Below are 42,791 nucleotides of genomic sequence, written 5' to 3'. Positions count from 1 at the left end.
AGCTCATCGCCCACCGCGACCGCACCACCGGTGCTGTCTCCGGTCAGCGCCTTCACCAGGCTCTGGCCCGGCGTCTGCGGCACCGGGGTGTCGATCGTGGTCGTGCAGCCCGCATTCGTGCTGCCCGCCGGGCAGGCCGGACTGCTCACCACCGCCGTGTTGCGGATGTTGCCCGCATCGGCGTCGGCCTGGGTCACCGTGTACGTACCCACCAGCTGGCAGGTCGCACCCGGCGCCACGCTGGCGCAGGTGATGCTGGACGGGGTGATCAGCGCATCGTTCACCACCACGCCGGTCAGCGTCGTGTTGCCCGTGTTGCTCAGCGTGATCGTGTAGGTCAGCTCATCGCCCACCGCGACCGCACCACCGGTGCTGTCTCCGGTCAGCGCCTTCACCAGGCTCTGGCCCGGCGTCTGCGTGATCGGCGTGCTCGTCGTGTCAGGCGGCGAGGTCACCGACGGACCCGTCGGCGGCGTGCCCGTCGCGGTCGCACTGTTGTTCACCACGCCGGCATTCACTTCCACCTGCGTGATCGTGTGCGTGCCCGTGCAGGTCGTGTCCCCACCCGGGGCCAGCGTCGTCACCGGACACACGGCCGCCGCGTCAAGCTGCGCGTCGTTCACGACGATGCCCGTGATCGTCACGTTGCCCGTGTTGGTCACCAGGAAGCTGTAGGCGATCGTGCTGCCCGCCGCGCTGCCCGTCGGCGCGCCAGCCGACTTGTCGATCGTCAGCGCGGGCGCTGCCGCTATGAGAACGGTCGCGACGGCACTGTCGCAGGTCGCGGGCGTCGTCGCGGGGCTGGTGCAGATCTGGTACGGATAGCTGTAGCTGCCGGCCGTGGTGTTCGCGGCCACGGTGATGGTGCCGTCGGCATTCATCGCGATGCTGCCGACCGAAGGCGTCGGTGCAGCGCCGGGCGTCAGCGTGACATTGGTACCGATGACCGCCGCCACCGTGTTGGTGGTGTCGTTGGCGATGACGCTGGCGGTCGTGCCACCCGTCGCCGTGACGCTGTAGCTGTCGTCCACCGCATCGATCGTCGGCCTGATCGTCGTGACTACCGGCGGCGTCGTGCAGCCGGTACCCACGCAGTCCGGGTCACCACCGCCGGTCGCCAGCGCAGTGTTCGACACGCTGGACGCCGCCAAGGCGGTCGGCGTCACATTGATCGTGAAACTCCTGGTGTTGCCCGGCGCCACGTTCGACAAGCCCGCCGGCACCTGACAGGTCACGTTCTGGCCGCTGATCGAGCAACCGGCTGCCGAATTGATCGTTAGCCCGGCCGGCACCGCATCGACGACCGTCGTGATCGCCGTCGTCGGCGCGGTGCCGTTGTTGGTCACCGTCACCACATAGTCGTAGGCAGTGCCCACGAATGCGGTCGCCGGACCGCTCTTGGCGATCGCCAGGTTAGGCGCCACCACATTCACCGTGACGCTTGCCTGGTTGTTGGACGTGTCCGTATCCACCACGCCGGCGGGGACCGTCACGCTGGCGGTGTTGACCACCTGGGTCTGCGCCAGCACCGGCACCGCGAACGCGCCGCTGAGAGCCCATGCTCCAAAGACAAGGAAGGAGCGGCTCTTATGGGCCAAACGACGGAAGTGAGTGGAGACGTACACGGTGGTCCCTTGCGCTGGATCGGGAGAACGGCCAGCCGGGACTGCCTCCCCCAAGGCTGTCTTGAAAGTCGCATTACCCTCGGGCGGCCCGATTGGCCGGCCTGAACGGGCATACGTCACACATCGCACTTCGCTTCCTGAAGCGGACATCTCTCACAAAGAAGTGAGATGTCTATTACACATTCACTTTATTTTAACGTCAACCGATTGACGTCAATAGGTAAGTGCGTGAACTTCATCACAGAACTGAAGCGGGACGGCGTCAGGAAATTGCCGGGGCCGACCGAAGGCCCGTTCCGAGGGATCAGCGGCAAGGGATCCCCAAGCCACGACGGCTACCCCGCCGGTCCGAATCCGGACGGGCAGGGGCCATGGCTGGGGGAAATCGCAGGGAAGGGTGCCGGCCCGGCCGGCAGGAGATCAGTCGCTCTGCAGCTCGGCGACGAAGTCGTAGGCATCGCCGCGGTAGTAAGACCGGGTGGATTCGACCACCCGGCCGTCCTCGAGGAACGCACGCCGCTCGACCAGCAGGCCGGGCGCGCCGACCGGCAGTTCCAGGTGCCGGGCGGCCTCTTCGTCCAGGGCCACGGCGCGCAGCCGTTGCAGCGCCCGGCGCGGACGATGACCGTAGGCGTCCAGCGCCTCATACAAGGACGTAGAGACGCTGTCCGGATCCGGTAGCAGGCTGTACGGCACCAACGTGCGCTCAATGGCGATCGGCGACCCGTCCACGTGCCGTAGGCGGTACATGCGCACCACGCCGCTGCCCGGCGACAGGTTGAGCGCCATCGATTCCTCCGGCGTCACTTCACCGACCGAACGCTCCAGGAACTTCACCTGCGGATTCAGCCCGCGCTCGCGCAGGTCGTCGGTGAAGCTGGTCAGGCGGGAGAACTGGCGCAGGATGCGTTCGGCCACAAAAGTGCCTGCGCCTTGCCGCTGCACCAGCAGACCACTTTCGATCAGGCCGGCCAGCGCCTTGCGGATGGTGACCCGCGACAGGTCCAGCAACTGGGCCAGATCGCGTTCGCTCGGCAGCGCCTGTCCAGGCCGCAGCACACCGGCATCCATCAGGTTCTGCAGCGCGCGGCGCAGGCGCAGGTAGGCCACGGCCCGGGTGGACTCACCGGTCTGCAGCCGCTGGTATTCCTCGAGCAGGTTCGTTTGCATGCGAATCAAGATACCAGTGAGGTACCAATGTGGCAACAACCCGCTGAAATCAGCGCACCTGTTGGCATCACCTGGTAGCGCGGTGGTATGGTTGCCACCTCACTCCGTCGCACCGAGACACCCGTGACCGCGAAGACCCTGCCTGTCGACACCTTCGATCTCGTCATCTTCGGCGGCACCGGCGACCTGGCGCTGCGCAAGCTGCTGCCGGGCCTGCTGCGGCGCTATGCCGATGGCCAGATCCCGGAAGACAGCCGCATCATCGGCGTGGCCCGCGACAAGCAGGGCGATGCCGAATACCAGGCCAAGGTCGGTGAAGCGCTGGCCCGCATCGCGGCCAGCGACGACACCCTGAAGGCCAAGCTGCCCGCCTTCCTGCAGAAGCTGGGCTATCTGGCGCTGGACGCCACCAAGGACGAGGGCTGGGACGAGTTCGCCAGCCGCCTGCAGACCACCGGCGACCGCATCCGCGTGTTCTACCTGTCCACCAGCCCCACCCTGTTCGTCGCCATCTGCGACCGCCTGCGCGCGCACGGGCTGAACACCGGCAACGCCCGCGTGGTGATCGAGAAGCCGATCGGCCATGACTCGGCCAGCGCCGCGGTCATCAACGACGCCGTCGGCAGCGCCTTCGCGGAGAACCAGATCTTCCGCATCGACCATTACCTGGGCAAAGAGACCGTCCAGAACCTGCTGGCCCTGCGCTTCGCCAACATCCTGTTCGAGCCGCTGTGGAACGCCAGCCGCATCGACCACGTGCAGATCACCGTCGCCGAGACCGTCGGCCTGGAGAAGCGCGCCGGCTACTACGACACGTCCGGCGCCCTGCGCGACATGGTGCAGAACCACCTGCTGCAGCTGCTGTGCATGGTGGCGATGGAGCCGCCGGCCGCGTTGCAGGCCGACGCCGTGCGCGACGAGAAGCTCAAGGTGCTGCGTTCGCTCAAGCCCATGCGTGGCGAAGACGTTGCCCACCTCTCCGTGCGCGGGCAGTACCGCGCCGGCGCCAGCAGCGGCGCCGCCGTGCCGGGCTATCTGGAAGAACTGGGCAAGCCCGATTCGCGCACCGAGACCTTCGTGGCGCTGAAGGCCGAAGTCGACAACTGGCGCTGGGCCGGGGTGCCGTTCTACCTCCGCACCGGCAAGCGCCTGTCCGAGCGCGTGTCCGAGATCGTCATCGCCTTCAAGCAGATCCCGCACTCCATCTTCGACGACAGCGCCGGCCCGGTGATGGGCAACAAGCTGGTGCTGCGCCTGCAGCCGGACGAAGGCGTCAAGCTGTGGCTGATGATCAAGGACCCGGGCCCGGGCGGCCTGCGCCTGCAGCACGTGCCGCTGGACATGAGCTTCGCCGAGGCTTTCGGCGTGCACCAGCCGGAAGCCTACGAGCGCCTGCTGATGGATGTGGTCCGCGGCAACCAGACCTTGTTCATGCGCCGCGACGAGGTCGAGGCCGCATGGGCCTGGATCGACCCGATCCTGGCCGCGTGGGAGACCCAGCGCGACGCGCCCAAGCCGTATACCGCCGGCTCGTGGGGCCCGAGCGCCGCCGTGGCCCTGGTCGAACGCGACGGCCGCACCTGGCACGAAGACACCGTCTGACGTGCCCGGCCCCGCACACCCGCGGGGCCTCTTCCGGCGTTCCCCGCCGGCCTGCCTTCCCCCGGGAAGCCACCCCTCCCGAGACCGCCATGCCCCCCACCGATCTCTCCCTGCAGATCCAGCTGCACCCGTTCCCCGACGGCGACGGCGACGCCGTCGCCTCCGCGCTGGCGCAGGCCGTGGCCGATGACCTGCGCTCGGCGCTGGCCCTGCGCGGCCGGGCCAGCGTGGCGCTGTCGGGCGGCACGACCCCGCGCCGCTTCCTGCAGGCGCTGTCGCAGCAATCGCTGGACTGGGCGAACGTCACCGTCACCCTGGTCGACGAACGCTGGGTGCCCGACGACCACGAACGCTCCAACGCCCGCCTGGTGAAGGAGCACCTGCTGCAGAACGCCGCCATCGACGCCCGCTTCGTTCCGCTCTACCGCCCCGCCGCCACGCCGGACGAGGCCCTGGCCGAGGTCGCGGCCGACCTGCCGGCGACACTGGACGTCGTAGTGCTGGGCATGGGCGGCGATGGACACACCGCCTCGTTCTTCCCGGGCGGCGACCGCCTGGCCGAGGCGATGGACCCCGCCACGACGGCCACCGTGCTGCCGATGCGCGCGCCCGGCGCCGGCGAGCCGCGCATCACCCTGACCCTGCCCGTGCTGCGCGATGCCGGCCGCCTGTACCTGCACATCGAAGGCGGCGAAAAGCGGCAGGTCCTCCAGCAGGCGCTGTCGGGCCAGGGCAACGGCGCGGGTTACCCCATCCGCAGCGTACTGCAGGCCTTGCGCGCGCCACTGCAGGTCTACCTGGCGCAGTAAGCGCTGCGCGCGGTGTTGAGGCAAAGACGGCCTCACTGCTTATAATGCGCCCTTGCCCGCGGCGTTCCGGCGCCCGGTCCCGCCCGGATCGCGCAGCGCGCTGTCCGTCGGCCCCCGTTTTCGTAGCCATGCGCGGCTCCTCGGCCGTGCTGCCAAAGGTGGAAAGTGCGTAACTACGACCTCGAATTCCTCAAGCATTTCTCGATGGTGATCGGCTTCCTGATGCTGGTCACCGCCGGCCTGATCGTCGGCGCGTACTTCCTGCACGACAGCCTGCCGCCGGAAGTGAATCCCAAGGTCGTGCAGATCACCGAGGCGCGCATCGCCCCGGCCGGCGCCGTCTACGCGGGCGAAACCGGCGCCGCCGCGCAAGCTGCCGCAGCGGCAGCGGCGGCTGCCGCCGCCGCATCCCAGGTCGCCTACGGCGGCACGCTGGACGGTGGCGAGATCTACAAGAACCTGTGCGGCGCCTGCCATACCAACGGCGTGGGCAAGGCACCGATGCTGACGGCCGCCGGCATGGGCGCGCGCGCCAGCAAGGGCGTGGAGACGCTGTACAAGCACGCCATCGAAGGCTTCACCGGCCCGGACGGCGGCATCATGCCCCCCAAGGGCGGCAACCCGGCCATCTCGGAAGAGCAGATCCACGCCACCGTCGACTGGATGCTGGCCAACAGCAAGTAAGGCGCACCGCGTTCCACGAAACGCCGCCTCCGGGCGGCGTTTTTGTTTGCGCGGAAAAGCTCCGGGACATTCCCTTCTCCCCGCAAGCGGGGAGAAGGTGCCCGCAGGGCGGATGAGGGGCGAACCAAGCCCCTGTGCCACGGTCCAACAGCATCTCTCCACACTCGACCTGTCGCGACGACACTCTTTACGCGGCGCCGTCGCCCCTCATCCGTGGACACGGGGAGAGGGAATCGCTGCATCCCGCCTCGCTCCGAGAACCTGCCTGTCGCCCAATCCGTTTACCCTTGCCGCCTCGCTTTCCCGGTCGCCTCCCGATGACGTCTCCCCGCTCGCTGCTTACCGTCGCCCTGCTCGCCACCCTCGCATTGCCCGCCTGCGCGGCCACGCCGAAGGAACGCGTCATCCCCATCGGCCAGGTACAGGGCGAAGGCACGCGCAGCGCACTGGACGGCCAGACCGTCACTGTCGAAGGGGTGGTCACCGGAGCCTTCATCGAGGGGCTGGGCGGCTTCTTCGTGCAGGACACCGGCGACGGCAACCCGAGGACCTCCGATGCCCTGTTCGTTGCGCTGGACGAAGGCGCGACGCCCCCGGCCGTCACGGCGGGCGACCGCGTCCGTGTGCGCGGCATCGTCGGTGAGCGCAAGGCCGGTGGCGACGGCACGCTGACCGCGCTGCACGCCCCGGTGATCCAGCCGCGCGGCAAGGGCAGCATCGGGGCGACCGTACTGACCGCGCAGCCCGACGACTGGACGCACTACGAAGGCATGCTGGTCCGCATCGATGCCCCGCTCACCCTCAGCGGCACCCACACGCTCGACCGCTTCGGCGAACTGATCGCCAGCTTCGGCGGCCGCCTGTGGCAATCCAGCGAACTCGCCACGCCCGGCAGCGCGGAAGCCAAGCGTCTCGCCGCCGACAACGCGCGCCGCACCCTGCTGCTGGACGACGGCAGCACGCAGCGCGATCCCGCCACCGTCTGGTACGTCAAGGAAGGCCTGCCGCTGCGCACCGGCACCGTGTTGACCGGCGTGGAAGGCATCGTCGAACAGCGCCTCAGCAGCTGGCGCCTGCAACTCACCGCCGCACCGACAATCGCGCCGCCGCAGCGCCCGGCCGCACCGCAGGTTGCCGGCAACGTGCGCGTGGCCGCGTTCAACCTGGAGAACCTGTTCAACGGAGACGGCAGGGGCGGCGGCTTCCCCACCGAGCGCGGCGCGAAGACGCCCGCGCAGTACACCGCGCAGGTCGCCAAGCTGGTCGCCACCATCCGCGGCCTCGATCCCGACATCGCCGCACTGATGGAACTGGAGAACGACGGCTACGGCGCCGATTCCAGCCTGGCGCAGCTGGTCGCCGCCCTGAATGCGAACGGCGGCACGTGGCGCTTCGTCGATGCGAAGCAGGGCCCGGGCCCGGACACCATCCGCGTCGGCATCATCTACCGCAGCGACAAGGTGAAGCCCACCGGCAAGCCCGCCACGCTGCAGGAAGGCCCGTTCGGCGAACGCAGCCGCAGCCCGTTGGCGCAGGCCTTCGTGCACGCCAACGGCGAGCCTTTCGTCGTGGTCGCCAACCACCTGAAGTCGAAAGGCTGCTCGGAAGCCACCGGCCTGGATGCCGACCAGAAGGACGGCGCGGGCTGCTGGAACGCGCTGCGACTGGATTCGTCCCGGCGCCTGGATGCGTGGCTGAAGACCGATCCCACGCGCAGCCGCAGCGACCGCATGGTGATACTGGGCGACTTCAATGCATACGCGATGGAAGACCCGGTGCGCTGGCTGCGCGATGACGCCGGCTGGATCGACGCGTTCAAGCAGGCCGGCGTCGAGCAGCCCTACAGCTACGTCTACAACGGCCTGACCGGCCGCCTCGACCACGCCCTGCTCAGTCCCTCCCTGGCGAAGCAGCTGCGCGGCGCGGCGGAGTGGCATATCAACGCCGACGAACAGGACGCGCAGGGCTACGCCGACGGCGACGCCAGCGTGCCTTTCCGCAGCTCCGACCACGACCCGCTGTTGCTGGGGTTTGATCTGTAGGCAAGACGGAAGTCCGCCAACTCACGTGTGGGAGCGACGCAAGTCGCGACGGCATCTTCGCGGTGGTTCGTCGCGACTTGCGTCGCTCCCACACTAACCGTCGACCTTCTCCAGCAGCGCCAGCAGCTTCTGCACCGTGCCCCCGTTGCGCGTTGTGGCCGCTTTGCCCGCCTTGCCCAGCAGTGCCTCCGCCGCCTTGCTCTCCAGGATGCCGCTGGCGCAGTGCAGGTAGGCGGCATGGGGGCCGACGTGGAAGCGTTCCGGTGGTGTCACCAGCGGTGCAATGGCGGAGATCGCCGACAACGCGCTGGCCTCCGGCACGAAGGCGATCAACAGACGCGAAGGATCGGTGGCCGATGCGGCGAACGGATTGTCTTTCGCGATCCGGGCGAAGTCGTTGGCCGATACCACGATGACCGGCACCTCGATGCCCAGCTGTGATGCGATGGCGTCCGAGATGTCGGAGGCCAGTTTCTTCGCTGTTCCTTTGCCGGCCTTGAAGACGACATTGCCGCTGTTGAGCAGCGTGGCGACACGGGTATAGCCGAGGCCTTCCAGCAACGCGCGCAGGTCCGCCATTGCGATGCGCTTGGCCTTGCCGACGTTGATGCCGCGGAGCAGGGCTACATGGACGGACATGCGGGGAGCCGGGTTATGAGGGAAGGAAGATGCGTACCGCTAGATCCACACGTCATTCTGCGCGGTGTACGCGCCCCCGGCGTCGCCCGTATTCACCACGCCACGGGGCTCGACCAGCATGATGCAGCATTCGACCGTCGCCACCGGCCGGTGCTCGACACCTTTCGGCACCACGTACATCTCGCCCGCCGCCAACGGGATCGCCTTGTCCCGGAACTCGAGCACCATCGCACCCTCCAGGACGATGAAGACCTCATCGGTGTCCTCGTGGCGGTGCCAGACGAACTCGCCCTGCACCTTGGCCAGCTTGAACTGGTAGTCGTTCATTTCGGCGATGACGCGGGGCGACCAATGCTCGGAGAATCGGGCGAGCTTGTCGCGGAAGTTGATGGCGGTGGCTGGCATAAGCACCTGGCGTTTGGCGTTGCCGACCCATGCGGGGGATCGGCTTGAATGGAAGATGCACGTCGTGTGGCATACCGCTATGCGAACAGAGTCTGCCGGGAGGAGCGGTCAGCTGTCCTCTCGGTGATCGTCGGCTTGGGCGCCAAGGAACCACAGCACGACGCCGACGATACCTGTTGCAATCGGCCAGGCCACCGGCAACCCGACGTGCCGGTGTAGCTGCGACAGGATCAATGATGCAGTGATGGCCAGTCCGCCGACGATGCTCAGTGCGCCTAGGGAGCTATTGCCCACCCGGTAGAACCGGCCATCGTCGCGATTTATCCAGGCCCGAAGCTTCGACAACTTTCCCATGAGCTCACTCCTGCGCGGACTCGACCGGCGCGAAGCGTCGCACGGTACGCCCTTCCTCCACCACCTCCTCGCAGAACATCGCGTACGGCCGCACCCACAACCCGCCTTCGCCATACAGCGCGCGATATACCACCACCGGCTCCAGCGTCTCGCTGTGCCGCGCCACCGCGACCACTTCGTAGTCGTTGCCCTTGTAGTGGCGGTAGAGGCCAGGGGCGAGTTCGGGAAGTGCGGGGAGTGTGGCCATGTCTGTCTGCGGATTCGTAGGATGGGGGGAGCCGTAGGCGATACCCATCGCCGTAGCTGATCGTTGGTCGCAATGACGGGTAGACCGGCTTAACCGTTGGACACCGCTCCGCTCATCCTACGTGCTATCCGTTGCGAGGGAGTTCAAGGACGATGAGCTCGCGCAAGCGCGCCGCCTCCGAAGGCCACGCAAGCCTCGCCAGGGGCTCTCGGGTCACTCGATCCCAGCGGCGAAACATCGGAACGTCCCGTAGCGCCCATGCGAGCAGTCGCGGCAGCATCGGGAAGTGCGTGCGCAACCTGGATACATCGATCCACCCTTCCGGGTACGGCTGGATGTCCACCGCGCTCAGCACGCCATCCGCCCACCACTGGATTTCCCAGTTGAACGCGTCGTAGTGCGTGTCGCACACGACCCGCAGCCCATGTTGCCGCGCGATGAGCGTAACGAGCTGATGGAGTTCCGGATCGCGCTGCATGGAGGTTCCAACGAAGGAGGGTTCGATCGAACTCATGGGTGGACCCGCAACCTGGCCGGGAGTCGCTTCACCCGGCATATCGTACGAGCTCAACCCTCGCTCATGATCACCGGCACGATGTCCGCGAGGATATGCGCGAACACCACCGGCCAGAGCCGGCCGGTGCGGATATAGAACACGGTCAGCACCAGCCCGAACGCGAGTATCGACACCGACCCCAGCGGACCCTGGTAGGTGTGGCACAACAGGCGCACGAGCAGCGAGAACCCCGCCGCGAACAGAACGCCATGCCCCTTGAGGCCACGCACCAGCACGCCGAGCAGGAATACCTCTTCGAACGTACCGTTGACCATCGCGAAGGCAACGGTGGAGGCGAGGGAGACGCCCTGGAACGAGAACGCTGTCAGCGGTGCCGAGCCGTCGTCGCCGACGAGGGGCAGCGTGACCACCCAGGCCAGCGCTTCCGCCACGATGTAGATGCCTGCGCCCTGCAACGCCCCGATCCATTGCGGGCGTGGATACAGCGGACGGAGATCGAAACGACGGGAACGCAGGTACAACAGCGCGCAGGCAGCCAGAGTCACCTCGATCAGGATGCCGTAAGCGTTGCTGGCATCGGAGAACACGGCCTTGGGATAGCCGTCCCTCACCGCTTCAAGCGACGCCACAATGAACAGGCCGAAGCAGATCGTGGAGACGATGAAGGCATCCATCAACGACAGAGCGGATGCCGCCGTTCGCGTTTGCGCCATGCTCGCGGGTTCCTTCCTTGGTAAATCGAATGTGTTCGGCGTCGGGGGACCGTCGACCCATCTATCGACTACGGTCCTTGCAAGCGATGCCTCCGTCAATACCCCGCCGCCTGCCCATCCTTGCGGCTTTCGCTGGCGCCGTAATACACGCCCGACTCCGGATCGCGCTTGATCGCCTGGTAGCCGCCGTACGGGCCCAGCGCCCATTCGACATGGTGGCCCTTGTCCATCAGCGCGCGCACGGTTTCGTAGGGGAAGCCGGATTCCAGCTGCACCACGCCGCCGTCGCTCATGACGGTGGCGCTGCCGACCGGTTCGGTGGATCCGTCGTGCTGCACGCGCGGTGCGTCGCCGGCTTCCTGCAGGGTCATGCCGAAGTCGACCAGGTTCATCACGATCTGCACGTGGCCCTGCGGCTGCATCGCGCCGCCCATCACGCCGAAGCTGACCCACGGCTTGCCATCTTTCGTGATGAAGGCCGGGATGATGGTCTGGAACGGGCGCTTGCCCGGCGCGTAGCAGTTGGGGTGCGGCGTGGCGCCTTCGCAATCCTTCAGCACGAACATCTCGCCGCGGTCCTGCAGGATGAAGCCCAGGCCGGTCGGCGTCATGCCGCTGCCCATGCCGCGGTAGTTGGACTGGATCAGCGAGACCATCATCCCGTCCTTGTCGGCGACGGTCATGTAGATAGTGTCGCCCTCTTCCAGTTCCTTCGGGGTGCCGGGCTGCACTTCACGCAGCACCTTGTCGGGCGAGATCAGCTTGGCGCGCTCGCGCGCGTACAGCTTGGAGATCATGCGGGCGACAGGCAACGGCTGGAACGCGGGATCGGCGTACCAGCGTGCGCGGTCGGCGAAGGCCAGCTTCTTCGCTTCCACCAGCAGGTGCACGTGCTCGGGGCTGCCGAAAGGGATCCTGCTGAAGTCGTAGCCCTCCAGCACGTTGAGCATCTGCAGCGCGGCGATGCCCTGCCCGTTCGGCGGCAGTTCCCACACGTCGTAGCCCCGGTAGTTGGTGCTGACCGGCGTGACCCACTCGCCGTGGTGCGCCGCCATGTCCTCGTACGAGAGGAAGCCGCCGTTCGCCTTGAAGTACGCATCGATGGTGCGCGCGATGTCACCCTTGTAGAACGCATCGCGGCCGCCGTCGGCGATCTTCTGCAAGGTGTCGGCCAGGTAAGGATTCTTCCATAGCTCGCCGGTGCGCGGCGCGCGACCGTCGACCGTGAACTGCTCCCTGAAGCCCGGGAACTTCGACAGCCGCGGCACCGAGCGTTCCCAGTAGTACGCGATCGTCTGGTGGACCGGATGGCCGTCGCGCGCATAGCGGATGGTCGGCGCCAGCACGTCGCGCATCGGCAGCTTGCCGAAGCGTTCGTGCAGGGCGAACCAGCCATCGACCGCGCCGGGCACGCTGACCGGCAACGGCCCGTGCGCGGGAATGTCGGTGATGCCCTGCTGCTTGAAATGGTCGAGCGTCAGCGACTTCGGCGAACGACCCGAGCCGTTGTAACCATGCAGCTTCTTGGTCTTCGGATCCCAGACGATGGCGAACAGGTCGCCGCCGATGCCGTTGCCGGTGGGTTCCATCAGACCGAGCGCCGCGTTGGCGGCGATGGCCGCGTCCATCGCGGTCCCGCCCTGCTTCATCACGTCGAGCGCGATCTGCGTGGCCAGCGGATGCGAGGTGGCCGCCATCGCGTGCGGCGCGATGACATCCGAACGGGTGGCGAAGGCACGACCGGTGATGCGGTCGGCGGCGGAAACGGGGATACCGGTGGCGGCAGTCAGCGCCGTCGCCAGGCACAGCGAAGCAAGGGTACGCATCATAGGCGGAGGATGGCGCACGACGCGCGCCTTCATCCGCCGATCTTACGCGTTACGGCCAGACCGGCGGATTGGCCTGCCAGGCGCCGAGCACTTCGGCCAGCGTGTCGCGGTCTTCCTGCCGCCAGCCGGGCAGCAGCGTCGCGTAGTTGCGCGCATCGGTCCACAGCAGCGGCTCGGTGCGCACGGCGGCGCCGTACCACTGCACGGCCTCGTCCTTGCGGCCCAGCTTCCAAAGTGCCAGAGCGAAAGTCGGTGGTACCCACGTCGCACCGCCCACCGCACCAACCAATGGCGTCCACCGCTGCAGGGCAGCCTGGTGGTCACCTTGACGATAGAGATCCCAGCCGTAATTCCAACTGATCGACCGCCACGTACTGCTGCCGTTCTGTGCACCGGACAAAGCCTGCTGATAGAGCTGGGCTCCCAGATCCGCGCGCCCTCCTGAATAGGCGACATGCGCCAGCTGTGCAGCGGCTTCGACGGTTTTGCGCCCGCGCTCCCGCGCCTTCATCAGTTGGTCGACCAGCGCATCGCCTTCCACGCCGGTGATGGCGACGACCGGCGCGGCCGCACGGTCTTCGTCGAAATAGAACTCTTTCGGTTTCGGCACCGTCTGTGCCTGCGCGGAAAAGACGGCCGATGCCAGCACGATGGCCAGCAGTGTGCACTTGCCTGCTTTCACTACGTTTCCCCCGGACTACAACAGCCCCCCGACGCATCCTAACCGCTGCAACGCACAACGAGGCAGTGATGCGCGTCACAGAAAAAGCCGCTGTTACAATGCGCGCCTTCACGCCCGAGGGGTTATCGGGCCTCGCCAGCCGCCTTGGGCCCGCCATGACCAGCACCGCCGAACTCACCTCGCCCTCGTCCGCCAACACGCCGCAGATCGGGGTGATCGACAGCGACTACACGCTGGAACACAAGTACACGCGCACCGACGGCCGCATCTACCTGAGCGGCGTGCAGGCACTGGTACGGCTGCCGCTGATGCAGCGGCTCCGCGACCAGGCCGCCGGCCTCAACACCGCCGGCTTCATCAGCGGCTACCGCGGCTCGCCGCTCGGCGGCTTCGACCTGGAGCTGTGGCGCGCGCGCAAGCATCTCGAGTCCGCCGGCGTGAAGTTCACCCCCGGCCTCAATGAGGACCTGGGCGCCACCATGGTGTGGGGCACGCAGCAGACCAACCTGTTCCCCGGCGCCACCGTCGATGGCGTCTATTCCATGTGGTACGGCAAGGGTCCCGGCGTGGACCGCTGCGGCGACGTGTTCAAGCACGGCAACGCCGCCGGCACGTCGAAGTTCGGCGGCGTGCTCGCGCTGGCCGCGGACGACCACAATTGCCGCAGCTCGACGCTGCCGCACGGGTCGGAGGACGAATTCGTCAGCGCGATGATGCCGGTATTGAACCCGGCCGGCGTGCAGGACATCCTCGACCTGGGCCTGGTGGGCTGGGCGATGAGTCGCTACACGGGCCGCTGGATCGGCTTCAAGACGATCGCGGAGACGGTGGAGTCGTCGGCCTCGGTGCAGGTGGATCCGTTCGCACGCGAGATCCTCCTGCCGGAAGATTTCGCCATGCCGGCCGGCGGCCTCAACATCCGCTGGCCGAATCCCCCCCTCGACCAGGAGATGCGCCTGCACAAGTACGCGGTCGCCGCGGCGCAGGCGTTCGCGCGGGCGAACAAGGTGGACCGGATCGTGCTGGATTCGCCGCGCGCGCGGCTGGGCATCGTCACCACCGGCAAGAGCTACCTGGACGTGCTGCAGGCGCTGGAATACCTGGGCCTGGACGAACAGGCCTGCGCCGACATCGGGATCCGCGTCTACAAGGTCGGCATGACCTGGCCGCTGGAACCGGTCGGCATCACCGAGTTCGCCAAGGGGCTGGAAGACATCGTCGTGGTGGAGGAGAAGCGCGCCTTCATCGAGCGGCAGATGAAGGAGTACTTCTACAACTGGCCGGCCAGCGCGGGCACGCGTCCGTCCATCGTCGGCAAGTACGACGAAGCCGGCGAGTGGATCCTGCCGTCCACCGGCGAGCTGACGCCGGCGACGATCGCCGGCGTGATCGGCCGCCGCATCCAGCGGTTCTTCACCACCGAATCCATCGAACAGCGCCTGCGCTGGATGGAAGAGAAGGAAGCCGAGATGGCGCTGCCGCGCGCCAACTTCCCGCGCGTGCCGCACTACTGCAGCGGTTGCCCGCACAACACCTCGACGGTTGTACCGGAAGGCTCGCGCGCGCTCGGCGGCATCGGCTGCCATTACATGGTCACGTGGATGGACCGCGATACCGACACCTTCACCCACATGGGCGGCGAAGGCGTGACGTGGTCGGGGCAGGCGCCGTTCACCGAAACGCAGCACGTGTTCCAGAACCTCGGCGACGGCACGTTCTTCCACTCCGGTTCGCTGGCGGTGCGCCAGTCGGTCGCCACCGGGGTGAACATCACCTACAAGATCCTCTACAACGACGCGGTGGCGATGACCGGCGGCCAGCCGGTGGACGGCACGCTGTCGGTGCCGCAGATCGCGCACATGATGCGGTCCGAGGGCGTCGACACGATCGTCGTGGTCAGCGACGACGTCCGCAAGTGGAGCAAGCGCGAGCTGTTCCCCTCCGGCGTGGAGTTCTTCGACCGCGCCGAACTGGACGACGTGCAGCGCCGCCTGCGTGACGTGAAGGGCGTCTCCATCCTGATCTACGACCAGGTCTGCGCCACCGAGAAGCGGCGCCGCCGCAAGCGCGGCAAGCTGCCGGACCCGGCCAAGCGCACGATGGTCAACACGCTGGTCTGCGAAGGTTGCGGCGACTGCGGCGTGAAGAGCTTCTGCGTGTCGGTACTGCCGAAGGAAACCGAGTTCGGCCGCAAGCGCGAGATCGACCAGTCGAACTGCAACAAGGACTTCCGCTGCGTCGACGGCTTCTGCCCGAGCTTCGTCACGGTGCATGGCGGCACGCCGCGCAAGGGCAAGAAAGCGAATGCGGCTGACCTGCTGGCTTCATTGCCGGCGCCGACATTCAAGTCCGACCTCGACCAGCCCTGGAACATCCTGATCACCGGCGTCGGCGGCACCGGCGTGGTGACCATCGGCGCGCTGCTCGGCATGGCCGGCCACCTGGAGGGCAAGGGCGCCAGCGTGCTCGACCAGACCGGCCTGGCGCAGAAGGGCGGCGCAGTGACCACGCACATCCGCATCGCGCGCACGCCGGAAGACATCCACGCCGTGCGCATCGCCGCCGGCGAAGCCGACCTGGTGCTGGGCTGCGACATGGTGGTGGTCAACGACTACTGGGTACTGTCCAAGGTGCGTGGCGAGCGCTCGCAGGTGGTGCTGAACACCTACGAGGCGATGCCGGGCACGTTCACCACGCATCCGGACATGCAGTTCCCGGCCACCGACATCGTCGCCGGCGTCAAGGTCGCCCTCGGCGGTCGTGATCCGATGCTGGTCGACGCCACGCAGATCGCGACCGCGCTGATCGGCGACGCGATCGGCAGCAACCTCTTCATGCTGGGCTACGCCTGGCAGCAGGGACTGGTGCCGATCTCGTTCGACGCGATCATGCGTGCGGTCGAACTCAATGGCGCCGCGATCGAGATGAACAAGACCGCGTTCGCCTGGGGCCGCCTCGCCGTGGTGAATCCGCAGGCGGTACAGGAAGCGGCCGGCCTGATCCACAACACGCAGACCGAGAGCGAGCGCACGCCGGGGACATTGCAGATCCTGCCGCCGGGCGAATGGGAAAGTACCGAGTGGGGCGCCAACGCCGCGCCACGCAATCCGGGCAATGAAAGCGAACTGCGCGGTCTCCCGGACAACGGGGCGGGCAGCGGCGACAACGTCGCCTTCCTGCCCCTGGACGACCTGCGCCTGTCGCGCTCGCTGGACGAACTGGTCGCACGCCGCTCGGCCTTCCTCACCGAGTACCAGGACGCCGCATACGCGCGTCGCTACACCGACCTGGTGACGAAGGTGCGCTCGGCCGAGAACATCAAGGCGCCCGGTTCGACCGCGCTGACCGAGGCGGTGGCCCGCTACTTCTTCAAGCTGATGGCGTACAAGGACGAGTACGAAGTCGCGCGCCTGTACACCAGCGGCGACTTCCAGCGCCGCCTGCAGCAGCAGTTCGACGGCGACTACGAGGTGCGTTTCCACCTCGCACCGCCGCTCTTCGCCAAGAAGGACGCGCATGGCCGCCTGATGAAGAAGGAATACGGGCCGTGGATGTTCAAGGCGTTCGGCCTGCTGGCGAAGCTGCGCTTCCTGCGCGGCGGCAGCTTCGACGTGTTCGGCTACACCGACGAGCGCAAGGGCGAGCGCCAGTTGATCGCCGATTACGGCAGGACCGTTGACGAACTGCTCGGCGCGCTGGATGCCGACCGGCTGGGCCTGGCAGTGGAAATCGCCAGCATCCCGGAACACATCCGCGGCTACGGCCACGTCAAGGAAAAGCACCTCCACGCGGCGAAGGCGCGCGAGGCGGAACTGCTCGGCCTATGGCGCAACCCCAAGTCGCTGCACATCGTGCAGGCGGCCTAAGCAGACGGAAAACCCCGCTCCGGCGGGGTTTTTCCATTCCCTTTGCGTAGCATGTGCCACGGGCACGGCCTTATGACCCTTCCGACAACGCCGGGTCGTGCGCACGGCGCACGCTACGCTGCCAGACCAGACAGCGGTTGTTCGCCGGCATCGCGGTGTCCTCGACCAGCACCAGGCCGATACCGCGCGCCAGTGCGTTGACGGCTTCGAAGTCGCGGATGCCGGACGCGGGATCGCGGTCCTTCAACCACTGCTCGAACGCGCGGTTGCTGTCGCTGGTGAAGTCGCCGTCGTAGTTGAAGGGGCCGTAGACCACCAACAGCCCGCCGGGCGCCAGCGCCGTCGCCACACCGGCGAAGAACGCTTCGACCTGCGGCCAGCCCATGATGTGCAGGCTGTTGGCGGTGAAGACGGCATCGAATGTCGCGGCGGGCCAGGGTGCGTCGACATCGAGTTCGACAGCGGGCGGCGTGTTCGGCAAGGCCGCGTCGTCGAGCCACGCCTCGATGCCCGCCAGGTTATCCGCGCGATCGCTGCTCTGCCAGGCCAGCCATGGCATCGCCGCCGCGAAGTGCACCGCGTGCTGGCCGGTCCCGCTGCCGATCTCGAGCACGCGGCGCGTGTCGCCGAAATGCCGCTGCAGAACCTCCAGGATCGGTCCCTGATTGCGCGCGCACGACGGCGCGAACGGCTTCTCCGTCGCCATCACCCGGCCGAACGCACATAGATGCGCTTGACGCCGTTCTCGCCGCCGCGCTCCTCGACGGTGAAGTGACGCGGGTGCGCCTTCACCAGGTCGCTGAGCTTCTTGTGTCCGTACAGCCGGGTGTCGAAGTCCGGCCGCACCTTGTTGAGGTAACTGCCGACGCTGCCGAGGAAGGCCCAGCCCTGATCGTCGCTGGCATCCTCGATGGCCTGGCGGATCAGCTTCAGCGGCAATGATTCGTGCCTGCCCGATTCCACCGCGGGCGCGGCGGTTGGTTCGGCCTGCGTGGCCGGCTTCTTCGCCGCCGGCCTGGCGGTCTTCTTCGCGGGTTTCGGTGGAGACGGCGGCGCAGGCGGTGCCGGTACCTCGCTGCGCAGCACCTCGACGTAGATGAACTTGTCGCAGGCCTGCACGAACGCGTCCGGCGTCTTGCGCTCGCCGAAACCGTAGACGGTCAGCCCTTCCTCGCGCAGGCGCTGCGCCAGGCGGGTGAAGTCGCTGTCGCTGGACACCAGGCAGACGCCGTCGAACCGGCGCGTGTACATCAGGTCCATCGCGTCGATGATCAGCGAGCTGTCGGTGGCGTTCTTGCCGCTGGTGTAGGCGAACTGCTGCACCGGGTTGATCGAGTGCTTCAGCAGGGCCTGCTTCCACTGCGTCATGCGCGTGCTGGTGAAGTCGCCGTAGATGCGCTTGACGCTGGCGACGCCGTACTTGGCGGTTTCCGCCAGCAGGCCTTCGATGACGGCGGGCTGCGCGTTGTCGGCGTCGATCAGCACGGCCAGCCGCGGCTGTTCGTCGTCGTTTTCGGGCCGGGCGACCGGACGGGATTTCATGTGCGCCATTCCTGTGCAGGATCGGGTGCATTGTGCACCACGTCGCCGCGGCATGACCGGCGTCACTTGACGTTGCCTCGCGTGCCGACGACAGTCCGGAGGCTTCCGCTCCAGGACCCGATCGATGCAACGACGCGACTTCCTCGCCCTCGGTGGCCTCACCCTCGCGGGGCTCGCGCTGCCCGGCACGCGCGTCATCGCCGCCGAAGCGCTGCTGGAACCCGGCGACGTGGCGAAGAAGAAGCGCCTGGCCGATGCCGCGCTGGCGGCGGCGACCGCCGCGGGCGCGACCTACTGCGACGTGCGCATCGGGCGCTATCTGCGACAGTCGCTGATCACCCGCGAGGACAAGGTGCAGAACGTGGTGAACACGGAGTCCTCCGGCATCGGCGTGCGCGTGATCGCGCAGGGGGCGTGGGGGTTCGCGGCCACCAACGACCAGACGACCGACGGGGTCGCCGCGGCGGCCCGGCAAGCGGTGGCGATCGCCCGTGCCAATGCGCGCATCCAGGGCAAACCGGTCCAGCTGGCACCGCTGGCCGGTACCGGCGAGGTGGCATGGAAGACGCCGATCGTGAAGAACGCGATGGCGGTGCCGGTGAAGGACAAGGTCGACCTGCTGCTCGACGCCAACGCCACGGCGCTGTCGGCCGGGGCCAGCTTCGCGGCGTCGCGCATGTTCGTGATCAACGAGCAGAAGTACTTCGCCAGCACCGACGGTTCCTACATCGACCAGGACGTGCACCGCATCTGGGTGCCCTTCACCGTGACGGTCGTGGACAAGGCCACCGGCAGGTTCAAGACGCGCGACGGTCTGTCCGCGCCGATGGGCATGGGCTACGAGTACCTGGATGCCAATGCCGCCGACAAGATCGCGCTCCCCGGCGGCATAGTCGCGTATGGCGCGTCCTACGACCTGCGCGAGGATATCGTCGCCGCGGCCAGGCAGGCCCGCGCCAAGCTGACCGCACCGTCGGTGAAGCCGGGCAAGTACGACTTGGTGCTGGACCCGTCCAATCTGTTCCTGACCATCCACGAGAACGTGGGCCACCCGCTGGAGCTGGACCGCGTGCTCGGCTACGAGGCCAACTACGCCGGCACCAGCTTCGCCACGCTGGACAAGCGCGAGCAGCGTTTCCAGTGGGGCAGCCCCATCGTCACCTTCACCGCCGACAAGACCGAACCGCGCAGCCTCGGCGCCGTCGGTTATGACGACGAAGGCGTGAAGACGCGCCGCTGGGACCTGGTGAAGGACGGCGTGCTGGTCAATTACCAGGCCACGCGCGACGAGGTGCACATCCTCGGCGAGGATGCCTCGCATGGCTGCAGCTACGCCGATTCGTGGAGCAGCGTGCAGTTCCAGCGCATGGCCAACGTGTCGCTGGCGCCGGGCAAGGCGCCGCTGACCGTGGCGGAGATGGTCAAGGGCGTGGAGAACGGTATCTACATCCATGGCCGTGGCTCGTACTCGATCGACCAGCAGCGCTACAACGCCCAGTTTGGCGGCCAGCTGTACTTCGAGATCAAGAATGGCGAGGTGACCCGCCAGATCGAGGATGCGGCCTACCAGATCCGTACGCCGGAATTCTGGAACGCCTGCACCGCGATCTGCGACGCGCGCGATTTCCGCCTGGGCGGTTCCTTCTTCGACGGCAAGGGCCAGCCGAGCCAGGTCTCCGCCGTCTCGCACGGCTCGGCGACGACGCGCTTCAACGGCATCAACATCATCAACACCGCGCGCAGCCTGGGCTGAGCCGCCGCACGTCGCAATTCCGTCCGTTGCGCGCCGTACGTATGCCGAAAGTCATTTGACGCTGTCGGCACGCAAGGCAAGAATCGGGGACGACCTGCGCGGGGATGGCGCGGGACCGAGCGTTACCGTCGCAGCCCCGCCTGCCCCGCAGGCCCAACCGGTGGAGAACTGCCTTGCAACGTCGTGATTTCCTGGCCCTGACCGGCCTCACCGTGGGCGGCCTGATGGTGCCGTCCTACTTCGGCAAGGCGATCGCCGCCGAGCAGCTCCAGTCCACCCTCGACGTCGCGTTCAAGAAGCGCCTCGCCGACGCCGCGCTGGCTGCCGCCAGGCAGGCCGGCGCGACCTACTGCGACGTGCGCATCGGCCGCTACCTGCGCCAGTTCGTGATCACCCGCGAGGACAAGGTGCAGAACGTGGTGAACACCGAGTCCACCGGCGCCGGCATCCGCGTGATCGCCAACGGCGCCTGGGGCTTCGCCGCCACCAACACGCTGACCGCCGACGGCGTGGCGGCCGCCGCGCGCCAGGCCGCCGCCATCGCCCAGGCCAACAGCAAGACGCAGACCGCGCCGGTGCAACTGGCCAAGGCACCGGGCTTCGGCGAGGTGTCGTGGAAGACGCCCATCAAGAAGAACGCGATGGACGTGCCGATCAAGGACAAGGTCGACCTGCTGCTGGGCGTCAACGCCGCGGCGATCAACGCCGGCGCCGACTTCGTCAACTCGATGATGTTCGTGGTCAACGAGCAGAAGTACTTCGCCAGCACCGACGGCTCCTACATCGACCAGGACGTGCACCGCATCTGGGTGCCGATGACGGTCACCGCGATCGACAAGGCCAGCGGCAAGTTCCGCACCCGCGACGGCCTGTCCTCGCCGGTCGGCATGGGCTACGAGTACCTCGACGGCGACGCCTCGCAGAAGTACGCCACGCCCAACGGCGTCATCAACTACGGCCTGTCCTACGACATGAAGGAAGACGCCATCGCGTCGGCCAAGCAGGCGCGCGCCAAGCTGACCGCGCCGTCGGTCAAGCCCGGCAAGTACGACCTGGTGCTGGACCCGTCGCACACCTGGCTGACCATCCACGAGTCGGTCGGCCATCCGCTGGAGCTGGACCGCGTGCTCGGCTACGAGGCCAACTACGCCGGCACCAGCTTCGCCACGCTGGACAAGCGCGAGCAGCGCTTCCAGTACGGCAGCGAGCTGGTCAACCTGTTCGCCGACAAGACGCAGCCCGGCAGCCTGGGCGCCGTCGGTTACGACGACGAGGGCGTCAAGACCAAGCGCTGGGACCTGGTCAGCGCCGGCAAGCTGGTCGACTACCAGACCATCCGCGACCAGGCCCACATCCTGGGCAAGACCGAATCCGACGGCTGCTGCTATGCCGACTCGTGGAGCAGCGTGCAGTTCCAGCGCATGGCCAACGTGTCGATGGCGGCCGGCAAGGCCAAGCTGTCGGTGGCCGACATGGTCAAGGACGTCGAGAACGGCATCTATATCATCGGCGACGGCTCGTTCTCGATCGACCAGCAGCGCTACAACGCCCAGTTCGGCGGCCAGCTGTTCTACGAAATCAAGAACGGCAAGATCACCCAGCAGATCGAGGACGTGGCCTACCAGATCCGCACGCCGGAATTCTGGAACGCCTGCACCGCCGTCTGCGACGAGAGCGACTACCGCCTGGGCGGCTCGTTCTTCGACGGCAAGGGCCAGCCCGGCCAGGTGTCCGCGGTCTCGCACGGGTCGTCCACCGCGCGCTTCAACGGCATCAACGTCATCAACACCGCCCGAAGCCTGGGATGAGACCTGTAGAGCCGAGCTTGCTCGGCTGCGTCAGACGTAGGTCCTGCCACACAACGAAGAGCAGCGGAGCGAGCTCCGCTCTACAAGGAAAAACTCCATGAGCATCCTCACCGAAGCGCAGGCCAAGGCCATCCTCGACAAGGTCCTCGCGCTGTCCAAGGCCGACGAGTGCACCGCGTCCCTCACCGGCTCGATCGAAGGCAACATCCGGTTCGCGCTGAACAACGTATCCACCAGCGGCATCGTCAGCAACACCGACCTGGCCGTGCAGGTCGCGTTCGGCAAGCGTACGGGCGTGGCGACGATCAACGAGTTCGACGACGCCTCGCTGGAACGCGTGGTCCGCCGCGCGGAAGACCTCGCCCGCCTGGCGCCGGAGAACCCCGAGTTCATGCCGGCCGTCGAAAAGCAGACCTACACCCCGTCGCCGACCTTCAGCGAGTCCACCGCCGCCATCACGCCGGAATTCCGCGCCCAGGTCGCCGCCGATTCGATCGACCCGTGCAAGGCCGAGAAGCTGATCGCCGCCGGCTTCCTGGAAGACGGCCAGAGCTTCGTCGCCTTCGCCAACAGCAAGGGCAACTTCGGCTACCAGAAGGCCACCGCGTTCAACTACACCTGCACGGTACGCACCGAAGACGGTCGCGGTTCCGGCTGGGTCGGCCGCAACCTGAAGGACGCCAGCGCGTTCAAGGCCGACAGCGACATCCGCACCGCGATGCGCAAGGCCAGCGAATCGGCCGAGGCGAAGGCGCTGGAGCCGGGCAAGTACACGGTCATCCTGGAACCGGCCGCGGCGGCCGGCCTGATCTCCTTCATGATGAACTTCTTCGACGCGCGCCAGGCCGACGAAGGCCGCAGCTTCCTGTCCAAGAAGGGCGGCGGCAACAAGCTGGGCGAACAGGTCTACGATCCGCGCGTCAACATCAGTGCCGATCCGTGGCACCCCGGCGCCGAAGTGATGCCGTGGGACAACGAAGGCCTGCCGCGCGAGAAGATGCCGATCGTCGAGAACGGCAAGGTGGTCAACCTGGAGTACTCGCGCTTCTGGGCGCAGAAGCAGGGCAAGCGCGCGGTCGGCTCGCCGGGCAACCTGCTCTTCGCCGGCGGCACCAAGTCCACCGCCGAACTGGTCGCCGGCACGCAGAAGGGCATCCTGGTCACGCGCACCTGGTACATCCGCATGGTCGATCCGCAGACCGTGCTGCTGACCGGCCTGACCCGCGACGGCACCTTCTACATCGAGAACGGTCAGATCAAGCATCCGGTGAAGAACTTCCGCTTCAACGAGTCGCCGGTGATCATGCTCAACAACATCGAGGAACTGGGCAGGCCCGTCCGCGTGGCGGGCGACGAGTCCAGCTTAGTGATGATGATCCCGCCGATGAAGCTGCGCGACTTCACCTTCACCTCGCTGTCGGACGCGGTGTAAGTGTTCTGCTCCCTCCCCCGTCTGCGGGGGAGGGCTGGGGTGGGGGCCCGACGAAGCCGCCTGCGTTCCGCGCCACGGATCGCGCCGAAGCCCGCTCCTTCTCTCAACGCCTTTCGATGAAACCCCTTTCGCCCTTGCCCCCATCCCAGCCTTCCCCCGCTTGCGGGGGAAGGGGCGGTTCACCGTGGGGATGACGCGCAGCGAATTCCTGAGGCTGTTCGGCGGTGGCTTGGCCGGCGCGCTGCTGGCCGGCGCGCCGCGCCGCGCGCGTGCCGCAGGCAACTACGACTTCTGGTTCACCCGCCTGAAGTACGACTCCGGCGACTGGGACGTGGACGCGCGCATGCCGTCCAACATCATCACCTCGCTGATCGACTACACCAGCCTGCGCGTCGACCCCAAGGAACACGTGCTGGCGCTGTCCGACCCGCGCATGCTGGCGGCACCGTTCTGCTACCTGGCCGGGCACAAGCTGGTGGACTTCAACCCGGCGGAGAAGCGCAACTTCGAGCGCTACGTGCGCAACGGCGGCTTCGTTTTCGTCGACGACTGCAACCACGACATCGACGGCCTGTTCGCCAAGTCGTTCGAAGCGCAGATGGCGGCGATCTTCGGCGCCAGGGCGATGAAGAAGCTGCCCAACACGCACGGCATCTATTCCTCGTTCTTCACGTTCGACGGCCCGCCGGCCACCAGCTTCGAACTCAACGGCTGGGGCGACGACCTGGTGCACGACTACCTGCAGGGCATCGAGGTCGACGGCCGCCTCGGCGTGCTCTACAGCAACAAGGACTACGGCTGCGAGTGGGACTACGACTGGCGCAACAAGCGCTTCCTGGCCGAAGACAATACGAAGTTCGGCGTCAATCTCGTGATCTATGCACTGACGACATGATCCCTCTTCTCCGTAGAGCGGAGCTTGCTCCGCTGCTCTTCGGGCCAGCACCATCGATACCGCAGCGGAGCAAGCTCCGCTCTACGACCTCCACGGAACCCGCATGAACGTCATCACCGAATCCGACCTCCAGCAACAGCTCGCCAAACTGGGTGAACTCCGCGCCGCCATCGGCCAGGCCATCGTCGGCCAGCAGGATGTGGTGGAGCAGTTGCTGATCGGCCTGCTCGCTGGCGGCCACTGCCTGTTGGAAGGCGTGCCCGGCCTGGGCAAGACGCTGCTGGTGCGCTCGCTGGGCGAGGCACTGCATCTGCAGTTCCGCCGTGTACAGTTCACGCCCGACCTGATGCCCAGCGACATCCTCGGTACCGAGTTGCTGGAAGAGGACCACGGCACCGGCCACCGCCATTTCCGTTTCCAGCCCGGCCCGATCTTCACCCACCTGCTGCTGGCCGACGAGCTGAACCGCACGCCGCCGAAGACGCAGGCCGCGCTGCTGGAAGCGATGCAGGAGCGCACGGTCAGCTACGCCGGCACCACGCATGCGCTGCCGTCGCCGTTCTTCGTGCTGGCCACGCAGAACCCGCTGGAACAGGCCGGCACCTATCCGCTGCCGGAAGCGCAGCTGGACCGCTTCCTGCTGCATATCCGCGTGGACTATCCGACCGAGCAGGAAGAACACGACATCCTGGCGCAGACCACCGGTCGGGCCGGCAACGCCGTACCGCGCGTGATGGAAGGCGACGCGGTGCTGGCGCTGCAGAAGCACGTGCGCGACGTGCACGTCAGCGACGACCTGCTGCGCTGGATCACGAAGCTGGTGCGCGCCAGCCGTCCCGGTGATGGCGTGCCCGGGGAGATCCGCAAGTACGTGCGCTGGGGCGCGGGTCCGCGCGCCGGCCAGTCGCTGGTGCTGGCCGCGAAGGCACGCGCGTTGCTGCACGGCCGTCTGGCGGCGACACGCGAGGACATCGTCGCGCTGGCCAGGCCCGTGATGCGCCACCGCCTGCTGCTGTCGTTCGCCGCCGAGGCCGAACAGGTCAGCGCGGACGACGTGATCGCCGCGCTGCTGCGCGGCGTGCCGCTCGCCGCCTGATCGACACCGTGGCGCACGACCTGATCCCCGCCGACGTCCGCAGCCGGTTGAAGGACCTGCGGCTGACGGCGCGCCGCGCCATCGGCGCGCAGGGGATCGGTGTGCACCACAGCCGCAGCCGCGGCGCCGGATTGGAGTTCGCGCAGTACCGCGCGTACGAGCCGGGCGACGAACTGCGCCAGATCGACTGGAAACTGTACGCACGCTCGGACCGCTTCTTCGTGCGCGAAGCCGAACGCGAGAGCCCGCTGACCGTGTGGATCGTGCTCGACGCGACTGCCTCGATGACGCAGCGCGATGGCGTGCGCGGTACGCGTTTCGATGCCGCGCGCCGGCTGGCGGCCTGCATCGCCGAGCTCGCGCTGCGCCAGGGCGACCGCTTCGGCCTGCTGGTGCTGCGCGGCGACGGCGTACGCCTGGTGTCGCCCGGCAACGGCGCACGCCAGCGCGACCAGCTGCTGCTGGCCCTGCACGGCCTGAGTGCGGGCGGCACGTTTCCCGCCGCCGACAAACTCGCACCGGTGTGGGAACGCATCGGCGCCGGCGACCTGGTGCTGGCGCTGAGCGACGGCTTCGACGATGCGATGATCGCGCTGATCGAACGCTTGGCCGCCGCACGCCGTGAGGTGCTGGCGATCCAGTTGCTGACGGCCGAGGAGCGCGACTTCCCGTTCACTGGCGGCCACCGCTTCCGCGATCCGGAGACCGGCGAGGAGCTGCTGGGCGACGCCGCCACGCTGCGCGCCGATTACCTGCAGCGTTTCGCCGACGCGCAGCGCCTGCTCGATGCACGGCTGGATGCCCGCGGCATCCGCCACGCGCGTTACTACACCGACCAGCCGCTGGACCTGCCGCTGCGGCGGCTGTTCGGTGCGCGCGACGCGGCGGAATACGCATGAGCCTGGCCTTGCTGCTGCCCGCCGGACTGGCCGCGCTCGCGGCACTGCTGCTGCCGTTGCTGCTGCACCTGGCGCGCCGCCACGAACAGACGCCGACCGACTTCGCCGCGCTGCGCTGGCTGCGGCAGAAGCCCAAGCCACGCCACCGCATCCGCTTCGACGAATGGCCGCTGTTGCTGATGCGGCTGTTGCTGCTCGCCTTGCTCGCGCTTTGGCTGGCGAAGCCGGTGCTGTCGGGCGCGGACGATACGCGGCCGTGGATCGTCGCCGTCCCCGGGATCGATGTCGCGGCGGTGCGCAAGCAGGCGGGCAGCGCGGACGCACGGCTGCACTGGTTGGCGCCGGACTTCCCATCGCTGGACGAGCCCTCGCCGGCGGGCGTGCTCGCGGTCGGTAGCCTGCTGCGTCAGCTGGATGCCGAACTGCCGTCAGGCCTCCCGTTGACCATCGTCGTGCCGGCGACACTGCAGGGTGCCGATGCCGAACGACCGGTGCTGTCGCGCACGGTGACGTGGACGGTGGTCGACGGGGCGATGGCGGCGGCTTCCTCTCCCGCCTCACCCGCGCCCGCACTCGCCGTGCGCCACGCGACGGGCAACGACACCGGGCTGCGCTACCTCCATGCCGCCGCGCGCGCCTGGCAGCCCAATGCCGACGCACCACCGGCGCTGCAGGTCGGCACACAGGATGAAGCACTGCCGCCGATCACGCGTCCGCTGGTGTGGCTGGTCCCGGGACCGCTCCCTGCCCCGGTCGCGCAGTGGATCGAATCCGGTGGCACGGTGCTGCTGGCGAACGACAGCGCGCTCGACGGTTTCGCGGCCGATGCGACACCGTGGCGAGATGCCGACGGCGCAGCGCTGGTCGAGTCGGCGGCGCGCGGAAAGGGACGCGTCCTGCGCTTCACCCGCCCGCTGCGACCGGATGCGATGCCGGTCCTGGTCGAGGCCGACTTCCCGCACCGGCTGCGCGCCTTGTTCGATGCGCCACCGGTGGCGCCAAGCCGCGTGCTGGCGACCGACTACGCACCCGTCACCGGCAGCGCGACGTATGCCGCCGCACCGCGCGACCTGCAACCGGGGTTGGCATTGCTGATCGCGCTGCTGGCGCTGGTGGAACGCTGGATGGCGACGCGCCGCAGCCGGGGCGTGGCGCCATGACGTTGTCCGCCATGGACCGCCTGACGCAGGTCCGCCGGCATGCGCTGCTCGGGCAACTGCTGCTGGGCGCCGCGATCCCGGTCGCCGTCGGCGGCATGCTGTGGCGCGTCGCATCCCCCGGGATCGCGTTCGCTGTCGCCATCCTCGGCATCGTCCTGCTCGCGTTCCTCGCCTGGCGGCGGACGCGCACGTTCGATACCACTTGGCTGGTGCGCCAACTGGATGCCCGCCGCAAGGATCTCGACGACAGCGCCGACCTGCTTTGGGCGCCCCCCGCCTCGTTGACGCCGCTGCAGCAGCTGCAGCAATCGCGCGTGCGCGAACGCCTGCGCGCCCAGCCGGCACCGGACCTGCGCGCGCCATGGCCCTGGCCACGCATCGCCGCGCTGTGGATCGCGGCCAGCGTCGTGATCGCGACAGCGCTGCTGTGGCCCGCACGCACCGGCGAACCCGGCACGCTCCAGCCCTCGGACGAGCCGGCTCCCGCCGCGCCCGGCATTCCGCATCTCGTCGCGCAGCGCCTGCACGTGATGCCGCCCGCCTACACCGGGATCGCGGCGCACGACGAGACCGCGCTCGATGCGAAGGCGCCGGCGGGTTCACGGCTGGCGTGGACGCTGCGCTTCGAACCGCAACCCGCCTCGGCCACGCTGGTCTTCCACGACGGCCAACGCATCGCGCTGTCGCGCGACGGCGACACCTGGCAGGCCACGCATGTGCTGGCGAAGTCGACGCTGTACCGCGTGGTCGCCGCGGGCACCGAAGACCAGCCGCCCACGAAGCTGCGCCGGCTCGATGCGATCCCCGACCGCGCGCCGGAGGTCAAGGTGCTGGCGCCGGACCGCGGACTCAGCCTGGTGACGGTCGGCCAGACACGCTGGCCGCTCTCGTTCGAAGCGCGCGACGACTACGGTATTGCCCCGACCGCCACCCTGAAGCTGACGCTGGCGCAGGGCAGCGGCGAGAACATCGCCTTCAAGGAACAGGCGATGACGCTGCGCGGCACGGGTCCGGCGACGGCGCGCCGCTTCACCGCCTCGCTGGACCTGAAGGCCCTGGGCATGGCGGTGGGCGACGATCTGATCGCCCAACTGACCGTGCAGGACACGCGCTCGCCGTCGCCGCAGCGCGCGCAGAGTCCTGGTCTGATCCTGCGCTGGCCGGCCGACCTCGGCCAGGAGAGCACGGGACTGGAAGGCCTGGTGAAGAAGGTGATGCCGGCCTACTTCCGCAGCCAGCGCCAGATCATCATCGACGCCGAAGCGCTGCAGAAGCAGAAGCGCAGCCTGGCGGCGGATACGTTCGTCGCCCGCGCGGACGCGATCGGCGTGGACCAGCGCATCCTGCGCCTGCGTTACGGCCAGTTCCTCGGCGAGGAAGCCGAAGGCGAGCCGCAGCCCCCGCCGACCAACGATACCGACGACGGGCACGCGGACGACGACGGCCACGATCATGGGCACGACACCGCACAGGCCGACGAGGGCCACGGTCACGGCGAAGCCACCAGCGCGACCGGCGCCAGCTTCGGGCGCGAAGCCGATGTGCTCGAGGCGTATGGCCACACCCACGACCACGCCGAAGCCGCGACGCTGCTCGATCCGGAGACGCGCGCCACGCTGAAGAAGGCGCTGGACCAGATGTGGCAGTCCGAACTGCACCTGCGCCAGGGCCATCCGGACCAGGCGCTGCCGTTCGCCTACAAGGCGCTCGAGTACATCAAGCAGGTGCAGCAGGCCACGCGCATCTACCTCGCGCGCGTGGGGCCGGAATTGCCGCCGATCGACGAAACACGCCGGCTCGGCGGCGACCGCACCGGTATCGCGCCGCGCGCGCTCGGCGCGCTCGAGCGACCGAAGGACGACTATGCCGCACCGGTGCGTGTCTGGACGGCGCTGGCGAACGATGCGGCAGCGGCCGAGACGGCCGATCTCGATGCGTTGCAGGCCTGGCTGCGGACGAACGAAGCACGCATGCCGGATGCGCTGGACCTGTTCGTCGCCATCGACGAGGTCCGCGGCGATCCCGCTTGCGCGCCGTGCCGCCAGCGGCTGCGTGCGCTGCTGTGGTCGGCGTCCGCGCAACCGCCGGCGCAGGTACCGCGGCGTGGTGCAGCGGACGCCGCCGGCCGCCGCTACCTGGATGCGTTGCGGCAGGAGCCGGCGCGATGAACCTGTCCGCTTCCCTGCCAATGCTGCTCGCCGTGCTGCTCGCGCTCGCCGTGGCGATGGCCTGGCTGCGCCTCGCGCTGTGGCGCCGTCGTGCGCCGCAGGACCCTCGGGGGTCGTCGGCGCGATTCGCGCTGCTGTGCCTGCTGCAACCCGTCGTTGCGTTGCTGCTTTACTTCACCCTGCTGCCACCGCGACAGACCGCCACCACCGGCACGCTGGTGGTGATGACCGCGCGGGCGGACCGGGTCGCCGTGCCTGCGGCGCTGCAGGGCCAGCCGCGCGTCGCGCTGCCCGAAGCGCCGGCCGGCCTCGATGCGGAGCGCGTGCCCGATCTCGGCACCGCGCTGCGCCGTCACCCCCAGGCCGGCAGGCTGCACATCGTCGGCGACGGCCTGGAAGCGCGCGACCGCGATGCCATTGGCGATCGCGGACTCGCGTTCTCCGCGACGCCACTGCCGCGCGGCCTTGTGCGGCTGGCGACGGTCGCGCCCGTCGCCACGGGTGCGACCTTCATCGTCAACGGCCGCGTACACGACGTGCCGCAGGCGACGGTGGTGTTGCGCGATCCCGCCGGCCAGCGCATCGGCGCGACCGTGCCGGATGCGCAGGGCGGTTTCCGCCTCGACGGCGTGAGCCGCCTGCCCGGTCCGGCGTCGTTCCGCATCGAGGTGCTGGATGCGAAGCGGGCCGTCGTCGACACCGCGACCGTGCCGGTGTGGACGCAGCCGGCGTCCGCGCCGCGCGTATGGGCACTGGCCGGAGCGCCGAATGCGGAATGGAAGTACCTGCGCCGCTGGGCCGCCGACGCGGGCGTTCCACTGCACCTGCAGATCAGTCTCGGCGGCGGCCTGCAGCTGGGCGATGCGCCGCTGCCGATGACGGCCGACACGCTGCGCCGCTTCGATCTGGTCCTGCTGGATGCACGCAGCGCCGCGTCGCTCGGCGACGGTCAGCGTGCGGCCCTCACGGCGGCGGTCCGCGATGGCCTGGGCGTGCTGGTGCGCACCGATGGCGCGCTGGCGCCGGGCGTGCAGCGCATGCTCGGCCTGGCGCTGGCCGGCAGCGAAGACGCGCAGTTCCAGCTACCGCGTCCCGCGCCCGACGACGATGCCTGGCGCGCACGTCGCGGCGCCGGGACCGCGGATGCGCCGGTCGATGCCGATGCGGTGCCCGCCGGCCTGCCGACGCTGACGCGGCGGGCACTGCGCACCGCATGGCCGGACGCGATCCCGCTGCTGCGCGCAGCCGACGGTACGGCGATCGCGTGGTGGCGAGCGGAAGGGCGCGGCCGCATCGGCGCATGGACGCCGACCGACACCTACGCACTCGCACTGGCCGGCCACGCCGATACGCATGCCGTGCTGTGGTCACAGGCGCTGGGCACGCTCGCGCGCACGACCCCGGGTGCGGCGCCGGCGATGCCGGACGATGCGCGCGTCTCGCAGCGCGTGACGCTGTGCGGCCTCGCCGACGATGCGCAGGTCGCGGCGCCGGATGGCACCGTCACCCGCCTGCAGCGCGACGCGGCGACCGGTACCGCCGGCTGTGGCGGCTTCTGGCCGCGCATGGCCGGCTGGCACCAACTGGCGAGCGGCGACACGACCGCATCCTTCCACGTGCGCGCGACGGACGATGCCCCGCTGCTCCACGCCATGGCGGTGCGCGAACAGACCCTGCCGCTGGCATCGCACTCCGCGTCCGGGAACGTCGCTTCTTCGGCGACGGAAGGCGCCCGCGGGCCGGCATGGCCCTGGTTCCTCGGTTGGCTGTTCGCCGCCGGCCTGCTCTGGTGGCTGGAGCGGCGGCGTCCCGTGACGGTTTGAGAAGTCCGCGTTTCCGGCCCGCTCGCGGGTAGCCTGTCGAACCACGCTTTTCCACGGCAAAGCAGGGCTGGCTTGATCTGCCGCGATCGACAGGCACACCGTCCCACGACCTCACCACGAACGGAGTCGAAGCGGCCACGCGTGATCGAAGGACCGTTCGGATCCTGCTTAACGACTCTCGAATGTCCGATGCGTAATCTCTCCTTCAGACCCCTCTTCCGGAGCTCCGCATGATCCGAACCGCGATCCCCGCCCTGCTGCTGACCTTGTCGCTGGCCGCGTGCTCCGCGCCCGACGCGGACGAGCAGACCGCCGCCGCCGAGCAGTCGCAAGCCGCCGCCACCGAAGCCGCCGAGCCGGCGCCTGCGGAACCGGCACCGACCGAACTCGCCGGCAGCTGCGACGACACCCAGGCGCAGTGGATCATCGGCAAGACCGCGACCGAGAAGGACATCGAGCAGGCGAAGAACGACAGCAAGTCCGACGCCGTGCGCGCGCTCAAGCCGGGCGATGCCGCGACGATGGACTTCAATCCGAACCGCCTGAACATCATCCTCGACGACAAGGGCGCGGCGACCTCGGTCAACTGCGGCTGACCGCCCTACGACCGCTTTCGACGACGAGCCGCCTGTGTCCACGCAGGCGGCTTTTTCATGCGCGGAGAATCGCGGCCGACGCCTGCCGGAAAGTTGCCGTTGCAACCAACCAGTGGCGCTAGATAGGTGTTGTTGCGGCATCGCAACAACTGTGATTTAGTCGGGCTTCCGGTGACATTTCGAAGTGCCGCTGCGTGGGCAGGGCACGGTGTCGCCGTCACTCCGGTTTGAGGCAACACATGGCCCCTCGCAATCGCCAAGGCGGCTTTGACCAGGGTCTTTACGACCCCAACGACGAGCGCGACGCCTGCGGTTTCGGCATGATCGCGCAACTCGACGACCAGCCGTCGCGTGCGCTGGTCGATACCGCCATCGCTGCGCTGTCGCGCATGACCCACCGTGGCGGCGTTGCCGCCGACGGTCTCACCGGTGACGGCTGCGGCCTGCTGATCCGCAAACCGGACGTGTTCCTCCGCGCGCTCGCCGCGGAAGCCAATATCGCCGTCGGCACGCGCTTCGCTGCCGGCCTGGTGTTCCTGCCGCACGACGAGGCGCAGGCCGCGCAATGCCGCGCCACGCTGGAAGCCGAACTGTTCCGCGCCGGTACCACCCTGAAGGGCTGGCGCGTGCCGCCGACCAACGACAGCGTCTGCGGGCAGCTGGCGAGGGACACGCTGCCGCGCATCGAGCAGGTGTTCGTCGACGCCGGCGAGGACCAGAAGGATGAGGCGTTCGGACTGGCGCTGTTCCTCGCGCGCCGCCGCAGCGAACAGCAGCTGCGCGTGTCGGCGCCCGACTTCTACGTGGTCACGCTGTCGCCGCATGCCATCGGCTACAAGGGCATGGTGTTGCCGGACAAGCTGGCGGTGTTCTTCGCCGACCTGCAGCGCCCCGAGCTGGCCAGCAGCGCCGTCGTGTTCCACCAGCGCTTCTCGACCAACACGCTGCCGCGCTGGCCGCTGGCGCATCCGTTCCGCCTGCTCGCGCACAACGGCGAGATCAACACCATCGAGGGCAACCGCCGCTGGGCGCAGGCGCGCAGCAAGGTGTGGAAGACCCCGCGCTTCGACATCGGCGAATTCGACCCGGTCATCTCGATGCACGGCTCCGACTCGCAGAGCCTGGACAACATGCTGGAGCTGCTGGTCGCCGGCGGCATGGAGCTGATCCAGGCGCTGCGCATCCTGGTGCCTCCGGCGACGCAGTCGCTGGAGTTCAAGGACGCCGACTTGGCCGCGTTCTACGAGTTCTATGGCCTGAACACCGAACCGTGGGACGGCCCGGCCGGCATCGTCTCGATGGATGCGCGCTATGCGGCGTGCACGCTGGACCGCAACGGCCTGCGCCCCGCGCGCTGGATGCTGACCAGCGACCGCCACTTCATCGTCGCCAGCGAAGCCGGCGTGTGGGAAGTACCGGCCGAGCGCGTCACCCGCAAGGGCAAGCTCGGCCCGGGCGAGATGATGGCGATCGACCTGCGCCGCGGCGACCTGCTCGACAGCGAGGCGGTGGACCGCATCAACCGCGGACGCGCGCCGTACAAGCAGTGGCTGCAGCAGGGCGTCACCTACCTGCAGACCGAGCTGATCGATCCCTCGCTGGTCGAGGAGCCGTTCGACGAGAAGACGCTGCGCGGCTACCACAAGCTGTTCCAGCTGACGACCGAGGAGGTCGAACAGGTGCTGCGCCCGCTCGCCGAGACCGAGCAGGAAGCCACCGGCTCGATGGGCGACGACACGCCGATGGCGGTGCTCAGCCGGCAGACGCGGCCGCTGTACGACTATTTCCGCCAGGCGTTCGCGCAGGTCACCAATCCGCCGATCGATCCGTTGCGCGAAGACTGCGTGATGTCGCTGACCACCCAGCTGGGCCGGGAGACCAACATCTTCCACGCCGGCGCGGAGACGGTGAACCATGTCATCCTCAACTCGCCGGTGCTGAGCCAGCGCAAGCTGCGGCAACTGCTGAAGATGCCGCAGTACGTCGAGAAGAACCGCCTGATCGACCTGTCGTACGCACCCGAGGAAGGCCTCAAGGCCGGACTTGAACGGATCTGCCGCGAAGCCGAGCAGGCCGCGCGCGACGGCGACGTCATGCTGCTTCTGTCGGACCGCTACCCGCAGCCGGGCCGGCCGATGGCGCACGCACTGCTCGCGACCGGCGCGGTGCACCACCACCTGTGCCGCGTGGGCCTGCGCTGCGACGCCAACCTGATCGTCGAGACCGGCACCGCGCGCGACCCACACCACATGGCGTGCCTGATCGGCGTCGGCGCGACCGCGGTGTATCCGTACCTCGCATACCAGACGCTGTTCGACCTCGGCCGCCGCGGCATCCTGCAGATCAAGAAGGGCGGCGAACAGGCGCAGATCGGCCGCAGCTACCGCAAGGGCGTCTACAAGGGCCTGTCCAAGATCATTTCGAAGATGGGCATCTGCACCATCAGCAGCTACCGCGGTGCGCAGCTGTTCGAGATCGTCGGCCTGGATCCGGACGTGGTGGACCTGTGCTTCGCCGAAACCCCGGCGCGCATCGGGGGCGTCGGTTTCGAACGGCTCGACCTGGAAGCGCGCCAGCTGGATGCGCGCGCGTGGGACGACCGCCAGTCGCCGGACGTCGGCGGCCTGCTGAAGTACGTGCACGGCGGCGAGTACCACATGTACAACCCGGACGTGGTGATGACGCTGCAGCGCGCGACGCGCACCGGCGATGCCCGCGACTGGCAGGCCTACGCCGACGTGGTGAACTCGCGCCCACCGTCCGCGCTGCGCGACCTGCTGCAGCTGAAGAAGGCCGACGCGCCGACGCCGCTCGACGAGGTCGCCGACGCGTCCGACCTGCTGCGCCGCTTCGACACCGCCGCGATTTCGCTGGGCGCACTGTCGCCGGAAGCGCACGAGGCGCTGGCCATCGCGATGAACCGCCTTGGCGGCCGCAGCAACTCGGGCGAAGGCGGCGAAGACCCCGCGCGCTACGGCACCGAGAAGCGCAGCAAGATCAAGCAGGTCGCGTCCGGCCGCTTCGGCGTCACGCCCGAGTACCTGGTCAACGCGGAAGTGCTGCAGATCAAGGTCGCGCAGGGCGCCAAGCCCGGCGAAGGCGGCCAGCTGCCCGGCCACAAGGTCAACGACCTGATCGCGCGCCTGCGCTACGCCAAGCCCGGCATCGGCCTGATCTCGCCGCCGCCGCACCACGACATCTATTCGATCGAAGACCTCGCCCAGCTGATCTACGACCTCAAGCAGGTCAACCCGACCGCGCTGGTGTCGGTGAAGCTGGTCAGCCACGCGGGCGTCGGCACGATCGCCGCCGGCGTGGTGAAGGCGGGCGCGGACCTGATCACCATCTCCGGCCACGACGGCGGTACCGGCGCCAGCCCGGTCAGCTCGATCCGTTACGCCGGCGTGCCGTGGGAGCTCGGCGTCGCCGAGGCGCACCACGCGCTGGTGGTGAACCAGCTGCGCGACCGCACCGTGCTGCAGACCGACGGCGGCCTGAAGACCGGGCTGGACGTGGTGAAGGCCGCGCTGCTCGGTGCCGACAGCTTCGGCTTCGGCACCGGCCCGATGATCGTGCTGGGCTGCAAGTACCTGCGCATTTGCCACCTCAACAACTGCGCCACCGGCGTGGCCACCCAGGACGAGCGCCTGCGCACGCAGTACTTCACCGGCCTGCCGGAGCGCGTGGAGAATTTCTTCCGCCTGCTGTCCGAGGAAGTGCGGCAGTGGCTGTCGTACCTGGGCGCGCGTTCGCTGGACGAGATCGTCGGCCGCACCGACCTGCTGCAGCAGATCGACGCGTCGCCGCGCGAAGGCGTCAACATCGACCTGTCGCGCCTGCTGAAGGGCGCACAGTTCGACAGCAGCGCCTGCGCCGCACAGCGCCTGTACGAATCGCCCGACAGCCTGGCCACGCAGCTCGACGGCCTGCTGGCCGAACCGATCCGCAGGAAGAGCGGCGGCGACCACCGCTTCCTGATCCACAACACCGACCGCAGCATCGGCACCCGCCTGTCCGGCGCCATCGCGCGCCAGCACGGCAACCAGGGCATGGCCGACGCGCCGTTGAACCTGCGCTTCCGCGGTACCGCCGGACAGAGCTTCGGCGCGTTCAATGCCGGCGGCCTGCAGATGGAGCTGGAGGGCGAAGCGAACGACTACGTCGGCAAGGGCATGGCCGGCGGCCGGCTGGTGGTGCGTCCGCCGCGCGGCGCGCGCTTCGAGGCCCGCAACACGCCGATCATCGGCAACACCTGCCTGTACGGGGCGACGGGCGGCGAACTGTTCGCCGCGGGTCGCGCGGGCGAGCGCTTCGGCGTGCGCAACTCCGGCGCGCTGGCGGTCATCGAGGGTGCCGGCGACCACTGCTGCGAATACATGACCGACGGCATCGTGCTGGTGCTGGGCAAGGTGGGGCTGAACTTCGGCGCCGGCTTCACCGGCGGCCTGGCCTACGTGCTCGACCTGGACCGCGATTTCGTCGATCGCTACAACCACGAGCTGATCGACATCCACCGCATCAGCCCGGAAGGCTTCGAGAGCCATCGCCAGCACCTGCACACGCTGATCAGTCGCCACCGCGAGCTGACCGGCAGCATCTGGGCGCAGCAGATCCTCGACGAGTTCCGCGACTACGTGGGCAAGTTCTGGCTGGTGAAGCCGAAGGCCGCGAGCATCGATTCGTTGAACGAAACGTTGAGGCGCGCGGCATGAGTGCGTCCCGCCATCATGAAACAGCCCCTTCCCCCGCCCGCGGGGGAAGGTTGGGATGGGGGCAAGCCGAAGACCGTGAGCGCGTGCGCCCCGTCTCGGCTCGAAGCCGACACTCGAAACGCGTGCTGCCCCAGCTCGATCCTGGCTCCGGTTGTCCCCCCACCCCATCCCTCCCCCGTGAACGGGGGAGGGGGCAGAGGCCGTCCCCATGAGCAAGAAGCAGGTATTCCAGTTCCTCGACCTGCCGCGGACGATGCCGCAGCGCATTCCGCTGGAACTGCGCACGGGCGGCGACTGGGGCGAGCTGTACGGCAAGTTCGGCAAGGACGAGGCGCAGTACCAGGCCGGGCGCTGCCTGGACTGCGGCAATCCGTACTGCAGTTGGAAGTGCCCGGTGCACAACGCGATCCCGCAGTGGCTGCAGCTGGTGCAGGAGAACCGCATCGAGGAAGCCGCGGCGCTGTGCCATTCCACCAACCCGCTGCCGGAAGTCTGCGGCCGCGTGTGCCCGCAGGACCGCCTGTGCGAAGGCAGCTGCACGCTGGAGGAATTCGGCGCGGTCACCATCGGCGCGGTCGAGAAGTACATTGTCGACACCGCGCTGGCGAACGGCTGGCGTCCCGACCTCAGCGACGTGCAGCCGACCGGCAAGCGCGTCGCCGTGATCGGCGCGGGCCCGGCCGGCATCGGCTGCGCGGATCGCCTGGCGCGCGCCGGCATCCAGGCGGTGGTGTACGACCGCTACGAACAGATCGGCGGCCTGCTGCAGTTCGGCATCCCGACCTTCAAGCTCGACAAGAGCGTCATCGCTACGCGCCGCGAGGTGCTGGAAGGCATGGGCGTGGAGTTCCGCCTCGGCGTGGAAGTCGGCCGCGACATCACCCTGGCGCAGCTGCTGGAGGAGTACGACGCCGTGTTCCTCGGCACCGGCGCCTACCGCTACACCGATGGCGGCCTGCCGGGCCAGGACCTGGAGGGCGTGCTGCCGGCCCTGCCCTTCCTGGTGCAGAACGGCCGCATCGTCGGCGGCAACGATCCATGGGGCCGCCCCATCGCCGGCTGGGAAGACAAGCTGGCGCTGCCCGACCTGCATGGCAAGCGCGTGGTCGTGCTGGGCGGCGGCGACACCGGCATGGACTGCGTGCGCAGCGCGATCCGTCTGGGCGCCGCCAAGGTCACCTGCGCCTACCGCCGCGACGAGGCCAATATGCCCGGCTCCGCGCGCGAAGTCGCGAACGCGCGCGAGGAAGGCGTGCGCTTCCTGTTCAACCGGCAGCCGCTCGCCGTCGTGGCGGGCGAGGACGGCACCGTCGCCGGTGTGCAGGTGGTGGAAACCAGGCTCGGCGAGCCCGACGAGCGCGGCCGCCAGAACGCGGTGCCGATCGAAGGCAGCGAGTCGGTGCTGGACGCGGACGTGGTGATCATCGCGTTCGGTTTTTCGCCCACCGTGCCGGCGTGGCTGGCCGAGGTCGGCGTCGAAGGCACGCCGAACGGCCGCATCGTCGCCGGCGGCGGCGACCGCCTGCCGTTCCAGACCACGCACCCGAGGCTGTTCGCCGGCGGCGATGCCGTGCGCGGCGCGGACCTAGTGGTCACCGCAGTCGCCGAAGGCCGCGACGCGGCGGCGAGCATCGTCACCCTGCTTTCGTAGAGCGGAGCTTGCTCCGCTGCCTTTGCCTCTGAGGCCATGCGGAGCCGAGCAAGCTCGGCTCTACGCTAGACTCGTCGCTCCGCCTTCATCCGATCGAACATGCGCCTGGGCCTGGCCGCCAACCGCCTGCACCACCACACCGAGGACGCCGCGCTGTTCCGCTGGCTGCGTGCCTGCGAACCCGGCATCCGCGAGCTCGGCCTGGGTCTGCACGTGGTGGGACGCACCCACGATGCGATCGCCGCCGCGGGCATGCTGCGCGGCTACGACGGACTGAAGCGCTATCCGTACGGCCGAGAGGGCGGCCTGATGAAACTGGTGGCGGAAGTGGTCGGGCTGGAAGGCGCGGAGCGCAGCCTCGACGGGGCGATCTACTTCATCGATCCCGTGGATCCGTCTTCGATCTTTCCCGAAGCCATCGCGCTGAAACGCCAGTGCGTGATCCACGGGAAGCCGTTCCTGTCGACGGTGGCGTCAGCACGCGACTGGGTGGAAATGGAGCGCATCCACGCCGGTTTCGCACCGGACCCCGGCGCGGACCGCTTCCATGCACTGGAATCGCAGACGCTGGCGCTGATCGCGCACGATGCGATGAAGCCGCAGATGCTCGCGTTCGCCGACATGCATTTCGACGTGCTGTCGCGTTTCGCGCACCGCATGGCCACCGGCACCACCGGCGCGCGGCTCAACGAGCTGGCCTGGAGCCGCGGCTGGCCGCAGGACACGCCTTGGGTGGAACGCTTCCAGAGCGGCCCACTCGGCGGCGACGCACAGATCGCCGATCGCGTGCTGGAGCATCGCTGCCAGCGGGTCATCTTCTTCGAGGATCCGCACGTCGCGCGCCAGCACGAGGCCGACATCCAGCTGCTGGAACGCGCGGTGACCACGGTCACCGACGAGGCGGTCTGTACGACGTCGCTGGCCGTGGCGAAGCGCTGGTGCGAGGCGGTCGGCCAGCGCTTGCTACTTGTAGGAGCGACGTAAGTCGTGACTGCACGCCAAAACATTCTGTGGTGTCTTCTCCAGGATTGACCCACACCACAACCCGGTTTCGTTCTCGCGGTCGCGACTTACGTCGCTCCTACAGAAACAGCAGGAAAGAATGAACGCCCCACCCCGTCACCTCCTCAAAGACCTTTCCCTCTCCGCGATCGCGGCGGGCTTCGTGACCGTGCTGGTCGGCTTCGCCAGCTCGGCGGTGATCGTGTTCCAGGCCGCGCAGTCGCTGGGCGCGTCGCCGGAGGAAATCAGTTCGTGGATGTGGGCGCTCGGCCTGGGCATGGGTCTGACCTGCATCGGACTGTCGCTGCGCTACCGCATGCCGGTGGTGACCGCGTGGTCCACGCCCGGTGCGGCCATGCTGATCAGCAGCGCGGCCGGGCTGCCGCTGTCCGACGCCATCGGCGCCTTCCTGCTGTCGGCACTGCTGATCGCGGTCTGCGGCTTCTCCGGCTTCTTCGAACGCATGATCAGCCGCATCCCTGTGTCGCTGGCGTCGGGCATGCTGGCCGGCGTGCTGCTGCGCTTTGGCATCGATGCGTTCGCGGCGATGAAGACCCAGCTGGGCATGGTGCTGACGATGTTCGCGGTCTACCTGCTCGCACGCCGTCTGTGGCCGCGTTATGCGGTGATCCTGACGCTCTTGGTCGGCATCGCCTTTGCGGCAGGACTCGGCCTGCTGCGCGTGGAAGGGCTGTCGCTGCAACTGGCGAAACCGATCTTCACCGTGCCGACGTTCTCGTTCGCGGCGGTCATCGGCATCGCGCTGCCGCTCTTCATCGTGACCATGGCCTCGCAGAACGTGCCCGGCGTGGCGGTGATCCGCGCGTCGGGATATCCGATCCCGATCTCGCCGGTGGTCGGCTGGACCGGCGTCACCAACCTGCTGCTGGCGCCGTTCGGCGCGTTCGCGCTGAACCTCGCCGCGATCACGGCGGCGATCTGCATGGGACGCGAGGCGCACGAGGATGCGGCGCGGCGCTACGTCGCGGCCATCGCCGCCGGCGCGTTCTATCTGGTGGTGGGCCTGTTCGGCGCGACGGTGGCGGCGCTGTTCGCGGCGTTTCCGAAGGAACTCATCCTGGCCATCGCCGGCATCGCGCTGCTCGGCACGATCGGCAACAGCCTGGCCGCTGCATTGCGCGAAGAAGCGGATCGCGAACCGGCGCTGGTGACGTTCCTGGTCACCGCATCCGGGTTGTCGCTGGCCGGCATCGGCTCGGCGTTCTGGGGACTGGTGGCGGGCGTCGTCACGCTGCTGGCGTTGCGTCGTCGCTGAGCGTTGTTCGCACACGGCTCACGCAGGTGAACACCGTGTGGAGTGTTCATTTCCAGCGCATGGGATTCACCTGCGGATGATGGAAGCGCGGGCAGCATCGTCGCTCCGATTCCATGCAGGAGATTCCCCATGCAGACCATCCGTCTTCGCCTGATGACCCTGACCACGCTGGCCGCCCTCTCTGGCGCCGCCTTTGCGCAAGCGCCCGCGCCGACCGCCGGCAAGGACGCCATGAAGGAGCCGCAGGTGCGCGCGCTGCTGGCCGAGAAGGGGTACACCAACATCGACGACCTGGATTTCGAAGACGGCATGTGGGAGACGGACGCGACCAGCGCCAATGGCGATCGCGTCGATGTCCGCATCCATCCGGCGACCGGCGACGTGATGGCCGAGAAGCTGGTGTCGAACCTCAGCGAGAACGACGTCAAGGCGAAGCTGGCCGCCGCCGGTTATTCCAAGATCCATGACGTCGATTTCGACGACGGCGTGTGGAAGGCCGAGGCCGAGCGCGCCGACGGTAACGATGTGGAGATCCACCTCGCCGCCAATACCGGCGAGATCATCCACGTCGAGAACGACTGATCGCGCATACGACCGCCGGAATGAAGAAGGCCGCCCTCGGGCGGCCTTCTTCATGGTGAAGGAACGGCGGGCGTGCGGGCGAAGCGCCAGCCGACCAGCCAGCCGACCGCCAACAGTAATGCGGCCAGCAGCCAAGGAGCACCTGGTACGTGGGCCGGCGCGGACTTGCCGATGAACAGTGCGAAGGTGCCGGCGAACATCATCGGGCCGACGATGCCGGCCAGGCTCACCAGGCTCATCAACGCGCCTTGGACACGACCCTGCACGTCGGCGCCGACCTGCCGCGTGATCAGCGCCTGTGTGGCCGGGCCAGCCAGGCCCCACAGCGCGCTGATCGGCAGCCCGATCAGGAACACCCAACCCACGTCGGCGATGCCGTAGATGCAGAAGCCGACCACGCCGCAAGCCAGGCCGAACAGCAGCGTGCGGCGCTCGCCGAACTTCGGCACGACGCGCCCCACCAACCCGGCCTGCACGATCACGCTGAAGACACCGACCAGCGCCAGCACCATGCCGACCTGGTCGGCATCCCACGTGTACTGGTACTCGGCGAACAGCACGAACACGCTCGGGTACACGTAGTGCGCCAGGTTCGCGATGAGCACTACCGTCGCCAGGCCGAATACCTGCGGGTAACGCTTCAACAGGACCATCGAACCGATCGGATTGGCGTGCTTCCAGTCGAAGCGTGCGCTGCGGCGTTCCTTCGGCAGCGATTCCGGCAGCACCAGCAGTCCGTACAGGAAATTGAGCAGTGCCAGCCCGGCGGCGAACCAGAACGGCGCGCGCGGATCAATCTTGCTCAGTTGGCCGCCGAGCAGCGGACCAAGGATGAAGCCCAGCCCGAATGCCGCGCCGATCATGCCAAACGCCTGCGCGCGCTTCTCCGGCGCGGTGATATCGGCGATGTAGGCGTTCGCCGTGGTGAAGCTGGCAGAGAACACCCCGGAGAAGATGCGCGCGACCAGCAGCCATGGCAGCGATTGCGCCAGCGCCATCAGCACGAAATCGATGCCCAGTCCCAGGCACGACAGCAGGATCACCGGCCGCCGGCCGAAGCGGTCCGACAGCGCGCCCTGGATCGGCGTGCAGACGAACTGGATGGCGGCGAACAGCATGCCGAACGTCCCCACCCACCATGCGGCCTGCACGAAGTCGCCCCCGGTGAACTGGCGCACGAGACCCGGCAGTACGGGGATGATCACGCCGAAC

Annotated in this window: 33 protein-coding genes (1 of these 33 only partly in view); 20 read left to right on the top strand and 13 right to left on the bottom strand. The window is 68.3% G+C overall.

Translation table 11 applies throughout. From position 1 onward, the window contains the following. Both AC1Q5B_RS04900 and AC1Q5B_RS04895 read right to left on the bottom strand, forming a co-directional pair. Positions 1–1,529 (bottom strand): DUF7507 domain-containing protein (locus AC1Q5B_RS04900; RefSeq protein ID WP_492630600.1); only part of this gene is annotated, 1,529 nt, incomplete at its 3' end. Between the two features lie 516 nt (positions 1,530–2,045). Further along, complete coding sequence (locus tag AC1Q5B_RS04895; protein WP_492630599.1) at positions 2,046–2,795, bottom strand: GntR family transcriptional regulator; 750 nt, start codon at positions 2,793–2,795, stop codon at positions 2,046–2,048. A 123-nt stretch (positions 2,796–2,918) separates the two neighbouring features. Here AC1Q5B_RS04895 and zwf point away from each other — a divergent pair, with 123 nt between their 5' ends. The 4 genes from zwf (at position 2,919) to AC1Q5B_RS04875 (ending at position 7,932) form a co-directional block, all read left to right on the top strand. Further along, complete coding sequence (gene zwf / locus AC1Q5B_RS04890) at positions 2,919–4,397, top strand: glucose-6-phosphate dehydrogenase (protein ID WP_492630598.1); 1,479 nt, start codon at positions 2,919–2,921, stop codon at positions 4,395–4,397. A gap of 89 nt (positions 4,398–4,486) precedes the next feature. Next, on the top strand, positions 4,487–5,206 hold the full coding sequence (pgl, locus tag AC1Q5B_RS04885; protein ID WP_492630597.1) for a 6-phosphogluconolactonase: 720 nt from the start codon (positions 4,487–4,489) through the stop codon (positions 5,204–5,206). A 165-nt stretch (positions 5,207–5,371) separates the two neighbouring features. Further along, positions 5,372–5,890, top strand: coding sequence for a c-type cytochrome (locus AC1Q5B_RS04880; protein WP_492630596.1), 519 nt, complete (start codon positions 5,372–5,374; stop codon positions 5,888–5,890). A gap of 317 nt (positions 5,891–6,207) precedes the next feature. Continuing rightward, positions 6,208–7,932 carry an ExeM/NucH family extracellular endonuclease gene (locus AC1Q5B_RS04875; protein ID WP_492630595.1) on the top strand — a complete coding sequence of 575 codons (1,725 nt, stop codon included), beginning with the start codon at positions 6,208–6,210 and terminating at the stop codon, positions 7,930–7,932. 93 nt (positions 7,933–8,025) lie between these two features. Here AC1Q5B_RS04875 and AC1Q5B_RS04870 read toward each other — a convergent pair whose 3' ends face one another. The 8 genes from AC1Q5B_RS04870 to AC1Q5B_RS04835 all read right to left on the bottom strand — a co-directional run bounded on the left by AC1Q5B_RS04870 (position 8,026) and on the right by AC1Q5B_RS04835 (position 13,318). Beyond that, on the bottom strand, positions 8,026–8,571 hold the full coding sequence (locus tag AC1Q5B_RS04870) for a DUF1697 domain-containing protein (RefSeq protein WP_492630594.1): 546 nt from the start codon (positions 8,569–8,571) through the stop codon (positions 8,026–8,028). Between the two features lie 39 nt (positions 8,572–8,610). Next, the gene (locus AC1Q5B_RS04865) at positions 8,611–8,976 is read right to left on the bottom strand and encodes a cupin domain-containing protein (protein WP_492630593.1); all 366 of its coding nucleotides are present in this window, start codon (positions 8,974–8,976) and stop codon (positions 8,611–8,613) included. A gap of 108 nt (positions 8,977–9,084) precedes the next feature. After that, complete coding sequence (locus AC1Q5B_RS04860; protein WP_492630592.1) at positions 9,085–9,330, bottom strand: hypothetical protein; 246 nt, start codon at positions 9,328–9,330, stop codon at positions 9,085–9,087. 4 nt (positions 9,331–9,334) lie between these two features. Beyond that, entirely contained in the window at positions 9,335–9,577 is a 243-nt protein-coding gene (locus AC1Q5B_RS04855; RefSeq protein WP_492630591.1) for a DUF1653 domain-containing protein, read from the bottom strand. Between the two features lie 124 nt (positions 9,578–9,701). Beyond that, positions 9,702–10,091, bottom strand: a complete 390-nt coding sequence (locus AC1Q5B_RS04850) for a hypothetical protein (RefSeq protein ID WP_492630590.1) — start codon at positions 10,089–10,091, stop codon at positions 9,702–9,704. A 53-nt stretch (positions 10,092–10,144) separates the two neighbouring features. Further along, positions 10,145–10,807, bottom strand: coding sequence for a CPBP family intramembrane glutamic endopeptidase (locus tag AC1Q5B_RS04845; RefSeq protein ID WP_492630589.1), 663 nt, complete (start codon positions 10,805–10,807; stop codon positions 10,145–10,147). A gap of 95 nt (positions 10,808–10,902) precedes the next feature. Then, complete coding sequence (gene ggt / locus AC1Q5B_RS04840; protein ID WP_492630588.1) at positions 10,903–12,636, bottom strand: gamma-glutamyltransferase; 1,734 nt, start codon at positions 12,634–12,636, stop codon at positions 10,903–10,905. Positions 12,637–12,685: 49 nt separating this feature from the next. Beyond that, positions 12,686–13,318 carry a tetratricopeptide repeat protein gene (locus AC1Q5B_RS04835; protein WP_492630587.1) on the bottom strand — a complete coding sequence of 211 codons (633 nt, stop codon included), beginning with the start codon at positions 13,316–13,318 and terminating at the stop codon, positions 12,686–12,688. Between the two features lie 155 nt (positions 13,319–13,473). Here AC1Q5B_RS04835 and AC1Q5B_RS04830 point away from each other — a divergent pair, with 155 nt between their 5' ends. Beyond that, positions 13,474–17,184: an indolepyruvate ferredoxin oxidoreductase family protein gene (locus AC1Q5B_RS04830; protein WP_492630586.1), complete on the top strand. Its 3,711-nt coding sequence runs from the start codon at positions 13,474–13,476 to the stop codon at positions 17,182–17,184. A gap of 70 nt (positions 17,185–17,254) precedes the next feature. On the opposite strand, the gene AC1Q5B_RS04825 is transcribed toward AC1Q5B_RS04830, so the two are convergent. Together AC1Q5B_RS04825 and AC1Q5B_RS04820 are read right to left on the bottom strand one after the other, a co-directional pair. After that, positions 17,255–17,890: a DUF938 domain-containing protein gene (locus AC1Q5B_RS04825; RefSeq protein ID WP_492630585.1), complete on the bottom strand. Its 636-nt coding sequence runs from the start codon at positions 17,888–17,890 to the stop codon at positions 17,255–17,257. Further along, complete coding sequence (locus AC1Q5B_RS04820; protein WP_492630584.1) at positions 17,890–18,726, bottom strand: NYN domain-containing protein; 837 nt, start codon at positions 18,724–18,726, stop codon at positions 17,890–17,892. Before AC1Q5B_RS04820 ends, AC1Q5B_RS04825 begins: the two co-directional genes overlap by 1 nt. A gap of 124 nt (positions 18,727–18,850) precedes the next feature. Between AC1Q5B_RS04820 and AC1Q5B_RS04815 the strand changes: the two genes are divergently transcribed. The 15 genes from AC1Q5B_RS04815 to AC1Q5B_RS04745 all read left to right on the top strand — a co-directional run bounded on the left by AC1Q5B_RS04815 (position 18,851) and on the right by AC1Q5B_RS04745 (position 41,579). After that, positions 18,851–20,479, top strand: a complete 1,629-nt coding sequence (locus AC1Q5B_RS04815) for a TldD/PmbA family protein (protein WP_492630583.1) — start codon at positions 18,851–18,853, stop codon at positions 20,477–20,479. Between the two features lie 173 nt (positions 20,480–20,652). Beyond that, the gene (locus AC1Q5B_RS04810) at positions 20,653–22,287 is read left to right on the top strand and encodes a TldD/PmbA family protein (RefSeq protein WP_492630582.1); all 1,635 of its coding nucleotides are present in this window, start codon (positions 20,653–20,655) and stop codon (positions 22,285–22,287) included. Positions 22,288–22,384: 97 nt separating this feature from the next. Beyond that, positions 22,385–23,719 (top strand): TldD/PmbA family protein, encoded by a 1,335-nt coding sequence (locus AC1Q5B_RS04805; protein ID WP_492630581.1) that lies wholly within the window; start codon positions 22,385–22,387, stop codon positions 23,717–23,719. 190 nt (positions 23,720–23,909) lie between these two features. Continuing rightward, the gene (locus tag AC1Q5B_RS04800) at positions 23,910–24,614 is read left to right on the top strand and encodes a DUF4159 domain-containing protein (protein ID WP_492630580.1); all 705 of its coding nucleotides are present in this window, start codon (positions 23,910–23,912) and stop codon (positions 24,612–24,614) included. Between the two features lie 103 nt (positions 24,615–24,717). Then, a complete protein-coding gene (locus AC1Q5B_RS04795; RefSeq protein WP_492630579.1) occupies positions 24,718–25,710 on the top strand; it encodes an AAA family ATPase in 993 nt (330 codons plus the stop codon). Positions 25,711–25,718: 8 nt separating this feature from the next. Further along, positions 25,719–26,609, top strand: a complete 891-nt coding sequence (locus tag AC1Q5B_RS04790; RefSeq protein ID WP_492630578.1) for a DUF58 domain-containing protein — start codon at positions 25,719–25,721, stop codon at positions 26,607–26,609. After that, complete coding sequence (locus AC1Q5B_RS04785; protein ID WP_492630577.1) at positions 26,606–27,769, top strand: BatA domain-containing protein; 1,164 nt, start codon at positions 26,606–26,608, stop codon at positions 27,767–27,769. Before AC1Q5B_RS04790 ends, AC1Q5B_RS04785 begins: the two co-directional genes overlap by 4 nt. Continuing rightward, positions 27,766–29,937 carry a hypothetical protein gene (locus AC1Q5B_RS04780; RefSeq protein WP_492630576.1) on the top strand — a complete coding sequence of 724 codons (2,172 nt, stop codon included), beginning with the start codon at positions 27,766–27,768 and terminating at the stop codon, positions 29,935–29,937. Before AC1Q5B_RS04785 ends, AC1Q5B_RS04780 begins: the two co-directional genes overlap by 4 nt. After that, a complete protein-coding gene (locus AC1Q5B_RS04775) occupies positions 29,934–31,760 on the top strand; it encodes a carboxypeptidase regulatory-like domain-containing protein (RefSeq protein WP_492630575.1) in 1,827 nt (608 codons plus the stop codon). Before AC1Q5B_RS04780 ends, AC1Q5B_RS04775 begins: the two co-directional genes overlap by 4 nt. A gap of 230 nt (positions 31,761–31,990) precedes the next feature. Then, the gene (locus AC1Q5B_RS04770; protein WP_492630574.1) at positions 31,991–32,356 is read left to right on the top strand and encodes an I78 family peptidase inhibitor; all 366 of its coding nucleotides are present in this window, start codon (positions 31,991–31,993) and stop codon (positions 32,354–32,356) included. A gap of 239 nt (positions 32,357–32,595) precedes the next feature. Then, positions 32,596–37,068, top strand: coding sequence for a glutamate synthase large subunit (gene gltB, locus AC1Q5B_RS04765; protein ID WP_492630573.1), 4,473 nt, complete (start codon positions 32,596–32,598; stop codon positions 37,066–37,068). Between the two features lie 208 nt (positions 37,069–37,276). After that, positions 37,277–38,719 (top strand): FAD-dependent oxidoreductase, encoded by a 1,443-nt coding sequence (locus AC1Q5B_RS04760; RefSeq protein ID WP_492630572.1) that lies wholly within the window; start codon positions 37,277–37,279, stop codon positions 38,717–38,719. Positions 38,720–38,818: 99 nt separating this feature from the next. Further along, positions 38,819–39,703, top strand: a complete 885-nt coding sequence (locus tag AC1Q5B_RS04755; RefSeq protein WP_492630571.1) for a methylglyoxal synthase — start codon at positions 38,819–38,821, stop codon at positions 39,701–39,703. A gap of 118 nt (positions 39,704–39,821) precedes the next feature. Beyond that, the gene (locus AC1Q5B_RS04750) at positions 39,822–40,997 is read left to right on the top strand and encodes a benzoate/H(+) symporter BenE family transporter (RefSeq protein ID WP_492630570.1); all 1,176 of its coding nucleotides are present in this window, start codon (positions 39,822–39,824) and stop codon (positions 40,995–40,997) included. 129 nt (positions 40,998–41,126) lie between these two features. Then, complete coding sequence (locus AC1Q5B_RS04745; protein WP_492630569.1) at positions 41,127–41,579, top strand: PepSY domain-containing protein; 453 nt, start codon at positions 41,127–41,129, stop codon at positions 41,577–41,579. Between the two features lie 50 nt (positions 41,580–41,629). On the opposite strand, the gene AC1Q5B_RS04740 is transcribed toward AC1Q5B_RS04745, so the two are convergent. Beyond that, a protein-coding gene (locus tag AC1Q5B_RS04740) for a TCR/Tet family MFS transporter (RefSeq protein WP_492630568.1) crosses the window boundary here: on the bottom strand, positions 41,630–42,791 show its 3' portion. The gene runs 83 nt beyond the window's last position; only the last 1,162 of its 1,245 coding nucleotides appear in the window; its start codon lies beyond the right edge, outside the window — the gene reads right to left on this strand; it ends in the stop codon at positions 41,630–41,632.

The organism is Pseudoxanthomonas sp. GW835-FHT14C01, assembly GCF_058793715.1.
The sequence above is the reverse complement of the archived record's forward strand: the minus strand, read 5'-3'. Positions and strand labels throughout refer to the sequence as shown.

Coding starts and splice junctions, on each gene's coding strand:
- AC1Q5B_RS04865 (WP_492630593.1), bottom strand. CDS start 8,976: ATGCCAGCCACCGCCATCAACTTCCGCGACAAGCTCGCCCGATTCTCC.
- AC1Q5B_RS04845 (WP_492630589.1), bottom strand. CDS start 10,807: ATGGCGCAAACGCGAACGGCGGCATCCGCTCTGTCGTTGATGGATGCC.
- AC1Q5B_RS04830 (WP_492630586.1), top strand. CDS start 13,474: ATGACCAGCACCGCCGAACTCACCTCGCCCTCGTCCGCCAACACGCCG.
- AC1Q5B_RS04895 (WP_492630599.1), bottom strand. CDS start 2,795: ATGCAAACGAACCTGCTCGAGGAATACCAGCGGCTGCAGACCGGTGAG.
- AC1Q5B_RS04875 (WP_492630595.1), top strand. CDS start 6,208: ATGACGTCTCCCCGCTCGCTGCTTACCGTCGCCCTGCTCGCCACCCTC.
- AC1Q5B_RS04780 (WP_492630576.1), top strand. CDS start 27,766: ATGACGTTGTCCGCCATGGACCGCCTGACGCAGGTCCGCCGGCATGCG.
- AC1Q5B_RS04825 (WP_492630585.1), bottom strand. CDS start 17,890: ATGGCGACGGAGAAGCCGTTCGCGCCGTCGTGCGCGCGCAATCAGGGA.
- AC1Q5B_RS04785 (WP_492630577.1), top strand. CDS start 26,606: ATGAGCCTGGCCTTGCTGCTGCCCGCCGGACTGGCCGCGCTCGCGGCA.
- AC1Q5B_RS04850 (WP_492630590.1), bottom strand. CDS start 10,091: ATGAGTTCGATCGAACCCTCCTTCGTTGGAACCTCCATGCAGCGCGAT.
- AC1Q5B_RS04770 (WP_492630574.1), top strand. CDS start 31,991: ATGATCCGAACCGCGATCCCCGCCCTGCTGCTGACCTTGTCGCTGGCC.
- AC1Q5B_RS04750 (WP_492630570.1), top strand. CDS start 39,822: ATGAACGCCCCACCCCGTCACCTCCTCAAAGACCTTTCCCTCTCCGCG.
- AC1Q5B_RS04775 (WP_492630575.1), top strand. CDS start 29,934: ATGAACCTGTCCGCTTCCCTGCCAATGCTGCTCGCCGTGCTGCTCGCG.
- ggt (WP_492630588.1), bottom strand. CDS start 12,636: ATGATGCGTACCCTTGCTTCGCTGTGCCTGGCGACGGCGCTGACTGCC.
- AC1Q5B_RS04860 (WP_492630592.1), bottom strand. CDS start 9,330: ATGGGAAAGTTGTCGAAGCTTCGGGCCTGGATAAATCGCGACGATGGC.
- AC1Q5B_RS04760 (WP_492630572.1), top strand. CDS start 37,277: ATGAGCAAGAAGCAGGTATTCCAGTTCCTCGACCTGCCGCGGACGATG.
- AC1Q5B_RS04800 (WP_492630580.1), top strand. CDS start 23,910: ATGACGCGCAGCGAATTCCTGAGGCTGTTCGGCGGTGGCTTGGCCGGC.
- AC1Q5B_RS04755 (WP_492630571.1), top strand. CDS start 38,819: ATGCGCCTGGGCCTGGCCGCCAACCGCCTGCACCACCACACCGAGGAC.
- AC1Q5B_RS04815 (WP_492630583.1), top strand. CDS start 18,851: ATGCAACGACGCGACTTCCTCGCCCTCGGTGGCCTCACCCTCGCGGGG.
- gltB (WP_492630573.1), top strand. CDS start 32,596: ATGGCCCCTCGCAATCGCCAAGGCGGCTTTGACCAGGGTCTTTACGAC.
- AC1Q5B_RS04805 (WP_492630581.1), top strand. CDS start 22,385: ATGAGCATCCTCACCGAAGCGCAGGCCAAGGCCATCCTCGACAAGGTC.
- AC1Q5B_RS04795 (WP_492630579.1), top strand. CDS start 24,718: ATGAACGTCATCACCGAATCCGACCTCCAGCAACAGCTCGCCAAACTG.
- AC1Q5B_RS04870 (WP_492630594.1), bottom strand. CDS start 8,571: ATGTCCGTCCATGTAGCCCTGCTCCGCGGCATCAACGTCGGCAAGGCC.
- pgl (WP_492630597.1), top strand. CDS start 4,487: ATGCCCCCCACCGATCTCTCCCTGCAGATCCAGCTGCACCCGTTCCCC.
- AC1Q5B_RS04745 (WP_492630569.1), top strand. CDS start 41,127: ATGCAGACCATCCGTCTTCGCCTGATGACCCTGACCACGCTGGCCGCC.
- AC1Q5B_RS04820 (WP_492630584.1), bottom strand. CDS start 18,726: ATGAAATCCCGTCCGGTCGCCCGGCCCGAAAACGACGACGAACAGCCG.
- AC1Q5B_RS04855 (WP_492630591.1), bottom strand. CDS start 9,577: ATGGCCACACTCCCCGCACTTCCCGAACTCGCCCCTGGCCTCTACCGC.